This is a genomic window from Paenibacillus sp. VT-400, from assembly GCF_001029205.1.
Taxonomy (GTDB): Bacteria; Bacillota; Bacilli; order Paenibacillales; family Paenibacillaceae; genus Paenibacillus; species Paenibacillus amylolyticus.
In genome coordinates, this window is the sequence record NZ_LELF01000067.1 from 1787811 (window position 1) to 1845481 (window position 57671).

Below are 57671 nucleotides of genomic sequence, written 5' to 3' on the forward strand. Positions count from 1 at the left end.
ATGCAGGCGATTTGGCTGAAGAGTCGCGATAATGCCCGCACGCCGATGCAATGGGATGAGACGGAACATGCAGGGTTTACCCAGGGTCAGCCGTGGATTCAGGTGAATGATAATTATCCTGAGATTAATGTGGCTGATGCCGAAAGTGATCCGCAATCCATTTTGCATTATTACCGTAAGTTAATTGCCCTTCGCAAACAACATAAAGTACTTATCTATGGTGCGTATGAACTGCTGCTACCGGATGATCCGGATATCTATGCCTATACCCGAACGCTGGAAGATGAGCAGATGCTGGTCATTCTGAATTTCCGTGGGCATGAACCTGAGATGCACTGGCCGGAAGGTTGGACTTCCGAGCATGCCAAGCTGATCATCAGCAATGTGAGCAGACGTTATTCTACCGATGAAGGTGCCATTCAGCTTCAGCCGTATGAAGCAAGGGTGTATCGTAAGCAACGTTGACACGGAGGCTAGCGTAATTTTGCGTTGGTGAAGAGCTATGATTTATAATAATTAGTGGTTTTCAAAATAATCAAAACATATGTCGGGAGGAATCCAAGTTGTTGAATATTACGTTCCACGGTCACTCCAGTGTACAGCTGAGCACAGAAGAAAAGTCTCTGATCATTGATCCCTTCCTGCGTGGCAACGAGCTTGCCGTCACAAAGCCTGAAGATATTAAGACCGATGTTGTGTTGCTGACACATGCACATATGGATCACATCCTCGATGCTGAGCCTATTGCCAAAGCAAATAACGCCAAAGTTGTGGCTATTGTGGAATTGGCTACATATATGTCTTGGAAGGGTCTAGATACACTCGGCATGAACATGGGCGGAACGGTAGATCTTGATTTTGCTCAAGCCAAAATGATTCAGGCGTTCCATACTTCCGGGATTGTGCTCGAAGAAGAACAACGGATCATGTATGCAGGTTTGCCTGCTGGATATATCATTAATATTGGTGGTAAAACGATTTTGCATGCCGGAGACACAAGTCTCTTCGGGGATATGAAAATGATCGGTGATCGTCATGATATTGATGTAGCCTTCTTGCCGATTGGTGGATATTTCACCATGGGACCTGAGGATGCGCTGCAAGCGGCCGAATGGTTTAATGCCAAACTGACGATTCCGGTTCATTATGATACGTTCCCGGTAATTCGTCAGGATGCGGAACACTTCGTGCAACAACTGGCTGCAAAAGGGTTGGAAGGCCGTGTGCTGGCCCCCGGAGAATCCATTACCCTGTGATGCACATTTAACCCCTGTTCAATAATAAATGGATTTATGGATAAAGACGAATATCACGTCAAGATAACTGACGTGTTATTCGTCTTTTTTCGGTTTCAGGTTCAATTTTCACCAATAGAGTTGGTACAAATGACAAAAACATTGAAATTCCATTGTTGAACTCCCTTTTAGAATGATATAAAAAGTTACACGGAAACCAAAAGGAAATCCGAATTGACCGCAAACAGGGGGAGCGTTCATGTCATTTATGAAATCATTATTTTTTCAAATTATTGTAGCGGTAATCATCGGGATTGGCGTAGGCACTCTGTGGCCGGATCTGGGTAGCCTGCTGCAACCGCTCGGAACAGGTTTCATCAAATTGATCAAGATGATCATCGCACCACTGATTTTCATGGTGATTGTAACAGGCATTGCCAAAATCGGTGATCTGAAGTCGGTAGGTCGCATCGGGCTGAAAGCCATCGTGTGGTTCGAAATTGCAACTACAGTGGCGCTGGTACTTGGATTGGGAACAGCCAATCTGCTTCGCCCCGGTGCCGGAATGAACGTGGACCCTTCAACCATAGATACAAGCGGTATTGAAGCAAAAACTAATGGTTCCGAGTTACCGCATACGGTAGACTTTATCATGAATATTATTCCGACAAGTGTTGTAGATGCCTTTGCACAAAATGCACTTCTGCAAGTACTGCTCGTGGCATGTCTGTTCGGGGTTGCCCTGGCAGCAACAGAGAGTAAGGCAAAAGAGAATGTACTGACGCTGATTGAGAACTTGCTCGGCATTGTGTTCCGTATCATCGGTTATATCATGAAACTCGCGCCAATTGGTGCATTTGGAGCCATGGCCTACACGGTAGGTGCCTATGGGGCATCCACATTGTCGTCCTTTGGTCTGCTGATTCTGGCCTGTTACGGCGCAGCACTGCTGTTTTTGGTCATGTTGGCATTGGCTGCCTGGTGGATTACCGGGTTAAATTTCCTGCAATTTGTGAAATATACCCGTTCTGAAGTGATGCTGGCGATTGGAACCGGATCATCAGAAGTGGTGATGCCACGCATGATGGACAAACTAACCAAGGCGGGTTGTGATCGTGCGGTTGTGGGTCTTGTAGTGCCGACAGGGTACTCGTTTAATCTGGATGGCGCTTCGATCTATTTATCCTTGGCCACGGTTTTTGTTGCTCAGGCCGTAGGGATTGAACTGACATTGATGCAGCAAATTACGATTTTACTGGTGTTGATGTTAAGTTCCAAAGGCATGGCAGGAGTACCTGGCTCCGCATTCTTGGCCCTGTCCGCAACGGCAGTGGCTGTCAATGCTTTTCCGGTAGCAGCGGTTGCTCTGCTGCTTGGTGCAGATCGATTCATGGATACAATGCGTGTATTCACCAACCTGATGGGCAACTGTGTTGCAGCATTTGTGGTGGCAAAATGGGAAGGTCTGCTGGATCAAAAGCGAATGCGTGCCGTACTCTCTGGTGAGATCAGTGCCGCTGAACTGGAAAGAGAAGAGCAAGCTGCACTATCTCTATTGAAGTTGAATATGCAGGAAAAACAAGGGAAAGCCGTTGTTTCACCGGAGATGTCGTAAGAAGCGTTTTTGAAAAATTCAACCAAGTTCAACCCAATTAGACCGTCTGTTGCCCGCACCAATGGTGGGAAGAACAGACGGTTTCTTGTTGTCTCAATACAGATATCATTGGGTTCACGAACGCAGGTTCCAAAATAAATGTTACAGAGGAAAGATTTATGGGGAATGTGTAGAAGAGGCGGAGAATATACATATTATAGTTTCAACTTGTATATACATGTTTACTTATGTAATATAGATATGAAGTTAGCCGAGAACATCACATAAGAGCATTACAATTTATTGGAGGCGTTAACATGAGTTCTAATAACACAACTCCGTCATCTTGGTGGAAGACATCAACGGTGTATCAGGTATATCCGAAGAGTTTTAATGATACAACCGGATCGGGTACTGGAGATATTCGTGGATTAACCGAGAAGCTTGATTATTTGCAGCATCTGGGTATCGATATTGTGTGGTTGCAGCCGGTATATGTATCTCCGCAGCATGATAATGGGTATGACGTAGCGGACTATTATCGGATTAATCCGGATTATGGAACGATGGAGGATTTTGACGAACTGCTGAAAGGTCTGAAGGCTCGTGATATGAAACTGATGATTGATATCGTGGTGAATCACTCCTCGACCGATCATGAGTGGTTCCAGCAATCCCGTTCTTCCAAGGATAATCCGTATCGGGATTATTATATTTGGAAAGATCCTGCTCCGGATGGCGGTGTGCCAAACAACTGGCAATCCAAGTTCGGTGGGCCTGCTTGGCAGTTCGATGAACAGACGGGACAATATTTCCTGACTTTATTTGATAAAACACAGGCAGATCTGAATTGGGAGAATGAAGAAGTACGCAAAGCTGTACGGGATATGATCAAGTTCTGGGCTGAAAAAGGTGTAGATGGTTTCCGTATGGACGTGATTAACCTGATCTCCAAAGACCAGCGGTTCCCTGATGATGATGGCAGCGTGTCACCGGGTGACGGGCGCAAATATTACACGGATGGACCGCGTGTGCATGAGTACATCACCGAGATGTACGATGAAGTATTCGGGCCTTACAACATGGTGACGGTAGGCGAGATGTCCTCGACAACACTGGAACATTGTATCCAATATTCGAACCCGGCTTCCCGGGAGTTTTCGATGACGTTTAACTTCCATCACCTGAAAGTGGATTATCCGAATGGTCAGAAGTGGGAACTGATGCCGTATGATTTCGAAGCGATGAAGCAGCTCTTTAGTGAGTGGCAGACAGGCATGCAGGCCGGTGGAGGTTGGAACGCGCTGTTCCTTAATAACCATGATCAGCCGCGGGCATTATCCCGATTCGCCGATGATGGTGATTATCGTGCCGAGAGTGCGAAGATGCTTGCAACAACGATACACGGCATGCAAGGTACACCTTATGTCTACCAGGGAGAAGAGATCGGCATGCCGAATCCGGTCTGGAATGACGTTAGTGAGTTCCGCGATATCGAATCAACGAACATGTACCGCCTGCTTCAGGAAGAACGAGGCAAATCCGCTGAAGAAGCTTTCAACATTGTAAAAGAGCGTTCCCGGGACAACTCCCGCACACCGATGCAGTGGAATGGAAGTAAGAACGCCGGATTTACTACTGGAACACCTTGGCTGAAGGTGGATGAGCGGTATCCTTCCATTCACGTGGAACAGCAGCTGGCTGATCCAGATTCGATCTACTACCACTACCGCAAATTGATTGCCCTGCGTAAACAGGTAAACGTGCTGATCGACGGTCTGTATGAACGATTGGACGATGCACACCCGGATGTATTCGCGTACGCACGGACCAATGGAAGTGAAACTCTGATTGTTGTATCCAACTTCAGTAAACGAGATGTCACATTCTCGCTTCCGGAAGCGGTCTGGAATGATCACATTGCAGGCAAATCAGCAGAGTTACTCATAGGAAATACGGAGGCAGCCCCTGCGCTGACGCAGGAAATCTCTCTCAGTCCGTATGCATCCTATATGTGGCTTGTGCCACAACAGGACTAATCACATTTTATAAATAGGAAGTGACACTATGGCAATCGATAAAAAACAGGTTGAGGAGATCGTCCGGGCAGTCGGTGGCAAAGAGAATATTGAAGCTGCAACACACTGTGTTACACGACTCCGGTTTGCCTTGTACGATGAGAGTAAAGTGGATACTGAAAGTCTGGATCAGAATGATCTGGTTAAAGGACAGTTCTCTTCCCAAGGACAATTCCAGGTCGTTATTGGGCCTGGCCTGGTGGATAAAGTCTATGATGAGATGATTCAGATTACTGGGGGAGATCGTTCTTCCAAAGATGATGTGAAGGCGGTTGCTGGTAAAAAGCAAAATCCAATCCAGCGAGCGATCAAAACACTCTCGGATATTTTCATTCCGATCTTGCCTGCAATCATTACGGCAGGTCTTTTGCTCGGAATTAACAATATTCTGACAGGTCCAGGCATTTTCTTTGATGGAAAATCACTGGTGGATGTTTATCCAGCCTGGAAGGATCTTGCGTCCATTATTAATACGATTGCAAGTACAGCCTTCACGTTCCTGCCGGCTCTAATTGGTTGGGCAGCTGTAAAAAGGTTCGGCGGCAGTCCGCTGCTCGGGATCGTGCTGGGTCTCATTCTAGTACATCCCGATCTGCTGAGTGCATATGGTTACGCTGATGCTGTGAATAATGGCACGGTGCCAACATGGAATCTGTTCGGTTGGGAGATTGAGAAGATTGGTTATCAAGGGCAGGTTCTGCCAGTACTGGTATCGGCCTATCTGCTTGCGAAGATGGAAATTTTCCTGAATAAAAGGGTACATGATTCAATTAAACTGCTGGTCGTTGCACCAGTTACGTTGCTGATTACCGGATTCCTGGCATTTACGATTATTGGACCGGTTACATTTGCTATTGCAAATGCAATTACTTCTGGTTTGATCTATGTATACGATTCATACGCGGCGCTGGGTGGTCTGATCTACGGTGGTCTGTACGCTTTGCTCGTTATCACCGGTATGCATCACACGTTCCTCGCGGTGGATGTTCAGCTCATTGGTAGTCAGGGCGGTACGTTCCTGTGGCCGATGCTGGCATTGTCCAATATCGCACAGGGTTCGGCGGCACTTGCGATGATGCTTGTCCTGCGTGAGAAGAAAATGAGAGGACTTGCGGCAACATCCTCGGTATCGGCCTTCCTCGGGGTAACTGAGCCGGCGATCTTCGGAGTGAATATCCGTTACCGTTATCCGTTTATCTTTGGTATGGTCGGTTCCGCGATTGGTGGTGTGCTGCTGACGATGAATAATGTTCAGGCAACCTCCATCGGTGTAGGTGGCGTACCGGGATTCCTGTCGATTTTCCCTAACAAATGGGGTGTCTTCTTCATCGGCATGGCGATTGTCCTGATTGTACCATTTGTACTGACCGTCCTTTTTGGCAGAGCCAAACTGAGAAAAGAAGATCGGAGTGCAAGCAATGAAACTGTTAATGAGCCTAAAGCGGCTACATCGCAGTCTGCTTCGGGTGTTAACTCTTCAACTGCAAAAACAGATCCAAACCAGCGCACACGTAGTGCAGCTCAAGTAGGGGACGAAGCCGTGAATACACTGGAAATCATGGCGCCATTAACAGGCCAGGCCGTATCACTGGAGCAAGTACCTGATCCGGCTTTTGCCGAGAAACAGATGGGTGAAGGTGTAGCGATTGAACCTTCCGGCAACCTGGTTGTTGCCCCGTTTGATGCTCAGGTAGCTCATGTGATCAAAAGTAAACATGCGGTGATTCTTGAACACGCGAGTGGATTACAAGTTCTGATTCATGTCGGGATTAATACGGTATCCCTCAAAGGTGAAGGCTTCAACATGCATGTGGAAGCTGGCGAGCATGTAAAAGCTGGACAAAAGCTGTTGGAGTTTGATCGTAAGGTAATTGAAGATGCGGGATACCCGCTGATTACACCGATTATCATTCCAGATGGTCAGGATATGGTTGAACGGGTGGAAGTCACGACAGGTGATGTTACATCTAATCAAAATGGTGTGTTGAAGGTTCATCTGAAAGGTTAATTGAATACAACAACAAGAAGGGGCTGCGTGATGTGCAGCTCCTTTTTGTTGTATGATCGTTATTTTCATGACGATCATGGTAAACTGTATATAAAATGGAAGAATCACATTTTTAAAATAATGGTGGCTGGAAAGGTTCTTCTGACAAAGCAAGCTTCAGGCATGTTCGAGTCGTGGCGTTCATATGGTGGAGAAAGAGTTCCTAGATCGATGAGGAGGAGAGCCATGACACGTATTGCGGTGATGGTCATTCATGGGCTGGGTATGCGGAAGGATGGGTACGCGGACAAGCTGATTGCTTGTTTGCATAAGGAATTGGACAAGGTAATGGTCTTGCCTGGAGCCTCCAAACAGATGCTGGATATCGAACCTGTATATTGGGCGGATGTATTTGAGGAGCGGGAAGAGGCGCTCTTTCAACAGCTCGTCAGCTCTCCGGGATTGAACTTTCAGGCGTTGCGCCGATTTGTCATCCATTACCTGGCTGATGCGGTTGCTTATCAACCGGTGGAAAATCAAGGCCATAACTACGATGCCGTACATCGAACGTTGAATCAGGCGATGCATACCCTTTCACAGCGCAATGGACCGGAAGCTCCGCTCTGTGTGGTTGCCCATAGTTTGGGTGCAGTAATCGCCAGTAACTTCTTCTACGATCTGCAATATCCGTCCAGTCGTATTCCGGAGGTTGTGGATGTGAACTCGGCTCTAGAGCGGGGGGACACGCTGACCAATTTTTACTCGTTTGGTACAACCCTGCCCTTATGGAGTTTGCGTTACCATGACTTTAGTTGCCCAATTCAAGTGCCCTCTTCCCATGTGAATCAGTATTATGCTGGGCTGGAAGGGGAGTGGGTGAACTTCTACGATCGGGATGATATTCTGGGTTATCCATTACGCCCCATTGATCCCGCTTATGAGAAAGCGGTCAAAGAAGATATTGAAGTGAACTCTGGCGGCGTGGCTATGAGTTGGAATCCGCTAAGTCATGGGGGGTATTTTTCAAATCGAAGTATGAATCGGAGAATTGCTCAGGGGCTGGCTCGAACCTGGACCTGGATAAATCGCTCATAATATCAGAGGTAGTTCAAAAAGTCCGCTTTTGATTACGAAGGATGCCTAATGGCATCATCAGCATCGAATATGGAATTCAGCCCATCTTCTTGATATTGAAAACCGGTCTTTTTGAACACGTATTGTCAGACTATAAGTATTAAAATTAGGAGGGAATATGTATGGAATGCAGGACAGGCTGTGCCGCATGTTGTATCGCGATTTCCATATCATCACCGATACCGGGCATGGCTCATGGCAAGCCGGCAGGTGTACGTTGTGTGCAGCTTACGGATGATAATCGCTGCGGAATTTTTGGCCAAAAAGATCGTCCTGCGGTATGCAGTGGATTGCAAGCTGAGGAAGAGATGTGTGGTAACACCGATCAGGAAGCATTTGATATTCTAACCTGGTTGGAGCAAGAAACTGCACCAAAGGTAATATGAGTAGGTTGTTTTAATGAATTGGGATAATTATACTTAATAGGGAAGAAGGTTGATTAGAGAGAGGAGACGCGAATCCATGGGGCTTGTTAAACGTTTTGTATTGGTTGTAGTGAATATGATCGGAGAGTTATGGATGGGGTTTTACCGACGTAACTCGGATTATTATGACCATCAGACTTCGGAGTCCAAAAGTAAGATTGGCTATTATGCATTTATTATTGGGGCAACAGTGGTTACGGTGGGCATTGTAGGCTGGATGTACAACCGAATTTATTCATAAGTAGTCATTATGCTTAAAATTGAATGAAGCCAAATGCTGAAGTTAAGTCTGTACAAATAAAAGAGAGTATCCGCAGGATGTGACATCAAATGGATACTCTCTTTGTCATGGAATCGGGGCGAAATATGATCATTGAAGTGAGGGCTCTGCTTTCTTTTCTTTTAACATATGTACAAGAATCATCTTCAGTACGGAAGAGACGATGAAAAAGATAAACAGGATGCGGAACAATTGATATCCGGATACAACCGAAAGATCGGCATTGACTTCATGTGCCATGATACTCATCTGATCCATCCCGCCAGGGGCCATACTGAGTAGTGAGGTTGCCGCGGAGAGGGAGAACACATTCATTAATAGATAACTCAATCCAAGCGCACCAGCAATGAGAAGTACACTGCTAATCACGGCTAGGGTCACCGTCTGTGCCTTACGTTGCAACTGTTCCGGCTTGAGCATCAGTCCAACGTGGCTGCCAATCATCAATTGCGATACGTTTAAGAGGGAGACTGGCAGACTGGGCGTGTGCATCGTTGTACTTAATTGAACGACACACATGACGATCATGGGACCCAGCATAAAGGCCGTCGGAAATCGGAGTTTGCGTGCAACCCATGCACCAGCTACACAGAGCGGAGCATAGACAAGAATCTCGGGGAAAAGGGAACCCCACGTCGCTACGTCAATGAACGGATGATCCAAACCGCCACCTGCGATACCTCCAATCCACGGACTGAACAGCAGGAACGGAACACAGAAGACAATCATGATCAGCCGGGTCACCTGCAAAAAGGTAACCAGCGTCAGATTGATGGATTTCATCTCTTCTGCAAGGGACACCATCTGGGACAGTCCTCCTGGAATGCTGCCAACCAGCAGGGAGGGGAAGTCAAAGTCGGTTATCTTTGAAGCGATGTAGGCCGTAATTACACACAATCCGATTAACAGCAAGGTCATCAGAAGCATCATGGGAAGTTGTTGCAAAATGCCGTGCAGGGCCTCTTTAGTTAAGGTGAGTCCAATCGAATAACCAACAATCAGAATGCCATAGTCCCGGATGGAGGCAGGCCACATGAGCGGCCATTTGGCGACTTGGGAGCCAAGCAGCATAAATACCATTGGCCCGAGCAACCACGGGATCGGTGTATGAATGACTGTGAACAGCAATCCGCCAAGAACAGAGACACCCAGACTAAGAAAAAACCGAAAGACAACGTGGGAACCAAGCTTGCGCATCAGTTCCATCCGTTTAGCCTACCGGTTGAATGAGGTGGTATGAGATTCAGGTATGCATTCAGGTTTAATGAAGGATTCATGTTCATGTGTGATCACTCCTGATGATGAGATACGTTGCGTTATCTGCGGAACAACCAAGCTGCTTCTGTTCAACTTATCAAGATCCTGCAAGAGCCGTAGCGGAAGGCTTGGGTTCTCTGAACATTACAAAGTACATCAGTGATGAAATAACGTATAGACAGCCTGTGATGCTGAATGTGATTGCATAACCCCAATACGTTCCGTACGTGGTGACCAGATAGGATTGGACAGGTCCCATGGTAGCCCAACCGATCATGAACGAGGTCTGCATCAGTGAATTGGCAATGCCGCGGCGTTTGTCCGAGATCCGATCCACCAGTATCGCTGAATGAATGGGATTGGCTGCGTTCATCAATGCTTGTCTGAATAAGAAACTGAGCGAAGCAATGAACAACAGATTGGTGAAGCCTGTTAATAGAAGGAAGGGCAGCGACATGACCTGGAAAATGACAACGGCTCTTACGCTTCCGACCTTTGCCGCCAGGGTAGGACCAATCAGCATGGATACAATCGTCATAATCTGACCAAGTGCAATCAGTAAGCTCATGCCGCTCAGAGAAACCGAGAACCGATTGGTGAAATACAGATTCAGATACGGTACAACCAGTCCAGAACCTAATCCAATTAACAACTGAGTTACTATAAACTGACCAATCAGTCGGGAATCTTTTTTCTTCGTGATCGAATCGTCCGTGCTTGGGTTATTCGTTAAACTTTCTTTTAGATCAGCATTGGGTTGAAGAACGGGTTGCGCCGGAATTGTTGTCTGCGGAGCAGCCTTGCCTTCGGTTACAAATAACAGTGGAATAAATGCAGCTAGTGTTGCTGCACCACCGACAAATAAAACCGTCTGCAATCCGGTCACTTTGGCGAGTCCTGCCGTATGTAACAAATCTGCGAATACACCGCCACCCAGGCTACCAAGCACCTGGGAAGCGAGCACAAGAGATGAATAATAACTGAACATCTTCAGCCGCTGGCTTTTCTTGACGTTTTCTGCCAGATAAGGAATGGCCAGTACTTGGAATACTCCAGCGAAAAGGCCAGAGAATACCGCGAACCAGATCAGTCCTGTAGCCGAATAATCGAAGGAGCGTCCGATCAGAAAGATTCCGCTGAATAACGCCCCGGTAATGAGTAATCGCTTGCGGCTGAACAGATCACCGCATAGACCGATAGGAACAAACATAATGGCTGTTGCGAGTGATTGAATACTTACTATCTGGCCGTTCATTGTATCATTATAGCCCAGACCCTGAATGTACAGATTGTACAAGACAGAGAACATGCCATTTCCGATCTGATACAGAATGCTAGCCAGGAAAAACAGTTGAATATTGCGGGACCAGCCGCGAATTTCATCATTAATATGTTGTAAAACTCTCAAGTGGTTCCCCCCAGTCTGCCTGTGCAGTGATTCCAGTTTAACAGGAAAGGGGAATTTTCGGAAGAATTGACCACTGTTTATTTTGGTACAGGGGCATCAATCACACGAGCAATGACGAATCCATCGTAACCTTTGCTACCGACCGTTTGCAGTGCTGTAGCTTCAAGTCGAGGGTGATCCGCGATCAACTGCAGGAATGATCGAACGCCCTGAACTCTGGGGTCTGTGCTGTCTGTGCGGATCACTTCACCGTCCCTGACGATATTATCACCAATAATAAGACTCCCCGTCCGAGTCAGTCGCAGGGCCCATCTCAGATAATCGGGATTACTCGGTTTGTCAGCATCGATGAAGATCATATCAAACGGTTCCCTGTATTCTTCCTGAACATCGGGAAGGGTGGTTAGGGCAGGACCAACTCTCAGGTCAACCTTGTGCATCAGTCCTGCTCGTGTGAGATTGGCTCGGGCCAAGTCTGCATGGTGTGATTCCGATTCCAGTGAGACGATGCGTCCGTGTTCAGGCAGCGCTCTTGCCATCCAGATGGTACTGTATCCACCCAATGTGCCGATTTCAAGTACACGGGATGCACCTTGGATTTGCAGCAGGAGCTGAAGTAACTTTCCTTGATTCGGTGTTACGTCATGAGCAGGGAGTCCAGCTTCGGCATTGCTTTGCAGTGTATGTTCCAGCAGGGAATCTGATGGAATCAGCAGATCGTTCATGTAGTCGTCGACTTGAGTCCAGGTATGCTGTAGGTTGGTCGTATTTATATTTTTCATGTTCACATGTTCCTTCCCTTGTTCCTTGTATTGGATTTCATATTTCAACTATAAATGTATTTGACGTGGAAGAGGTGTAACACATGAATCTGCATGGATTACGATTATTTCATGCTATCGTGAGATATGGCGGGGTCACTCGTGCCGCAGAGGAACTAAATATTAGTCAACCTGCGGTATCTTCTCAGGTGAAGAAGTTTGAACGTGAATTGGGAATCCAGCTTTTTGTTTCGGAGGGAAGAAGACTGGTGCTTACGGATGCGGGGATACAGTTGACAGGTTATGCGGAACGTCTGTTCATGCTGGAGCAGGATGTCGAGAATTTTGTGCAGGATTTTCGGGAGGGCAAGAAAGGACTGATCCGTCTTACGGCAACCTACTTGCCTTCAAATTTTCTGTTGCCGGGCTGGATTGCGCGGTTTAAGCAAATGCACGAGGATGTGGAGATTGTTGTTAGCACAACCAACACCCGGATGGCTTTTGACCAATTACTTCGTTATGAGGCAGAGATTGCAGTGTATGGTGGAAGTGGCATCACACATGCAGGTGTCCAATGGGATGAATTGTTTGACGATGAGATGTGGTTTGTTGTGCACCCTGACCATCCGTATGCGGGAAAAGAAATCGAGCTGCATGAGATGATGGCAGAACCGTTCATCATGCGCGAAGAAGGCAGTGCTACACGTGAGCGACTCGTTTCCCTTTGCACAACAAATAACCTGGCCGCTCCCCGCATTGCGCTTCAGTTCAACGGACTGAACGAAACGATTAGTGCGGTGAAGGCAGGTTATGGGGCCAACTTTATATCTTCTTTGGTTGTGAACGAAGATGTGCAGCAAGGCAGGCTGGCACGTGTGTTTGTTCGAGGTGTACAGCTGAGAAATACGGTTGCCGTATGTACACGAGCCGGGGAGGTATTATCACCTGCTGCACAACATCTGGTCAAGCTTATCCGCCAAGAAGCTACTTTGATGAAATAAATAGCGTGATTGTACTTAAAACAACTTAAAGTACGTGTTCAAAAAGACCAGTTTTCAGTATCCTGAAGCGGACTTTTGAACAGCCACTTGAACATGGACAGGTTACTTCTTCTACTATTAACTTTTATTAACTTTCGCTTTGTTGTGAAGTTCCCCATGCATGTAATCGGGCGTATAGGGTTACGCCGCCAATGATCAGGACAGGAATCCAGACTGCAATCATGGGCACACGGTGGAATAACAATGCGGCTGCAATGACGCCGATCAAATAGATGACAACAGCACCTGCACGAAGGTAGGAGTCTGTAGACAAGGCTTTGGTTAACGATCGGATATTGGCATGTCGCAGCTTTTTGAGGATGTTTACGGTATCCTCAACCACAGCGGCCAAATTATTGGTGAGCACGGTTGTTGAGATGCCAGCAATGCCAATGCGGCGTGCCGCTGTTGTTTGCATCCCCATTGCAACGGCAAGGATGACAATTAACAGATAAGACAGTTGTTCTGAAAATGGACTAATCATGGCGATCGCGAACAGCAGGAGCAATATGCTTTCAACAGTAAATACAGCTGTGACCTTAGAAGACCAGCCATTTTTGGTCTGCACAGGTCCAACCATATGTGCTGCAATGGCATTGCCGGCAATAAAACCGATGAGAGCAAGCAATGACCGCAGCACGACAAATTCCTGAGCACGGGCAATGGCAATACCGAGCAGTACAATATTTCCCGTCATATTGGCTGTGAGCACGTGCCCCAGTCCCAGATATCCGATCAGGTCCACCATTCCGGCAGACATGCAGAGAAGCAACATGGCGTATTTCTGGAGGGTGCTTTGATTCATTATATCCGTCCTTTCAAAAAACGTAGCCCCTCCAGTATACAGCCATAACCCATGCATCTTCAAAATGAAATTCATCGCGCAAGACTTAAGGTGCAGCGAGCCAATCAAACATATTGTTCACCGCTGACTCATGTATTTTCTCGTGAAAATGATGATCCTGCCCGCCATAAGCGTGAAATGTGACATCCGCACCTCGCCGCTTAAGCCAGTGATACATTCGGGTTCCGTGACTATAATTCACTTGTGTATCTGATGTACCATGCATGATTAGCACGGGACAAGATAGTTTGTTCGCTTTCGACAAGGGAGAACGGGCGAGATAAGCTTCTGGAACCGTGCGTGGGGAACCACCTAGCACCCGTTTCAATGTGCGCCTCAGGTCGGTTCGCTCATGGTAAGTGCGTTCCACATCGGAGACACCGCTCCAAAGAACTAACTTATGTACTTTGTCCGGTCCCTCATTATAGGCAGTTGCGGTATGTACAGCATTAATGGCTCCACGGGAGAACCCCATTAACGATATGCGAGTTGGGTCAACAAAGGGTAAACGCTGTATCAACCGGTAAGCGGCATGCACATCTTCGGCATCTTTCCCGCCATACTCGTCACGGCCCTCACCTCCTTCGTTTCCACGATAGGATGGGGCGAACACGATATAACCTTTATGTACAAATTGCTCAAGCCAAACGGTATTTACCCCGCCATAGCTGCCAAGTCCGCCGCGGCAATAGATCAGAACCGGCCACTGTTCCGGTAAGTTATCCGTATCATGTATTGTTGCAGCAGGGTAATGGCTGGCGAGCGGTTGCAGATGAAGATGTAGAGGCTTATGTATGGAAGCGAATTCCGGAAAGACAGAGGAAACAGAGCCGGGATGAGAGGTTTCATATGTCGTGATATCAGGTAATGAGCAACCTTGTGGCAGGTATAAATAAGCTTTAACCCGAAGTGTATCGGATGAATACGTCACTTGATAGAGCAGTAAAATCCACCTCTTTTATTAATAATTGCGGGCCAAATGAAAGGGATGCTTCTATAGGATGCGCGTAAAATAAGTTCCCATACCTTCTAGGCTGAATCGCCAGCCCAAATGTGAGAAATTCGTTTATTGGCTCCATATGATTTATAATGGTTCAGGAGACATGTAGATTGACCGCTTGTTCTCATATTCATAAAACTAATTTTAGTGTGCAGAAAGAAAGGGAGAAAGCCATGATGAACGCTCCACATCCAATCGATCAATTCAAGAAATTCAAATATGAAATTACCAGATTTATGATGATCTATAAATTTGCTCTGGATCAAATGGAGACCAAGATTGAAGTCCTGAAGGAAGAATTCCAGTCTTTGCATGATTACAGTCCAATTGAACATACAAAGTCCAGACTGAAATCACCTGAGAGCATTATGAACAAGATGTTCCGCAAAAATCATGAGTTAACGTTTGAGAGCATCAAGCAAAATATCAAGGATATCGCCGGGGTACGGATTACATGTTCCTTTATCTCGGATATCTATCGCATTAAGGATATGCTGTGCAACCAGAGTGATCTGCGTGTACTGGAGGTCAAAGACTACATCGAGAATCCAAAGCCAAACGGCTACCAAAGCCTTCACCTTCTGGTGGAAGTGCCTGTGTACATGTCCAATGGTGAGGAACGAGCATGTGTGGAGATCCAGATCCGTACAATCGCGATGGATTTCTGGGCGAGTCTGGAGCATAAGATTTTTTATAAATACAATAAGGATGTTCCCGAGCATTTGACGAGAGAGTTAAAGAGTGCGGCAGATTCGGCAAATGCGCTGGATCAACAGATGGAGCGACTTCACCGGGAAATTCAGGAGATTAAGGACGCCGATAACGAGCGGGATGAAGAAGAATTGCGCCGTATTATTATTAACAATCAACAGTTCACTCTGCCGTCCAACCTGCTCAAGCTACTGGGTAGCGGGGAGTAGTATTGGATGAAAAGTACAACAGCTTCATTGAACACAAACTCCACATCTCGTGTACGGATGGCTTTAATTCTGGGGACATTGTCGGCCTTCGGGCCGTTGTCCCTGGATATGTATTTACCCGCATTGCCCACGCTGGCTGATGAGTTTGGTTCATCTACATCGTATGCTCAACTCAGTCTGACGGCGTGTATGATTGGACTTGCGGTTGGACAGTTGCTTGCTGGACCTCTAAGTGATGTGCGTGGTCGGCGAACACCGCTCATTGCAGGGCTTGTGCTCTATACTATCGCCTCCATACTTTGCCTGGTCAGCCCGACGATGGGCTCTTTTGTTGTGCTGCGGTTCATTCAAGGTGTAGCTGGAGCAGCAGGGATTGTCATCTCACGCGCAATCGTCAGAGACGTATATTCGGGCCCGGAACTGACACGGTTCTTCTCTCTGTTAATGCTGATTAACGGCGTAGCCCCGATTGCTGCACCAATCATTGGTGGACAATTGTTGACGTATACGTCGTGGCGCGGCGTATTTATTTTGCTCAGCCTCATCGGAATACTGACGCTGTTGGCTGTCATTTTCGGTCTTGGAGAGACATTACCTTCCAATCGCAGATCAAGCGGGGGATTGAAGCAGACATTAATTACGTTTCGCCAAATCGCAGGGGATCGTCAGTTTATGGGTTATGCGTTAACCCAAGGATTTGTAGCTGCTGGCATGTTTGCGTACATATCAGGTTCACCGTTTGTGCTTCAGAAAATATACGGGGTATCCCCGCAAATGTTCAGTGTATGCTTCGCCATTAACGGGTTAGGCATTATTCTGGCCAGTCAGATTGCCGGTAGACTTGCAGGAAAGGTATCAGAGAATCGCCTGTTAATCGCGGGGCTGCTAACCGCGGCGCTCGGAGGAACATCTCTGCTCATCGCCATTCTGGCTGGAGGTAATCTAATCTCTGTACTGATTCCGTTATTTCTGGTGGTATCCAGTGTTGGGTTGGTCAATACTGCGTCCTTCGCCTTGGCGATGGCCAATCAGGAGAAGTCGGCAGGCAGTGCTTCTGCGCTTATTGGTGTGATGACGTTCCTGTTCGGAGGTATTGTCGCTCCCCTCGTAGGTCTCGGGGGAGAAGGCACAGCTGTGCCAATGGGAATCGTTATTGCGTGTGCGGATCTCGGTGCCTTGGTGATTTACTTCCTAATGGTCAGTAAAGGCAGGAAGCGCCAGAACGATCAAGTGTTGAGTTAAATGTACTGATTCTGTACACCTTGCGTTTATGGAGTCTTAGTAATGTAAAGGTGCATCTGGATAAAAGGACGAAAAAGAGCCTCACTTGGAAGGAATTATGCTTCCAAGTGGGGCTCTTGCTGTAGGTAAAGACAGGTTTAGCAGAGCGCAAACAAAATCTGTGTATTGGACAGTATACCTGGCGTGAGGAATGGATAGAAGTACCCCACCACAAAACCAAACAGATTAATTGCAGGCCACATCAGGTAGACATCATTGTATGTGAAGACAAGGGACCACCGGTTATAGCAAAAGTTGGGCAGCGCACGTTCTTCGTTATCTCGTGGTGCCGCTGCACCAGTCTGTGCAAATTGCACAGCTTGAGTGAGACTTTGCGGCTGTTGCTGGAGGAAGAGCGGGAGCAGACCCGGGCTGCTTTTGATCAGGTTATACAGAAAAAGCATTTCTGCCGGAGGCTGACCTACCGGACGAGGATAGGCACTAAGCAGGGTGGGCAGATTGCCTTGAGTCAGTTGCGCAGGTACGCCCGGTGCTGTACCCGGGATTGTACCTGGAATGCCTCCGGGGATATATGGACCGGGTCCTCCGCCTGGAATGTATGGAGGATAGGAGCCTTGACCGCCAGGTATACCAGGAAACGTCGGACCACCCGGTGTGCCGCCACCGCCTGGGAACAGTGGAGGCAATTGAAAGGAACGGTCTTCTCCATAACTTAGATAAGTGTTATATTCGTAATACATGTACAGAACATCCTTCCTGTCGTCGTATTCTGCATTCAGCATATGGCGGCATCCGCCTATAGGTGAATGCCGTCAAGAAGATTTTATATGATCTATATAGTTGAACTAATCATTTACACCAAACGGAGAAGATAGAAAAAACCTGAAAAAGCGAAGCGCTCGCATTTATCACCGGATTTTCCCTTAGAGAAAGGGGAATCTATAAAATCTGGGGATAACAGCGATTGGAAGGTTGTTCTATCATCGTAGTGTCAGTGTAAACAATCTGTAGTTCAACTTATAGCGCAGAGCATAATCGAATTGACAAGTGAACTGATAACAATTATCATTGTCAATGGAATCGGACAAATGTACATACGGATATTATATGTATCAATAATAGTGTCAATATTTTTGAACATTGAAATCTGTCACAATAACGCCGAATAAGGTTTTTATAATGAATTGAAAGGGGATATATCAAGTGTTTAAGAGAAATAAAAAGATGATCATGCTTCTAATGACGGTGATGGTTATGTCCATCTGGTTGGTCGCGTGTGGAGCGAAGCCTGCAGAGAACGGAGCAGCAGGAGAGAACGATACAACAACGGAGACAGAGACACAAACAGAAGCCCCGACAGAGCGCACATTAACAGATGCAATGGGACACGAAGTAACCATCCCGGCTAACCCTGAACGTGTCATCGCGTCTTATCTGGAAGACCATCTCGTTACACTCGGTGTTAAGCCAGCGGCACAGTGGTCCATCAACAACGGCAATGGTTTGCAGGATTATCTGCAAAATGATCTGAATGGCATACCTGGTATTGCAAGTGATCTACCTTTTGAAGCCATGGCCAGTTTCTCACCAGACCTGATTATTATGGGTTCTGAAAGTACAGTGGAAGGGGAGAAATACGAACAGTACAACAAAATTGCCCCTACTTATGTACTCGGAGATGAGGTCAACAAGGACTCGCGTCAGGCTCTGCTCAAGATCGGCGAGCTTTTGAACAAATCGGATGTAGCGCAGAAGGCGCTTGACGATTATGATGCTAAGGCAAAGGAAATCAAAGAAAAAGTAACTGCTGTTACTGGAGGAACAAAGTCGGCCGCAGCGTTGTGGTTGTTCAATAACAAGTTTTATGTTGTAAGCAACAATGTTTCCAGTGGTGAAGTGATGTACAACGAACTTGGACTTGCAGAGCCTAATGTTGTGAAGGAAGCATCTGCGAAGGCAACGGGTAACTGGTCTGAGATTTCATTGGAGAAGATCGCGGAAATGGACACAGACTATCTATTCCTGGTGAACAGTGACAAGGGAGCAGGCTCAGAAGCGCTGAAAGATGCCGTATGGCAGAGCATTCCTGCTGTAAAGACAGGTAATGTCTTTGAATTCACCCGGTCCAGTAGCTGGTTGTACAGCGGAGTTCAAGCGAACCTTCAAATTATGGAAGACATTCAGAACAGCATTGTTAAATAAGAAATAGTCGGTATGAAAAAACATGTTCCTACTTCCTGGTGCAATCGCACCAGGGAGTTTTTTTGTTAATTCAGCATTTTACGTTATATAATAAATATGAGTGTGTTATCGTGTCCTGAAGTGAAATTGACACTTGTTACACGAGCATGGAAGGGGATATTTACATATGTATACATTGGATCCACGTGAAATAACGGGAAGAGACAACTATAAACTGATGAGTGGTTCGGTGGTACCACGTCCAATTGCTTTTGTGACGACTCGTTCAGATGAGAATGGTGTAATTAATGCGGCGCCGTTTAGTTTCTTTAATGTGGTTAGTTCGGACCCGCCGCTGTTATCCATATCCATTGCACGTAAAGACGGTATCATGAAAGATACTGCACGTAATGTGCTTGCTCATCAAGAACTGGTTGTGCATATCTGTGATGAAGCAATCATAACAGAAGTCAATGAGACAGCAGCCATACTGGAACCCCACGAAAGTGAGCTTGAGCGGACAAAACTTACTACAGTGCCAAGTACCAAGGTTGCTGTGCCAGGAATTCAGGAAGCACTTATTCGGATGGAGTGTGAACTGTATCAGCACATTCCCATCACGAATGATGAGGGCAAACCGGTGAGTGACCTGCTGCTGGTACGCATTGTGCAGTATCATTTCAGCGAACAAGTCTACAATCCGGACAAGGGTTATATCCTGATGGATCATTTGAAACCAGTCAGCCGACTGGCAGGTAATGATTATGCCAAGCTTGGAGAGAGATTCACGGTGATTCGACCTGAATAGTTCTGACAGATCGAATATGTAATATAGGAACGGGTTTAATCCGGTAGCAAAGGCGGACAGCACGTGCGAAAATCGCATATGTTGTCCGCCTTTGCTTGTTAATATGAACATAAACAGGACAGGTAGTGAATAGACTTGTACTATATCCTGCGCACATGTCATATGAACCTATTTTATATATAGGTTGTTAAAAAGCCTACTTTTGAACACGTACTATAAGGGGGTTAAGCCGATGAACCAGCTTGAGGCAACTACTGGGGCAAGTATTATGGGAATAGGAACGGCGTGGCCTGCCCACCGTATTGAGCAAAAGGATGTGTCTGCCCGTCTAGCGCAAGCGCTGGAACATGAGCCAGATGCGAGAAGGTGGGCCAAACGAATCTTTAATCAGTGCGGTGTGGAGACTCGGTATACGTGTGAACCGAATCTGCTTGAGCCTGTTGATTCTTGCCGATATTTACCCTTTACCAATGCGGACGAGGTTCCGACTACATCCGAGCGTATGGGCAAATACAAAGCTGCTGCTGTTCCACTTGGTCTCGAGGCGGCCGGACAGGCCATTCAGGATGCAGACGTAACCTCCTCGGAAATTACACATCTCATTACGGTGAGTTGCACGGGGCAATTCCTGCCCGGACTTGATGTTCGGCTGATCCAACAGCTTGAACTGTCACCGCAGATCAACCGGATTCCACTGGTTTTTCAAGGATGTGCAGCCGGTCTGAAGGCGATCCAACTGGCGAATTCCATTGTAACGACAGATCAGAAGGCTACGGTTCTCATCGTGTGTGTGGAACTATGTACACTTCACTTTCAGCCATCTGCCAAACGGGACGACCTGTATGCTGCATCTTTCTTCGGAGACGGTGCCTCTGCCTGTGTTATTGGTGCGTCCGGTACAGACCGCAATGAATGTTTTCGACTAGGCCGAGGGCACTCAACGCTGCTCCCGGATTGTGCAGAAGAAATGATCTGGGAAGTGGGCAATACAGGCTTTGATCTCTACCTGTCACCACAGATTCCGAAGCTGCTTGGTTTGCATCTCGGCCCAGAGGTAGAACGGTTGCTGGAGGGGAGCGGTTTACCGGAAATATGGGCGATCCATCCGGGAGGCAGAGGCATCGTGGATGCCGTTCAGAAGCTGTATCAGTTGACAGATGAGCAGGTCTCCTACAGCCGAAACATCCTGCGGGATTATGGTAACCTGTCGTCCGTGACGATTCTTTTTGTTCTTCAAGCCATCCGCGAGGATTACAGACAGAAGGAAGAGCATTCCAGTGGGATAGCGCTGGCCTTTGGCCCGGGACTGACAGCAGAGTTACTTCCTTTTACATACATCCCTGCCCCCATAGCGAACAGAACACCTGTGAATCATGGCATTCAATAGTTCACGAACCCGAGTGAAGGAGATATACACCGCAAGTGTATGAATGTGCTTATGATCTTACCCTTACCGATGAATGTAATCGAATGACTAATCTGATCGCAGAGGAGCTTAGGTATGGGTTATCGCAGACTTGCTGCCTTCATCAGCCGATATCCTCGGTTCATTATTCTCTGCTGGGTATTTATCATCGGGATGTCAGCGGTCTGGGCGTGGAAGTTACCTGACATTGTTCAGGATCACGGATTAAAACGGGTTCACGGGGATGCGCAAGCGGTTGAACTTGTTCTGGAGGACGAATTCGGATCTCCTGCTGATCCGATTATTCTGGTTTTTGAGAAAAAGGAAAATACCTCGCCGTTACAGTTCCGGCAGTGGATCAAGGATCGTTTGACACAGGTTCAAGTGTTGCCTGCGGTAACCTCTATCACGTCCCCTCTGGATGTTAGCGAAAGAGTGACGCTGCAAAACCAAAGGGCTTATGCCTTTGTGAAAATGAATGTGCCCGCGCATCAGATGGGTCCCCCACTGGAGCAGTTGCGCGCCGTGCTGGCAACAGACGGTCCAGGTACGGTGCAATTGACGGGAAAGGCAGTCGTCCAGCAGGATGTCAATAATCTGAGCTTTCGTGATCTGGAACGTGCAGAGATGGTGGGCCTACCGATTGCCCTGATCGTTTTGTGTTTTGCATTCAGGGGGCTATATGCCGCGTTGATTGCTGTCATGATGGGGATCAGTGCTGTGATTACCGCGATGGGAGTCACGTCACTCCTTGGTTATCATCTGGAATTGTCCAACTTTATCATTAATGTGATTCCCATGGTGGGCATGGCACTGAGTATAGACTTTGCCCTGATCATCCTTAGCAGGTACAGGGAAGAGGTTCAGCGGGCCTATGAAGATGAAGGCAAAGCTAACGTTACGGGCAGTAGCCTGGATATGCAGAGCGAGGTTTTGCGGAGCGAGATTCTTCAGCGAACATTGCGTACAGCAGGCAGAGCAGTGTTGTTCTCGGCAGCGTGCGTGCTCCTTGGGCTGATGGGTCTGCTCTGGATCAGACTGCCAATGTTTCTAAGTGTATCATTGGGGGCCATTATTGTTCTGCTCCTGTCGCTACTGTTAAATGTTACGCTGCTGCCAGCTCTGCTGTCACTGTCTGCGGATCGGGTATTCAGGCGAAAGTTAGTCCATTGGTTACCCAGACGCTCGGTCTGGCATCGATGGTCAGCAATGGTCATGAAACGACCAGTCAGTATGGCCATTGGAGGTACGGTTGTGCTGCTCTTGTGTGTTTATCCAGTGACCCGGCTGGAACTGTCCGTCCCGGATGCCTCTTCACTGCCAGAGAGAATGGAGTCCCGCCAGGCAGCCGAGCAGTTGCAACATGATTTTGGGCAAAAGAATACCTCCGCCATCGAGATTCTGATTGGCGGACAGCAGGAACTGTTGACTGCCTCTCACTGGCAGTTGGCCCACCACAAAGCCCGTCAACTACTGCAGGACTCAGGCGTATTGAGCATTGTTTCACCATGGGGCCTATTACAGCCGAATCAAAATGACTATCAGAGCCTTTTTCAAATTCCACCGTTGGAGCTCACTCCTTCCATAGAAGGCAAGGAGTCAACAAGGGCCTCATGGCTGCGTTCAACGGTCTCTGATCACTCGATTCGATTGATAGCCACCGTCCACGGGGAGCCTGGGTCGGAACAGGTTGCAGACTGGCTGGAACGAATAAGGAATAGCGATCATGCACCAGGTTTCAATAACGTAAAACTACGTTATGGTGGGGAAGCTGCCAAGCAGTATGAAATAATGCAGGAAGTCACAAGTCAACTGCCCAAAGTGCTGGTATTTGTAGTGGTCACCAATTATCTTGTGTTACTGGCGGCATTCCGATCGATGCTCATTCCAATCAAGGCAATTCTGATGAATCTGCTCAGCTTAGCCGCTTCATTTGGCATATTGGTGTGGGTGTTCAATGAAGGACATCTAGGTATGGAGCCGTCAGCCATTGCCATTATGATTCCTGTATTCATTGCAGGATTGGTGTTTGGCATATCCATGGATTATGGTGTGTTTATGCTGAGCCGTATTCAGGAAGTGTATAGACGAACCGGAGACAGTGATGTGGCTGTCCAACAGGGATTGGCTTCTACAGGCCGTCTGGTTACCTCCGCAGCGGCAATTCTGCTTGCGGTGACCGTGCCGTTTGCTTTTGCTGAAGTCGCAGGTGTGAGGCAGTTAGGGATCGGAATCACGGCAGCGGTGTTGATTGACGTTACATTAATCCGTCTAATACTTGTACCTGCATTGATGAAATTAATGGGCAGGTGGAACTGGTGGCTGCCAGGTCAGATGAAATGAAGGGTATTTCCGTAACCTGTCTTCAGGTTGGAGATATCCTTTTTTTGGCTAGAAATCATGTGATTCCATTCAAAACAGGCAAACATGTTCAATTCATGGGTGACATAGATGTTCTATAATGGATGGAATTAATTCCATATAACAGTCTTTTATCTACGTTATCCTATGAAAAACAGGAGGGACACAGGCCCATGTCTGATATTGAAGCCTATCTACAACAACAAACGAATCTTCGTGGTCGTTCCGCGTATCATCCAGATCAACCCCTGGAGTTATGGCGCAGTCAGTTACGTACACGTGTGAAAGAACGGCTGGGAGGTTTTCCCACGATGGCGGCCGCACTGAATCCTGTCTTACTGGAGCGCATTACATGTGACGGATATATTCGGGAGCGGATTGAAATCACGACCTATGCAGGACTTCGCATGCCAGTGTATTTATTAATTCCGGGTGATGGAAGCATTACCGAAAACAAGAGACCTGCTATCGTTGCTTGTCATGGGCATGGCTACGGTAGCCGAGAGATATCGGGTATGGAACCGGATGGGTCACTACGGACAGGCGAGCCCGGATTACACAAGGACTTTGCAGTAGCTCTTGTGAAGCGTGGTTATGTGGTTGCGGCTCCAGAGTTGCTCGGATTTGGTGATCGAAGACTGGAAGAGGACCGCGATGCGCCACCAGGGGTAAGCTCCTGTACGAAGATTGCTGCGCATCTGCTCATGGTGGGGAAGACCCTCGCCGGTCATAGGGTGTATGAAACAACACGTGTATTGGATTATGTATCGACTCGGCCAGAAGTGGATTCGGAGCGAATTGGAAGCATGGGTATCTCGGGCGGTGGGCTGGTGACTGCATTTACAGCCGCGTTGGATGAACGGTTCAGGGCAACTGTGGTAAGCGGTTATGCAAATACATTCCAGGGTAGCATATTGGATCGGAACCATTGTCTGGACAACTATGTGCCAGGTATCCTGCGTGAAGCGGAGTTGCCGGATCTCATCGGCCTGATTGTGCCTAGGCCACTTTTTATTGAAGCCGGAAGTGATGATCAGGTGTTCCCAATCCATGCAGCGAGAGAGGCGTATGCCCGTTTGACACACATATATGAGCAGGCGGGAGCATCAGAATCACTGGATGCGGATTTCTTTACCGGTGGACATGAGATTAGCGGAGTGAAAGCCTATGACTGGCTTGACCAAGTTCTGTGAAACTGAGGATCGTCAACTAATATAATTCTGAGTCGAGAGGAGAATTCAGTGATGAAATGGTCAATATCGGTAAAGCTACTGCTCTGTTTTGTTCTGTTTGCAAGTACAATGGGCATCGGTTTGGGAAGCAGTGGAGGGCAAGTCGCCGAAGCGGCAACGGACAATTACAGATTTGATTTTGGTTCGGGTGGTGTTGAGAGCGGTTACACAGGCGTGTCCGCAGGAGATGCTTATACGCCTACGAAAGGTTATGGCTTCAACACACCTGCACAGATGAGGAATGTGTCTGCCTCAGGAAGCGGGGTTAAGAGTGACGCTGTGCAGTTTCTGACTTACGGCACCAAGAGCACCAATACCTTCAATGTGAATCTGTCCAATGGCCTATATGAAGTTAAAGTGGTCCTGGGCAATACTGCCAGAGCGAGTGTGGCTGCAGAAGGTGTCTACCAGATCATTAATATGACGGGCAACGGGGCAACGGACCAGTTTCAAATTCCGGTGACTGACGGGCAATTAAACCTGCTGGTTACAGAAGGAAAGGCAGGCACCGCCTTCACACTTAGTGCACTCGAAATCCGAAAGTTATCCAATCAGACTGTTACCAACCGCACAATCTACATTGGTGGTGACTCAACAGTTTGCAATTACTATCCGCTGGGTAGCAGTGTACAAGGAGGTTGGGGACAGCTGTTTCCGTCCTATGTGAACAATTCCACCTTCCAGGTTCGAAATATGGCGTCAAGTGGTCAATTTGCGAGAGGTTTCCGCGATGATGGTCAGATGGAAGCGATTCTCAAGTATATCAAGCCGGGAGATTATTTTATTTTGCAATTCGGAATTAACGATACCAATGTCAAGAACAATACAACGGAGGCGCAGTTCAAGGAGATTATGCGGGATATGGTACGTAAGGCGAAGAACAAAGGAGCAACGGTGATCCTCTCCACGCCTCAGGGCCGGGCAACAGATTTTAATACAGCCAATGTGCATCAAGCGGAGAACCGCTGGTACAATCAATCAACCCGTGCACTCGCTCAGGAAGAGGGGGTTACCCTTGTTGAACTGAACAAGCTGAGTTCTGCCTATTTCACGTCTATTGGTCCTGCCGCAACACTTGCTCTGTATATGACAGGGGATAATCTGCATCCGAATCGTCAAGGGGCTGCGGAGCTTGCGCGTATTGTGGCTGCGGATCTGAGAAGACAGGGACTGAATGGATTCTGACTTTACTACTTAATCAGTCTGCATAATCAGTGGTTGATATGATCCGTATATGCAAAATAAAAAAAATACCCCCGGGAACATGCCGCGAAAAGGGCGGCTGATCCTCGGGGGTATTCGTTATGCCTAGGCTGGGGATTACTCCATCATATCCTTGGCTTCATGGTTCACTTTTTTCCCTTTTAACAAGGGTTCCAATTCATCTTGTACGCTCTGCTCCCACAGTGGTACATCTGTGCGATAGGCGGCCCGTCCGTTCAGATGTCCGGCGACCGGAGCCGTGATGAATACAAACAGGATACCTAACAACAAGCGGGCACTGATATAGTTATCGAAATACCAGAAGTAGAAAAATGTAGCGCTTAATACACAGAACACACCAAGCGTCATACTTTTGGTTGCAGCATGGGCACGTAGATATACATCAGGCAGACGAATAAGTCCAAATGCGCTGAGTGCACTGAGTAGTGCACCGAGCAGTACGAGTAGACCTATAGCGGTTTCAGCGGCTACTTTAACGATCTCCATCATTTTTGAATACCGCCCCCCGTTCAATATAACGTGCAAATGCCACTGTACTTAGAAAAGCCAAGATGCCAATCAGCAAGATAATATCCAGATAGGCCTGAGTTTGCAGCATCATCGACAGAACGGCAACGATCGCAATCACATTGATACCGATGGTATCCAGTGCCGTGATCCGATCAGCCATGGATGGTCCCCGCAGCACCCTGTACAAGCAACCCAGAATGGCTAAGGAGAGAATGAGCAATGAGATGAACAACAGTGAGGATAACATTAACGCGTCACCTCCATAATTGCTTTTTCGAATGTATTTTGGATATCATCTCTCATTTTCTGTTCATCCTTGATATCCAGTGCGTGAATAAACAGTTTACGTTGATTACCCGAGATTTCAAGCGGCAGAGAACCTGGTGTCAATGAGATGAGTAAGCAGAGCAGAGTAACTTCCCAATCCGAGGACAATTGAGTTTTATACGTAAAAATACCGGGCCTTATATCTAACTTGGGCTTGATAATCTGGCGTATAACCTCAATGCTGGCTCGCACCAATTCCTTGAACAGCAGAGTAATCAGTTTGAAGATGGCCCAGACTCGCACAACATAGAAGCGTTGGGGGAAGAATCTGCGCATCCCCCCGATGAGAAGCAGTCCGAGCAGGTAACCTATGAGAAAACCAACACCATTCCAGGCGTTGTTCAGAAACATCCATACAAAAGCAATGATAAGATTCAGTACAATCTGAAAGGCCATAGACATCTACTCCTTCAATACGGCATCAATATAAATATTGGGATGCAGTAGAATATCGCCTGCGCGGGAGGTCAATTGGAACATGCCTTCAGCCCCCACACCCATTACGATGATGAATACAAACAGAATTCCGGCAGGAATCAGAAGGCCGTTCACCGCGTAAGGGCGTCTTGTAACCCCGGCAGGTGGTTCGCCCCAGAACGCTTGTATGAAGATACGAAGTACCGAATATAACATCAACAAGCTTGAAAGCACCGCAATGCCGGTAAGACCATACAAGCCTGCCTGCAAGCCTCCTTCAAAGAGAAGCAACTTCCCTGGAAATCCACTAAATGGCGGCAAACCTGCCAAGGCAAGTGCGCTAATGAAGAACATCCAGCCTAGCAGCGGATAGCGATGGATTAGCCCGCCCATGTTATCAAGTTTGGATGTTCCGGCAACAGCGATCAAGGCACCGCCGAGCAGGAAGAGCAATGTTTTGATCAACATATCATGCAGCATATAGAAGAGCAGACCTTCCAGTGCAGGGCGACTGGCCGCAGCCATACCAAAAGCGACAAACCCTACACCTGCGACCACGTTGTAGATGAGAATCTTGTTTACATCGCGGTATGAGATCGCACCGATGACACCCAGGACCATCGTTGCTCCAGCCATCCATCCGATTAGTGCATGGAAGAAATCAGGATCATGATAGAAGATCAGTGTGAATGTTCGCACAATCGCGTACAAGCCAACCTTGGTAAGCAATCCTGCGAACAATGCAGTGACAACAGCAGGTGGTGCCGCATAAGAGCCCGACAACCAGAAGAACAGGAACAGTCCGGCCTTGATGCTAAATACGATCAGAAAGAGAACAGCAATTAAGGTAATGACTCCGCTCTGTCCCACTTCAGCAATTTTGACGGACAAATCTGCCATGTTCAGTGTGCCAGTTATGGAGTAGAGGAAGCCGATGGAAGCGACAAAAAGAGCAGAAGAAACGATGTTAATCAAGACATATTTGATCGTTTCCCGAAGCTGTCTTTCCGTACCTCCCAATACGATCAGTGCATAGGAAGAGATGAGCATCAGTTCAAAGCTGACAAACAAATTGAACAAATCTCCGGTTAGGAATGAACCGTTAACGCCCGCGATCAGAAAATGAAAGAACGGATAGAAGTGATGCTCTTCCCGCTCCTTGTTCACACTGCGGAATGCATACAGCAGACACGCCAGTGCAATGATGGAAGCGGCAACGACAAGTAGCGCCGATACCATGTCCGCAACAAGCACAATACCATAGGGTGGTGCCCAACCACCCATATTAAGCGTTAGAACTCCAGTCTGAGCTACCCGCGTAATGAGTATCGTTGAGACCGCTGCTGTAAACAAAAGTCCAATGACACTAATGATCCGCTGGATATTTATTTTTCGGAAAAATAGCAGAGCAAGAACACCTGTAATCAAAGGCAAGAGAATCGGCAGAACGACGAGATTATTCATATGGGCGCCCCCTTACTTCTTCCATATCGTCTGTTCTCAGCTTCAGATAAGAACGATAGGAGAGAACAAAGAAGAACGCAGTGAGTCCAAAATTGATAACAATCGAAGTTAGTATCAAAGCCTGAGGAAGAGGATCGACATAACGTTCAGCCATCTCCCCAAGCAGCGGTGGTGCCCCAGTTTTGAGACGTGACATGGTGATCAAGAGCAGATGCACGCCATGGGTTAGTATGGACATGCCAAGTACGATACGGAGCAGGCTCCGCGACAAGATTAAAAAGACGGCAACCGCAAACAGAATGCCAACGGCTACACACATCAATATTTCCATATCAGCGATCCTCCCCGATCTGTAGAATGATGGTCATGGTGACACCCAGGACAGCGAGATACACGCCAAGATCAAACAGCATGGCCGTGGCGAGTTCTGTCTCTCCCAGCAAAGGAAGTTCGAAATAGCCGAAGGTTTGACTTAGGAACGGAACTCCAAATATAAATGAACCCGCACCCGTCAGTAAGGCTATACCCAATCCGATTCCTGTTAGAATACGGAAGTCAACCGGTAACGCTTTGCGTATCGTATCTGTACTGAATGCCAGGGCAATCAATACGAGCGCTGCCGCTGTGACCAAGCCGCCGATGAAACCTCCGCCCGGATTGTGGTGACCTGCAAAGAAGAGGTGCATGGCAAACGTCAGTATGATGAACACAACAACCTTGGTGGTCGTTTGTAGCAATACATCATTACTCTGCAAGGGGACAGTATCCCACGAGGATGAGCTACGTTCCCGGTTACCATACTTTTTCGTATTGTCCGCTTCATCATCCAGAGCAGGTTCGGAATCCTGACTCTCGTCCTTCTTACGGAACTTCAAGCGGGCTCCAAGATCTTTTGCTTCGAGGTTCAGATTAATCATGGAGTAGATAGATAACGAAGCAACGCCAAGCACCATAATCTCCAATAATGTATCGAAGCCACGGAAATCTACCAGCAACACGTTCACGACATTTTTACCACCAGCTGAGTCATAGGCTTCCTGAAGGAAGAAAGTAGAAATACTGTCCAGTGATGCTGTTCCGCTTGCCGCCAATGCAACAAAAGTCATCACGATCCCGACTGCAATCGCTACGATCATATTTACCGTGAGATAACTGCGGCTTGATTTGCCACGTTGAAGCTCAGGCAGATGGTAAAAGCAGAGCAGGAACAGTGCAACCGATACCGTCTCAACAATCATCTGTGTCAACGCCAGATCTGGCGCCCGGAAGAGTACAAACAGTAGGGTTACGAGGTAACCAACCGCTCCGGTCATAATGACTGCTGACAGTCTGTTCTTGGCAAAAGGAATCGAAACTGCAGCACCGATGAGCGTGACTAGCAGTACCACCTCATAAAATGAGAAAGGTGCATTGCCCTGCAGATTCCAGCTAATATTTTCTCCTGAACGGAAGAAGGCATAGACCAGCAACGCGACCGTGAATGAGAAAATGTAAACGAGATAATTACGAACCGAGCCATTCATATAGGCTTCCGTCCATTTGCGTGCATAATGCTGAAGATTATCCAGCACGACGTGGTACATATTGTTAATTGTTAATCCTTGTGGATAATGCTCATAAATATTCCTCCATCGTGGCAACAGCTTGTAGAGAGTGATTCCGAGAATCACGACTCCGATTGTCATAATTAGTTCCGGAGTCCATCCATGCCACAGGGAGAAATGTACATCGAAGCGCTCATTCCCATTCAAGAGGGATGGAAGCACAGCGGCCATGGCCGGTTCAATCAGTGATCCGGCCAGCAGATTCGGGAAGAGTCCGAATACAACGACAAGAACACCTAGAACAACAGGCGGAATGAGCATGCCAGCGGGCGCTTCGTGCAGCTTCTCGGCAGGGATCTCGCTTTGGCTACGACCGAGGAATGTTTTGAACACGATAATAAGCGCATAGATCAGGGTAAACACACTTGCAAGCCAAGCGAATACCGGCAATAGAACACTCCAGGACCCAAGTCCAAAGATTCGCAGATGCGTGACTTCCACCATCGCCTGGAAGAATAACTCCTTGCTCAGGAATCCGTTGAAGGGCGGAATACCCGCCATGGCAAGTGAACCGATCAATGCCACGGTGAATGTAATTGGCATGAATGAAGCAAGTCCACCGAGCTTCCGAATGTCACGTGTACCCGTTTCATGATCAACAATCCCTACGACCATGAACAGAGCGGCCTTGAAGGTTGCATGATTAAACAGGTGAAGTAGCGCAGCGGTTATTGCCACTGTGTACATCGCAGAGGATTCGCCATAGCCGAAGTAGAGAGCAGCAGATCCAACCCCTAAGAGGGACATGATCAGACCAAGTTGAGAGATGGTCGAATAGGCAAGAATCGCTTTGAGATCGTTTTTTTTCACCGCCAGGAATGATCCATAACACAAAGTCAGAAGACCAACGCCAGTAACGAGCCAGAACCAGAGTCCCTGTCCACCGAAGATTGGTGTAAACCGTGCGACAACGTACAGTCCGGCCTTGACCATGGTGGCTGAGTGAAGATAGGCACTAACAGGTGTTGGAGCTTCCATGGCATCCGGCAACCAGATATGGAACGGGAACTGAGCTGACTTGGTGAAAGCTCCAATCAGGATCAAGATAAGTGCGGGTAGAAATAGTGCACTTTCCTGAAACTGACCCAATCCTGTAATGGTTGCACGAATACTGAATGTTCCGGTAATGAGATACATCATCATGAATCCGGTAAGCATGGCGAAACCGCCAAATACCGTAATCAGGAATGATTTTTGTGCTCCTGAAGTCGAGGCTTTACGTTTGTAATGGAATGCAATCAACAGGAATGACGTAATACTGGTCAATTCCCAGAATCCGTAGAGCACGATCATATTATCAGACAGCACCACGCCCAACATGGCTCCCATGAACATCAACAGATACAGGTAGAAACGGTTCAGCGCTTCTTTCATATCCATGTAGAAGATGGAGTAGAGAACAACGAGGACACCGATTCCGGTGATTAGCAGTGTCAACATGAGGCTCAGACCGTCCAGATACAGATTAAATCCAATGTCCAGTGAAGGAATCCATGGGATATTTCCGGATACGGTATTGCGCTGTGACACAGCGGGTATGAGACTCGCAAAGTATACAAATAATAGTGCCGGGACAAGGAGAACCGGCCATCCCAAATGTAATTTACGGAAGAAACGATGCAGCATGGCAAGAAGAATGCCAGCGGCAAAAGGCAGAATAACAGCAACATGAAGCAGGCTCAACATAACACCCCCAATGTTTAGTATTTCGATTACTCTCTCTGTGACATACAGGCGCATGATCCTTTGAAGGATATGCTTGCTCTCTATATTCATAACCCAAGTATGTATATACAGAATCGTGTCTATTCTTTGAATGGAAGAAACACGGTGAAGATTTCAGTATAATATTGTATGGGCATGTATAATAAAAAAACACACAAGTTCCGATAAATATGAAAACGATTAGGGCGTGTCTGAAACTCCGAAGAAGCAGATTTTGCCGAATTTTCGTTCCAAGCCAGGAAGTTTTCCGCAGGCGTGCCGGGGCACGTCAAGGGAAAGTGACGCAGCAGGGGGCGAAAAGGCGGTAAAAGATGCACTTCAGCGAGTTTTGAGACACGTCCGAGGTGACATTCCGTGTACTCTTTACAGCATAGTTATGTTGAGAAGCAAGATGGTTTCACCGTGTAATGGAGGAAGTAATGTCATTCAAAATTAGAACTGTGCTTACAGTCATCTTTGCTGTGTTATCCTTGCTGGTTACCCTGACGATTGGGTCTATTTTTAGCCAAAAGTCATTTGTTGCTGTAGAGACTGAGATTGGTCACTCGCTTACAGGCACGGCCTCACAGGCTTCGGACAAGCTGGATCGATTCATGTCCGCTCGCGCGGGTGAACTGGACCTGCTGGGCCGAATGGCTTCGTTGGAAGATGAATTCCAACCTGATGAGATTCAGATGCTGCTGGATCAGTTACAAGATAGCTTTCCCTCATTCTCATGGGTTGGATTCATGGACCCGAAGGGAAAAGTGTTAGCTGCTACGGATGGTATCTTGCTTGGGGAAAATTTATCAGAGCGACCTGTGTATCAGGAGGGAATCAAGGGTAAATTCATTGGAGATGTGCATAATGCAGTACTTCTTGCCAAGCTGCTTCCGAATCCAACGGGAGAGCCGTTGCAATTTGTCGATATCAGTTTTCCGCTGAAGGATAGCAAAGGAATGATTCAAGGTGTGCTCGCTGCACATTTAAGCTGGGAATGGGCGAAGGAAGTTGAGGAATCCGTACTTGCCTCATTGAAAAGGGAAGAAAAAGACATTGAGTTTTTTATCGTAAGCAAAAAGGAACATACAGTGCTGCTGGGGTCGAAGGAATGGGTCGGTAAACCGTTGGTATTGCCTGGCATCGAAGAGGCCCAGCTCAACAAAAGCAGTTGGTCCATTGAAAAGTGGCCTGATGGTAATGAATATGTGACAGGGTTTGCCTACAGCCAGGGTCATCTGGATTATCCCGGATTAGGCTGGACCGTAGTCATTCGTCAAGTCAAGTCATCTGCTTTTGCGTCTGTGTTTGACCTGATGTGGTTTAATGTGTGGTCTGGACTCGCCGTTACCGTACTGTTTGCACTGATTGGCTGGGTTGTCTCACGTCTGATCTCTGCCCCACTTGTGCGTCTTACCAGAGTAGCCAATCGACTGCGTGCAGGGGAAGAGCTTGAGATTCCTGCGATTAAGGGGATTAAGGAGATTGAAGTGTTGTCCCGTTCGCTTCGGGATATGCTGACCTCTCTTATGAATAAAAACTCAGAGCTGGTCGTGATGCAGAATCTGGCGCATTTTGATCAGTTAACTAGACTGCCAAATCGCACTGCCCTTGAAGTGTATCTGGAGGAGTCTCTGGAGACCGAAAGTGAAAATCACACGCTGACTTTTCTCTATCTGGATCTCGATGGATTCAAACGGGTCAACGATACACTTGGACATCAGACTGGAGATGTGCTGTTACAGAAAGTGGCCCAGCGACTGTCTGCTCTTGGTCAGGTGAAGGGGATAACAGTCCGATTGGGCGGAGATGAATTCCTGATTGTACTTCAGTCTGTTGGAAGTCATCCGAGGGAAGAAGCCATGGCTTATGCAGAAGCCATCATTCAAAGCTTGAACAAGCCGTTTATTATCGAATACGAGCGAATTCGAATTGGATGTAGCATCGGAGGTGCCGAATATCCAACCAACAGCGACAACCCAAGTGAGATTATTCGGATGGCGGACGAAGCTTTGTATGAGTCCAAACGTGCAGGCAAGAACAGAATGACATTTTATTCCGAGTTGAAGCAAGATCGTTAGCGTATAATAACATGAGCTGGGTTATCCCAATCACCTTTGTGCGAATGTGCGTATAAACAAGGAGGGGTGAAATGTCTGGAAAATATACATCTGTACCTTATGGTTATGAGCCACCGGCGGCCAGCCGCAAAGGCACACTGACTTTTTATGACTCGTTTGAACATGTGACTGATGAGCAACTCGAGCGCGCCGCTGCAACGGTAGATACCCGTTCATTCATACAGCTTGTGTTGTATCCTTTACACGAGAGCACGTTTAAGCGAATGAGCAAGGATTCGATACAGGCATATTACAAAAGAGAAGACCGCCTGCATGATTGGCGGCGGGAACATCCAACTTCGCGTATACGTGTGGAGGGGCTTGAGGGCAAGAGAAAGAAATATACACCTGTGGATAGCGCGCTGCGCCATATCACTGCGGAATATCCAGCCCCTCACTTTCTGTATTTGACGATAGAGATGGCGAATATGTTTGCTTCATTTGATTCCTTCAAGGATTGGATCAAAGAGCTGCGTCTCATCATTGATGGATCGTCCGAATACCTGCATCCGATGCTGGAGCAAAATCGCCATCGCTGGGAATGGGCGGAATGAAAACATAGATGTATGAAGAAGATCGGCGTGCTGATCGTATTCAGACCCAAAAAAAGTTGTGTTGTACAAACCGGAATTCCGGTGTACAGCACAACTTTTTTATTTATATTTTCTCTGCCAAGGATGAAGTCAGATCAAGTGATGTTACGGTTTTATTTTTACCTGTTCGTTTCGCGGCATACAGACAGGCATCCACTTCCTCGAACAATTTGTCTTTGGTTAGATTAGGGCTGTAGCTTTTGAGACCGATACTCACGGTGATGGAAGCTCCTTCAAGTTCCAGATGGCCCATCAAGGCAATCTTCTGACGAATCTGTTCCACCAAGGCATAAGCCTGCTTGAAAGATTGCTCAAACATCAATAAGGCAAACTCTTCGCCCCCGTACCGTGCTGCAATATCACTTGAGGTAATGGTTTCCTGAATGATCAGGGACACTTTCTCTAGAATAATGTCTCCAACCCGATGACCATACGTATCATTAATGGATTTGAAGTCATCAATATCGATCAGGGCCAGATGCAGACTCATGCCACTGTTGGCATACTCAAATGCTTTTTCATAATAATCCTTGAATGAGCTTTGATTATAAAGGTTGGTTAAACCGTCTGTTTTGGACTGTTTGGTCATAATGGCATTTCGCACAATAAGGTCCTGCTTGGCAAGCATGCTGGCCTGAAGATCATCGAGCACCTCAACGCCGCTGGTTACGATAACCTGTGCTACATATGTACCTAGGATTAGAAAAGCAGGAATGGATACCATGTCAAATGAAGACAGGTACAACCGGTAGGCCGGATCGAACAAAACCAGAAAGTAACCAGTCATCTGCATCAGAAAGACAATCCAGACTCTTTTTTTACTGAAGAACAGCACCGAAGCAAAGATGGGCAACAGACAGATTGCTAATATAATCCGAATGTCATAATTGACATGAATAATCGTCCACGCGATAACCGTGCTGGCTATAGACATGGTGTAAAAGGAATATGAACTGAAGCGCCGATCAACCCAGCTTGCGAACAAAATGCATGAACTACTGACGGCCGTAGGCCAGAAGAGGACATTCATCAAGAAATCTGTAGGTGTGCGATCGTACTCCAGAAACAGGAAACAGCCAATCTGAATGGCGAAATGTGCAATCGTAACAACCCAGTAGGCATGGAGCATTTTTTGGATCCATTTGGAATGTTTGAACTCGTACTCTGTTGGAATGTGACTATTGTGCGTATGGAAACCTTTCATATATCACCGCTGACTGCATCATAATGGTACGACAGAATTACTCTCGTATATGATAATTATAAATCACAATGAACAAAACGCAAATGTATTTAACTGTTATGAGAGAACAAGACTCACAGAAGTTTCGAGTTGTCACAAACTTTTTATGGAGGACAAACAAAACTCAACAATACACTCATAGACTATATACATGGCTCCGTTCCATATGTAGGAAATCATTGATGAAGGGGAGGTGATCTTCATTCCTCTTGTCGTTCGTTCAACCGTTAATGCTACGGGAGCAATTACATTTACAGGAAATACGCTTGGACTGAGTCGTTCGGAAACAGCGGGAGTACCCGGAACACAGGATAGTATTGGAGGTTTTATCACAACCAACACCAGCCTCCAATACGGCACCTATCCACTGGGAACGACAAGCCTGTATCAGAGCAACAGTTCAGCAGCCATTCTTACACTACCTGCTGGAAGTACCGTTCTGTATGCAGAATTGATCTGGGGCGGAAGTTACATTAATGGTACAGTCAATCTGAGTGCTGCCATCAACAATCCGGTTACGTTTATTACACCCGCAGGGACTTCCAGTGTTACCCCTGATCCACTTACCTACAATCAATTCGATCTGGGGGGCGGTGCTGCTGGCTATGTACGTTCCGCTAATGTGACCACACTTGTACAAAATGGGGGAGCAGGTACATATATCACCGGAGCAGTGGTAGGGACTATTGTTATTACAAATGATTCCACGGCCAATCATGCGGGGTGGACACTTGGAGTCATTTATCAGAATCCCAATCTGCCTTTTCGCAACATGTCTTTGCGTGCAGGGGGCGTACTCGTTCAATCCACTTCACCACCTGTTGTTACCACACTGACTGGATTTGCAACGCCCCTTTCCGGTGTATTGGGAGGAAGAATACTGTTCAGTGCACAGGAGGGCGACGCGAACCGGACCGGTGACCAGGCATTATTCGGGCCGACCTCAGCTACATCGGTTGCTTTGTCTGGGCCCAATAATCTAGCTGCGAACTTTTTTGCTTCTCAGATTAACGGAGATACCGGAGCGCTTAATACAACAGGAACGTTTGGGACACGAAATCAGATCAACGGAGCTCCAGGTACGAATATTATCGGTGGACGTCAAGGCTGGGATATTACCAATGTGGATGTTTCAGCAAGACTGATCAATAACCAGTCATCTGCGGTGTTGACATTAACGACCTCGGGGGATGCTTACATTGTCAACGCCAATGCAATTCAAGTTGATATTAATGCACCCAAGATCACATTGGCTAAGGCAACGGTCGCCGCCGGTGCAGTTGCCGGGGATAGTATTCTATATTCGGTCACCGTCACCAATGCAGGCACTGCGAGTGCGGCCAGTGTTGTTTTATCCGATTCACTTCCTGCAGGTCTTACCTTTATTCCAGGTAGTGTCACGGTTGCAGGTGTATCCCGTCCAACACTTGATGTGACGGCAGGCATTCCGCTGGGTTCGTTAACTTTATCCAGCAGTGTTGTTGTAACCTATCGAGCACTCATCGGTCAGGATGCAAGCATCCTGCAACTGGTGAATTCGGCCAATGCAGCCTTTACATTTCAAAGTGTAGCAGGGGGGCCGGTCATTACCGGAGTTATTCCGTCCAACAACTCCACCCTTACGGTTTATTCGCCAAACCTGTCCATTGTGAAATCGGCGAGTACCACCAATGCCACGGTGGGTGACCTGGTAACCTATACACTGCAAGTGAACAACGGAGGGAATGTTGCTGCTAACGTTACATTGAGGGATAACATTCCAAGTGGTAGCTCATATGTAGCAGGCAGCTTTCGTCTGAATGGAAATGTGATTGCTGGCGCCAATCCGGTTACCGGCGTTAATCTGGGGAGCCTCGCGGCAGGAAGTGCCAATACCGTGACTTTTCAGGTACTTGTAACAAGCTTGCCGACACCGCCGACTCTTGTGGATCAGGCGACAGCTTCTTATTCCTTCAATTCACCTGATGGTCGGACGATCACGGGAAACATCGCGTCGAATACCTTAACGATCCCGGTAACATTGCCCAATGTGACCACGGTAAAATCAGCATCCGTTACCGATGTTGCTGTCGGGGAGACCTTCACGTACACCGTAGTTACTACTAACAGCGGTATTCAGGTGATTAACAATGTGGTACTTACAGATGCTCTCCCTGCTGGAATAACTTTTGTTCCCGGCAGTGCAACCGTAAGGGGAACTGTTGTACCGTCTGCGAATCCGAGCAGTGGTATCTCTATTGGGACATTGGCGGCCGGAAGTTCTGCGACGGTGACGTTTCAGGTGAATGTGCAGTCTTTGCCTGCTTCAGGTTCGTTAGTTAATCGAGCGGTAGTGTCCTATAGCTCTGGTTCGTTCACGGGCATTTCCAACTCCAATTCCATTACAACCCCTGTATACCAAGCTGTTGTTGGTATCAACAAGTCGGCAAGCCAAACCAATGCGACACTGGGGGATCAGATTGCATACACACTTGTGGTCACGAACAGTGGGAATATAGCGACTCAAGTGAATGTGACGGATACGATTCCAGCGGGGCTGACGTTTGTCCCGAATTCGGTAACTGTGAATGGTACAGCACGTCCTGGAACAAGCCCATTAACCGGAATAACACTGGGCAGCCTCCTGCCGGGAGTTGCGGCTACGGTGGTGTTTCGCGCTACACTCACCACACTTCCGACTCCCCCGACACTGGAGAATCAAGGGACAGCAAGTTATACGTACCAGCTTCCAAGTGGAAGGAATCTCTCAGGCAGCAGCTTATCCAATATCGTTCGTATATCTGCATCGGCTCCCAATATTTCTCTTAGTAAAACAGTAAACACACCGGATGCGACAGTTGGAGATGTGCTTACGTATACCGTTGTTGCAACAAACGCAGGAATTAGTGCAGTACAAAATCTGGTGATTTCGGATGCACCATCCGGCTCTGAATTTGTCCCGGGTAGTGTCACGATTAATGGATCTGCTGTTCCCAGCGCAAGCCCCGTTGCGGGAATCGCAGTGGGTTCATTGAATAGCTCAAGCAGCGTAACTGTGACCTATCAGACCCGAGTGAATTCCGTTCCATCTACGGGTTTGGTTAGTAACCAGGCCAATGCAGCATTTACATCAGGCAGTTTTAATGGTGTTTCTTCTTCTATATCAGTAAATACCCCCATATTTCTGCCAGTGATCCAAGTGGTGAAGTCAGCAAGTACAACAAGTTTGACTGTAGGCGATACGTTTAATTACACCATCCAAATTAACAATACAGGTAACATAGCTGCAACGGTTACCTTGACAGATCCCATTCCAGCAGGAGCAGTATTCAGCACAAATAGTGTCATTATTAATGGCGTACCTACACCTGGAGTCAGCCCGGAGTCGGGTATCAGTCTAGGAGAGATTGCTGCGGGCTCAGGTGCAACGGTCACCTTTGTTGCGACGGTTACCAGTTTGCCAGATGCAAGGCAGTTAATTAATCAGGCGGTTGCTTCATTTGCCTACACACTCCCAAGTGGGAGAACGATTGCCGGTCTCTCGTCATCAAACACCATCACTATTCCAGTGTCTCTGCCCAATGTTACGATTGTCAACAGTGACAATGTAGAGTACGGCGTAGTCGGAGATGTCATTCGATACACATCTGTTATTCGTAATAACGGCACAGTAGCCGTTAATAATGTGGTATATGTCAATCCTCTTCCTTCGAATACCCCATTTGTACCCGGAAGTGTCATTGTGAACGGGACTTCGTTCCCGCTCTCCAATCCGACCGCCGGCATTCCAATCGGTACGTTGGCTCCAGGAGCCGAGGTTACCGTAACTTTTGAGGTGACGATTACCATGCCGATTCCTTCGCAGATTAACAATCAGTCGACGGTCAGCTTCACATCCGGTTCATTTTCAGGGTCATCATCGTCCAATACCACTCAGACTCCGGTCATACAACCGCAGATTTCACTTGTCAAAACAGCAAATACCGTAAATGCAACTGTAGGTGATACGGTTGTATACACGGTAACGGTCAGCAATGCTGGCAATCTGGAAGCAAATGTTACTCTCACAGACAACATTCCTTCTGCGACTACTTTTGTACCCAACAGTGTGGTTGTATCCGGTGTGCCAGAGCCGGGAGTAACACCAGGAACAGGTATTCCGGTAGGCATTGTAGCAGCGGGGGCGACGGCTGTTGTCACGTTTGCCGTTGTTGTGGATTCACTTCCATCCCCACAGCAGCTTAGCAATTTTGCTACATCATCCTTTACATTTACACCTCCAGATGGGCGGACGTTGACTGGCTCAGCCACTTCGAATACACTCACGTTCCCGGTCTCGTCACCAAACGTCGCTGTTGTCAAAAGCACAGCTTCCACTGCGGCTACGGTAGGCGATACGGTGACCTATTCCATTCTGGTGACCAACAGCGGAATTGCACCGGTGAACAATATTCAGTTTTCAGACCCGATTCCAGCTGGAGCCTCTTTTGTTACAGGGAGTGTCACAGTAAATGGGGTTGCGCAACCCGGAGCCAATCCGGCAGGTGGGGTACCCCTTGGTACATTGGGGCCCGGAACGTCCGCGACGGTCACATTCAGTATCCGTATCGACGCGATCCCGCCAAGTGATCAGTTGAGCAATCGCTCTACGGTCAGTTTTACCTCAGGTACATTCTCAAGCACAACCTTTTCAAATACCGTGGTCACTCCGGTGTACCAGCCTATTCTTTCAGCACAAAAAACAGCCAGTACACAAAATGCTACCGTTGGGGATACAGTCAGCTACACGATAACCGTGAGCAATCAGGGAAACTATGGAGCCCAGATTAACCTGACAGATAACCTTCCAGCCGGAACCATCCTTGTTCCAAATAGCGTTATTGTGAACGGTCAACCGCTGCCAGCAGGAAATCCAGCAACGGGCATCCCCGCAGGCAATGTGGCTCCCGGAGCTACGACCACCATTACCTTTTCAGTGGTTGTTGATACGCTGCCAAGTCCGCAACAACTGGTGAATCAGGCTTCGGTGGCTCTATCATATACATTGCCGGATGGGCGGAACATCACGGAGTCTGTTCTATCCAATGTGTTGACCATTACCGTATCGGCACCGGATGTTGATGTCGTCAAATCCACAACTTCAACGGCGGTATCAGTTGGTGATATCGTAACGTATAGCATCGCTGTAACCAATAACGGAATTGCAACGGTGAACAATGTGGTTTTCACGGATGCAGTGCCGACAAGTACCGTTCTTGCGCCAACCGGCGTGTTTGTCGATGGTGTTTTGCGCCCTGGTGCCAATCCTTCTACGGGAATAACGCTTGGTTCCATCGCACCTGGTGTTACGGTAACCGTTGTATTTAGTGTGCAGGTTACGGCGCTCCCGGCAAGTGCAGTGTTAAACAATCAGTCTACTGTCAGCTTTACATCAGGTGTTTTCTCAGCGACCACATTCTCCAATACAGTTACAACTCCGGTCTATCAACCTATTCTGTCGGCAGTCAAAACGGGAGATCAGACGATAGCAACGGTAGGGGATACCGTTGTGTACAGCATCGCCATCTCCAATGCCGGGAACTATGGGGCATCCGTCACGTTAACGGATACCATTCCGGCAGGAACAGAGTTTGTTCCAAATAGCGTTATTATTAACGGGGCTTCTGCACCAGGTGCAGATCCAGCTTCGGGTATTCCGCTTGGTGTCGTATCCACAACAACTCTGGTTACCTTCTCCGTTGTGATTGTGACGTTACCTTTGAGCCAGTCCATTACCAATCAGGCATCTGCGACATTTTCGTATACATTACCTGATGGTAGAACACTTGGAGGCACGATTACGTCCAACGCACTCAACATTCAAGTATCTGCTCCGAATGTCAGCGTTGTGAAGACCACTCCGGTGATTGATGCTGTGGTGGGCGATACGATTGTATACGAGATGGTTGTGACCAATGAAGGAATTGACCCGGTAAACAACATTGTGATCACCGATCCGATTAACCCAGCCACCACATTTGTTACAGGCAGTGTTCTGGTGGACGGCGTCCCACGGGCCTTGGCAAACCCGGCGCTGGGCATAGCCCTTGGTAGTTTAGCCCCTGGAGCATCGATAGCGGTATCGTATGCAGTTCGGGTCAATACGCTTCCAACACCACCACAAGTGAGCAGTCAGTCTTCCGTAAGTTTCACATCGGGTGTTTTCTCGGGAGCAGCGTATTCCAATACGGTTGTAACACCAATCTATCAGCCGATTATTGCCGTAACCAAAACAGGGAGCACCTCCAATGCAACGATTGGTGACACCATCACCTATTCTTTTGCCATTAACAATAGCGGGAATCTTGATGCAAGTTTGACATTAACGGACAATATACCGAATGGAGCCGTACTGCTTCCCAACAGTGTTCTGATTGATGGTGTTCCACAGCCAGGTGCCAATCCAGAGACGGGTATCGTTGTGGGTACCATACCGTCCGGAGGTACGGTTATTGTAACGGTTACCCTCGAAGTGACTGTAGATACGTTGCCACAGGATCAGCAACTGGTTAACCAGGCGGTGGCCAACTATACATTTAGTCCACCCGATGGCCGTCTGTTGACGGGGACCGTATCTTCGAATGTTCTGGTTATCCCGGTATCTGCACCAAATGTTGTAGTTGCCAAAAGTACAAGTGCCATTGATGCTGTTGTTGGTGATGTAATCACCTATACGGTTGTAGTAACCAATAGCGGCATTGAAGTGGTTAATAATGTGGTCATGGTTGACCCGGTACCTGTCGGTACAGTATTTGTGCCAGGAAGTGTTACGGTGGATGGTGTGCCAAGACCAACAGGGAATCCGAATACAGGCATCACGCTTGGTTCGATTGCTGCGGGTGCTTCCGTTACGGTTACATTCAGAGTAGAGGTAGTGGTGATATGAGCCAATCTTCCGGTCCGTTGTCCCACTGGCTAAAGAATCAGTCCCTGGTTCGATTCAGCTCGGGTGCGACTGAACTGGAACAGGTATCCTATTCAAATACGGTTGTAACACCGTGGATCGGCCCCAGGCTTGAAGTCAGAAAAGTCTGCAATGTCACGGAGGCTGCCTTGGGGCAGTCTCTTATCTACCGTGTTGAAATTGTTAACACCGGAAATCTTACGGCCCTAGTGTACCTATTGGATCAGCTATCTGCAGAGACGGCACTGCTTCCCAACAGTGTACTGCGTGATGGTATTCCGTTACCGGGAGCATCACCGGAGACAGGATTGCCTCCAAATCTGGTCTCATCCCGGCTGGAGATCTCCTTTCAGGCGGATCACATCTATACCTTCTCAGGGGATATTGTCATGTACACCGTCATCGTGAGCAATCCGGGTTTTATTGCAGCCACCAATGCCCAAGTAACGATTTCTTTGCCACAGGGTATTGTTTTTATACCTGCGAGTGTCATCGTAGATGAAATGTTTGCGCCACAAGTAACGCCTGATACGGGCATACAACTTGGAGAGATTTTGCCCGGAAGCTCAATTAGAATACAATATCGGGTTCAGGTTATTGGGGGAAGCGATGCAAAGGGAATATCAAGTGTAGCCGTACTGGCGTATATTTCGGGAGGACAGCAGGAGACGGTCTACTCCAATCAGGTTACCCTGGAAGTGATACAGCCACAGGTCTCTGTGGTGAAAAGTGTGCTCCCGGTAACGGCCACATTAGGCGATGTCGTCCAATATAATATTACCGTCTCCAATGCAAGCAGTTATGCGGTCGATGGAACTCTCCTGGATGGACTGCCCACAGGTGTGACATTTGTCGAAGGCAGCCTGCGCTGGAATGGGGTTAAACGTCCCGGAACCAATCTGGCTAAAGGGCTTAATCTGGGGACGTTGACAGCCCGGTCGGTTCTGAATATTCAGTTCGAAGCGAAACTTCCAGATCGAGATGAATCGATGCCTGATGACTACAGGTATGTGAATCATGCTAGCCTGATGTATACATTTCGATTGCCAGATTCACGGTCAGTGCAGCGGATGATTACATCCAATGAAGCTGTGGTCGAATTGAAAGCGCCGATAATTCAGGCTTATGTTCAAGTGACACCCACATTGGTCGAGCAGGGAGGTACCGTCACTTTTCAGGTACGTGTGGGGAATACGGGTAATTTGCCGGCACGTGTACAACTTGGGAGCATTTTACCTGAGGGTGCCAGATGGCTTGGTCAAGCTACGGGTGAGCTCCAATTGAGCATATCAGAGTATTCCACACCACGGGTTCTGCATGTGGGCGTGATTGAGCCTGGAACGGAAAAGAACATCTCGTATGTAGCGAAGTTAGCTTCTGAGAAGGTGGGGACGCTGCAAGGAGACTTGATTGCCAGGTACACGTATGAATGGAATGGACAAAAACGGGCTGGCGAAACCCGATCGAATGAGTACAGCATCATTGTGGAGTATAGAGAAGAATAGGAGGTATCACGGTTAACGGTAACTTGCCTGAGGAATTTGCTCATTCTGGTTGCCATGAGATTACACGAACGTAAATGAATGGTATACTAATTGAATATGAACTCGGCAATCAACCCGTGGAATCGGGACGTCGGAGTAGAGGAGGCAGCCACATTGGCAAAAGCAAAAGTAGCAAAAAGACCTACACGGGATGAGTTTGAACTCGAAGAGTTGGGAAACCAGCTGGTTGAAGCTTTTCGGGAACGTTCGGAAGTACTGTTGACGGTATGGGGCAAAGAAGATCAGGTGCAAGGAGTCATCGTCAAAATGGACTCCCGTACACGACTCGTGCATGTAGAGTATACGGAAGAAGAGTTCACAGCGAAGGTACCTTTTCTGGATATCATGCGTGTGCAATCTCCCCGGTACTGAACGAAAAAAACAGCAATCTGAATAATTAGGGCATCCGCCCTGTCAAAGTCGTTCTTCCTGCATAAGATAACCCATACCTGTTGCAGAGGAGGTACGGTCAATGAGCGAAGTATTAGGTGGAGAAACAAGAGGCTACGGATACGGAGGTTTCACTTCTGTAGGTGCCATTCTGGTTCTGTTCATCCTGTTGGTTATCATCTCCAAAGCGTTCTTGGTATAATTGCATATCTCTAAAGAATGAAAGAAGCTCTGCCATCGCGGCAGAGCTTTTTTGTTCGTTCAGTCCTTGGCGAATTTTGTAGAAAATCGGTGTAAGTCCTGCTTACGTTATGTTAGAATATAACCATCCCTAGAGAAAGAAAGAGGTGTTTTGATTATGAGCCAAACGTTAACAGAATCTTTAAATGAACAGATGAACTTTGAGTTTTATTCCGCTCATGTATATCTGGCTATGGCAGCCTATTGTTCCAGCAAAAGTCTGGATGGATTTGCAAACTTCTTCATCGTGCAAGCGGAAGAAGAGCGATTCCATGGCATGAAAATATACAAATTCCTGAATGATCGTGGGCAACGTGCCACACTTGAGGCTTTGCCAGAACCGAAGAATGAATATGCTTCGATGCTGGATGTGTTTGAGCATGGTTATGCTCATGAACAGCAAAACACGAAAAAATTCTACAATCTGGCTGACATCGCTCTGAATGAACGTGAACATGCAACGATGTATTTCCTGAAATGGTTCATTGATGAGCAGGTTGAAGAGGAAGCTTTGTTTGACAATATTATTCAGAAGCTGCGCCGCATTGAAAAAGACAGCAATGCCTTCTACATGCTGGATGCCGAGTTTGGCAAACGTTCGTTCACTGCTCCAACTGAATAAATTGCACGTAGGGAGTCGAGAAGATTCCAGCGTCAAAACACCATTTACATACAGCATGAGGTAATGATCCTGAAAGCAATGGGGGCAATCCCCTTGCAAGGGATGATGGTTTGATGCCATATGCTGATTGAAGACAAAGAAGCCTGCACTTGTGCAGGTTTTTTTGCATGCAACGATATTTAATGATTGTATTGATTTACTTGAATTGGAGTAAAGGTCTATCAAAATTCTGAATGTGGGTAATAGAGGATATGTCACAAATGATCTATCCTGACGGGATCTTATTTTGCGCAAATCTATCAAATTCGTATTAAATTTTAGGTTTATCTGACAAAAGTGTAACTCTACCGTAGCCTTTGGAGCGAGAACAGGAGCCACTATCTTTGATAGTATTAGGATTAATCGCCAAGGGATGAAGGTAGAAAAACATGGACACCCGGGGAAATATAACACACAAGGGAGACTTTTAATTATGCTACATATTCGTAAATCTATCATGGTCACACTTGCTATTTTATTAATCATTCCACTATTATTGCCGCAGTCGGTATCTGCCAAATCTGTTGCATCCAAGGATGGAGCAAGCAAAGCAAATTCGAAAATCATATACCTGACGTTTGATGATGGGCCAACCGCTCATACGGGTCAGTTACTGGATATTCTGGATCAATATCATGCGAAGGCAACGTTTTTTATGCTGGGTCCTCAGATGGAGCAATTTCAAAAGGCTACCAAACGAATCGTAGCTGACGGGCATGGATTGGGTCTGCATGGTGTGACTCACGTTCCAGGCAAATTCTATAAATCTGCATATAGCGGATTGAAAGAGATGCAACAGGCCAATGCAAGTCTGAACAAGGTTGCCGGAGTTAAAACAAGTCTTGTTCGGACGCCATACGGCAGTAAACCTTATCTCAAACCGGCATTCCGTAATGTACTGCTGGGTCAGGGTGGATTCCATCTATGGGATTGGAATGTGGATTCGGAAGACTGGAAATACCAGAAAGATCATCAGAAAGTCTATAACAGTGTAATGAAGCAGATCCACAATGTGCAAAAGAGCGGAACAACGCCAGTTGTGCTTATGCACGACCAGGAAGCAACGCTGAAAGTATTACCGCAAGTGTTAAAAACATTGAAGGCAGAAGGGTATCGTTTTGAAGTATTAAGCAAAAAAGTGCAGCCGGTTAACTTCTGGAACGACAAGCGTTAATCTTTTGAATTTTTAGATTGGCTACAACGAAGGAGGTACACATCATGAAGAAACAGCCATTATGGATCACGATTCCAGTAACGACAGCGGTTTTACTTGCTCTGGCAGGATGTGGCGGACCGGATTTAAATACAGCATCATCAGAGAATAGTTCTTCACCAACGACAACAGTGGGGGAGCAGACCGAGACTGGCAGTGGTGGTGCTGATTTCTCTAATGAAAATGAAACAGGAACCAAAGAGAATACGGGCACAACAGATAATGAAGACACATCAGGATCGAAGGCAAATGACAACCAAGTTGCCACTGGTCATTCAGGTGTGAATGATGTGATCAAACAAGTTCGCAACCAGTTGAAGATGAAGGATGCAGCGTTACCCACTTCATTTTCATTGGACAAGGGTACATCTTTGGGGGCGGCAATACTGTCCAATACTGCGGATGCATTTAAGGTAAACTTCTACGCTACCACTCAGTCTGTTGCCATTAATGATCAATCTTTAACAGCATCCGACAGTAAGATACCTGTACTGGCTTCCTATGAAGTGAAGACCTATAAGGACCCGGATCAGCCAGAAATATTCCCTGAGACGGACCTGAAAGATATTCCAGCAGATATGGCTGTGGATCTGGGACATGGTATCAAAGGTATGAGTGAAGGTGCCGCAGGCAGTCAATATCTGACTTGGCAAGAAGGTAGATGGACGCTGGAAATTCGTTCGGTATCTGAAGATGAAATGAATAATCCGGGCATAGCGAAAAAAATGGTGGAGTACCTGGAGTTACATACCTTGCCTGTACCTAAAGATAAAGGGTATATCAAGGTTGAATATCCAAGTGGTGGACAGTCTGTTCATGTAACGATCTCATGGCAGGACGGTAACCAAATTCATCAGCTTAAGACCGATCAAGTGCCATTAGAAGCTCTTGGTATGGTTGTATCTGTGAAATCTTAAGTATTCTACGGTTATCCTGCAATGTAGAAGAAATGAGTGTGGGATTGTTACGATACACCTAAAAAAAGCTTGGCGCAGGAAGAAATTGCTGGGCCAAGCTTTTTATTTTGAGCATGTTATCGCAGCTTATGCAGCCGGGGTACATGCTTATTTTTGTTTCAATGGGTTAAAGCGGTACTTTCATTTGAACCACCCTTTTTCCTTGGAGCGAGTGATGGCCTCAATGCGGTTACTGGCATTTAACTTGTTGAGAATAATGGAGATGTAGTTACGCACCGTTCCCGTTGTAATGAACAGATGCCCGGCGATTTCCTTGGTGTTTTTCCCATCTGCCATGAGGCCTAGTACGGCATTCTCCCGTTCTGTCAGGGGGTTTTCTTCTACATAAGCTTCATCTACCAAGTCGGGAGCGAAGATGCGTCTGCCATTCATAACTTGGCGGATCGATTCGGCAAGTTCTTCAATTGGACTATCTTTGAGCAGGTAACCACGGACACCGCCCTTTAGGGCACGTTCGAAATATCCGGTCCGGGCAAAAGTGGTCAGTATAATGACCTTACAGCTCATTCCTTTGAGTTCTTCTGCAGCTTCAAGGCCGCTTTTCACGGGCATTTCTATATCCATCAGACAGATGTCTGGTGCAAGCTCTTGGACAAGGGCAAGGGCTTCCTGGCCGTTGCTGGCACGTCCGACGACTTCCATATCTTCCTCCAGATTGAGGAGGGAGGACAAGGCGCCGAGCATCATGCGCTGATCTTCCGCGATTACAATTCTAATCATGATTCTGCCTCCTTTATCGGTTTGCGAACGAGTTTCGGAACATGAATAATGATCGCTGTACCCGGGATGTCTGTCGCAGAGCGAATATCCAGACATCCGTTCACAAATTCAAGTCGTTCCTTCATGCCCAAAATTCCTGTTCCGCGCCGATCCTGTTTGCGAGTTCGTTCTATTCCAACACCGTTATCTTGAACGGTTACTACATTATCCGCTAGTGTTTCCTTAATGATGATAGTACAGGTTGTTGCCTGACTGTGTTTGACGACATTCGTGACAGCTTCTTTCAAGCACATACCGAGCACATTTTCATTCAATTGTGACGTATCCTGTAACTTCGGATTACCTTCCAGCACAAATTCAATCGAAGCGGCCTTCAGAATCTGCTCCGCCCGGAACAGTTCATCGACCAATTGTGTACCACGCATAGTGGTGACCATTTCCCGGACTTCCTTCAGAGCTGTACTTGCCGTTTGTCTGAGGTCGTTCAATTCAATCTCGGCCTGATCGGGATTATTGCGGAGCAGCCGTCTCGCCAGATCGGTTTTCAGACCGATCAAAGAGAGCTTCTGTCCAAGTGTATCGTGCAGGTCACGAGCGATACGCTGGCGTTCTTCCATTTTTACGAGATCATCAAGTCGCTTGTTCGCATTCTCCAATTGGCCTTCCAAATGTTCAGTTTTGTTTTTGTTATACGTACTGATTGGGAGCAGGATGGAGGCCATTAAGCTGATGAATACAAACGGGAGTTGGCTCACCAACAGAGAACTCTGATTAATGAAACCGTAATTAATGGTTACGAAACTGGCTCCCAGGTTCACCGAATAGAGGGTGAAGAAACCGGCTTTATTTTTAATATTCCCAATAAAGAAAGCAAGAAACAATGAGAAATACGCATAATCATAGGCGATCGTCATCGTAATGGATATGGCAATTAGCATTCCAATCCACATGTACACCTGCCAGCCCTTGGTGATGAAGGCGAGCAGGTAACAGACGAAGAAAACGAGGATAATGATGATGCCGGTTACCATAGTCCATAATTTAGAATATTGCGATATAAAATAGAATGGCAGGATGAAAAACGCGAGCCATACATAAAGGTTCAACCCTGTTTTTTTATAAAAATTTTGCATCCACTTTTGAATGGAATTCTCCTCCTCAAACTTGTACTCAACTTTAGCATGACTGTAGCATGACTATGGCTTGAACACAAGAAAACGAATCCGACAGAGTTAAGGCTTCTCTGTCAGACCCGCTGGATTGGTTACTCGGATAGGCGGTTGAACATACGGCTTGCGGGATAGCTTTTTGAGCTGTCTGAAGCTAATAAACTGTTTAGAATCTTCATCCCACAGACGGAAGCGCAGGGCAACCAGACTGGAACGTAGTGTAATAGTCGTTGCTTTTTGCAAAGGTGGTGTTGCGTTATGTGCTTCTTCCAAGAAATAGTTAGGTACACGTGGGCTCAAGTGATGCACATGGTGAAACCCGATATTACCACTGATCCATTGCAATAATTTTGGCAATTTGTAATAAGAACTGCCTTCAACAGCTGCTTTTACATAACTCCACTCATCTTCATGTTCAAAATACGTCTCTTCGAACTGATGTTGAACGTAGAACAGCCAGATACCAAAGAAACCGGAGAAGAAGAAGATAGGTGCCTGAACCATTACAAAAGCCTGCCATCCGACTAACCAGGACATGAATGCATAGAGCACAACGATCAATACGGTAGTCAGGTGTGTATTGATACGTTCTTTACGTCTAGCACCTTTGCGGTTAAAACGGTAAGCCAACAGGAACACGTAAATGGGTCCGATACAAAACAATACAAACGGGTTACGATAAATCCGATAGAAGAGACGACCCCAAGTAGAAGCTGCTTTGTATTCGTCAACCGTCATTACCCAGATATCACCTACACCACGTTTGTCAAGATTACTGCTTGTTGCGTGATGGATAGAATGCTCGTTTTTCCACTGCTGATAGGGTGTCACTGTTAATACACCAGTAATGGTACCGAGAATATCGTTGGCGCGTTTGCTCTTGAAGAATGAACCATGGCAGCAGTCATGGAAAATAATAAAGGTCCGCAGTACAAATCCGGATGCCACCAAGGCAATCGGGAAGGTCAGCCAGTAGGAAACCGATAAGCTAAAGTAAGCTGCAGCCCATAACAAGAAGAGCGGGAGCAATGTATTGATTAACTGGCGGATACTTAGTCTGAGATCATTTTTTTCGTAAGGGGTAACTTCTTTTTTTAAGGCCATTTCTTTTGATCTGTTCATAAAATTGTGTCCTCCTTCAATCGTTATAACTGTAATCAGCTACAACTTGGCGTTTCCCGCTAGACTTTCCTGTAGGAAGCGTTTTTATCATTGTAAAACAATCCGAACATGACAGTAAGTCATAAACGTCAGCCTTCTGTAATGATGAATATCAATGATGGACCATGACATTTGTCATGGGTGTATGATACTCAATAGCTCTGCAGAAGACAGAAGAGCAGGTTTTACTAATTCCTTTGCACAAATTACGCAACAATTTGTATTATGTATACAAATTTTGTTGTGAGCATGGTAAAATCTATCCTTGAGTGATTATGACAACTTATGAGACGGGTCGATTAGGTTGATTTCTGATGGATTGGATGGAATGCATAATGAAGAAACGAATTACGGATATCCTATTTATTATGGCAGGTGCATTTCTGTTTGCACTGGCGGTGAACCTGTTTGTCATCCCGAACGATTTGGCTGAAGGCGGCGTCACGGGTATCACGATTATTTTGTATTACCTGTTTGAATGGTCCCCTGGACTGATGAACTTGATCCTGAACGGTATTTTGTTAATTGTGGGATATCGGTTTCTTGATAAAACGACTACGGTATATACGATTATTGCAGTGGTATTCAACTCGTTGTTCCTGCATCTGACGGAGAGTTGGACGATTGCATCGGATGAACTCTGGATCAATACCATTTTTGCCGGATTATTTGCCGGTCTTGGTATCGGCTTGATTGTTAGAGTGGGAGGCACAACGGCGGGGACAGTGATCCTGGCCCGACTTGCCAACAAATATCTGGATTGGAATATCAGTTACGGACTTCTGTTCTTCGATCTGATTGTGGCTTTCTCCTCATACTTCATCATTGGACCACAAGGATTAATGTGTACAATTGTCTTGCTGTTTGTCGGAACGAAAACAATGGAGTTCATTATTGAAGGGCTCAATCCGAAAAAAGCAGTCATGATTATCTCTTCCAAACAGGATGAAATCGCAAAGCAAGTCATTGAGAAGATGGATCGCGGAGTAACCGTCCTGTCCGGTCATGGCTATTACACAAAAAATAAGAAAGAAATTCTATACATTGTGATTAGCAAGCAGGAAGTTTCTATGCTGAAGAAGATTGTCCGAGCAGAAGATGAGATTGCTTTTATCACCATTCATGACGTGCGTGATGTTTTCGGTGAAGGATTTATTGAACTCTCTAAAACTTGATGAATATATGTATATAAGGAAGAAAAAAGTTGCGGTGAAATATCACCGCAACTTTTTTGATAGGTTAATGGTATCCGGTATTAATCTAGTTCAATAAGAAAGAACCCTTCTCCGAAGAGAAGGGCAAAAGAGTATTAGTAATGTCTTCTTTTTTTGACTCCGCAATATTCAACAGTGACATGACAGTGTTTTTTACACTTTGTAGGGACATATTTAACTTTGGTAACACAAGTTTTCGTAATTTTTTTGTAAAAACACTTTGGTCTTGGATGATGACATTTATGATGTTTTCTATACATATTAAAACCTCCCTGATCGTGATAAGGTATTCTATGAGCGTGTCACTGTTTCGGAAATGTATAAACGTCTATTATTGTATAATAATTCCTTTATTAGGCTTCTGTGTTACAGGTGAAGGTTGGTTCTTTCTAGTAAAACTTTCTACTAAAAGAGTGCAATGACAAAAAGCTGTACACCTACCAAACACGATGATATATTGAATTTAATCAATTTGTTAACAAACCTAACTAACTAAGCATTTAGCATAATTTCCAAGAGCGTTTTACAATCAGCAAGATATAGATCGAAACGGTGTTATTCGTCTATATTTTGTACCCGAGAGCGACTTTAATCGAATTATGAAAAATGCTAACTATAAGAGGAGGCGATAACATGGCTGGCACACCGCAGTATATCCGCAATCTGAATGAAAATCTTATCATGGATGCCCTCATAACTCAGGGAACCATGTCGAGAGCGGATATCAGCCGTCAGACCGGACTTAGTAAACCAACAGTATCTTTGGCAGTCGAACATCTGATTGACCGTAATCTGGTGAGGGAAATGGGGCCAGCTGACAACGCTCAGGGTCGAAAAGCAACCCTCATTCGTTTCAACGAAACGGCTTATTATGTCTGTGGTATAGATATCGGCGCAACTCGTATTCGGATTGCATTATCCGATCTGAATGGAGAGATCATTGCCTATCGAACATATCCCATGGTTGTTCAAGAAGCTTATGAGCGAGCGGAAGCGACGATGTTGGAGCTTCTTCGAAGCCATATGAACGAACTGCTTGATGAGAATCATCTGAACTGGGATCAGATTCAGTGCATCGGGTTCGGTATACCAGGCGTAGTGCTGCCTGAATCAGGGCGTATCAAACGTATTGTGGACCCTTTAGCGGGTCTGGAAGAAGCTTTCTCTTTAGAGTCGTTGTCAGGAGCTTTTCCCTGTGAAGTAATTCTGGAAAATGATGTGAATCTTGCAGCCCTTGGGGAGTATCGGAGTGGTGCAGCAGCAGGATATCCCTTGTTTGTTTTTTTCTCCATCGGTACAGGGACAGGCGCTGGGATCATGGTACATGGCCAACTGCTTCGAGGTTTAGGTGGCTTAACTGGAGAGATCGCGGAGATGCTGGTGGACGATGGCCGACGTCTGGAGGAAGTGCTGTCCGCTGATGGTCTGATGCAACTGGCGAAAGATTATCTAGATCAGCATGATGAACTATTATTGGAGGCTGCTGATTCGGGTGCAGATGATCTTCACAGACACCTGACTCCCGAGAGGTTATTTGAAGCTGCGCGCAGTGGAGAAGTAGAGGCGTTAGACATTCTACAACAATACAGCCAGAAGATTGCTTCCGCTCTGCGTCAGCTTAGCGTTGTGCTTGCTCCGGATCTCATTGTGCTTGGCGGAGGTGTAGGAGGGAACGGTGATGTGTTATTGCCTTTACTGAGGCAGATCATCTCTGAGCAATTCCCTGTGCAACCACAGTTAATCTGTTCCAAGCTTGGTGAGCAGGCTGTTGTCACTGGCGCGGTACAGGTAGCCATACAACAAACGATGCTGAACCTTCAGCAGGAAGCCATGGAATAAGAGATTGGATATACAACATGTGAGGAGGGAAAAGGGATGACAGAATCCGTGAAAAACGTAAGTAATAACTATCAGACCAATCAGAATGGTACGGTTGGAGGTGATCCATCCGGCTGGATTGCAGGTATTGACATTGGAGGTACCAAAACATTAATGCTCTTGTCATCACAACAGGCTGGAAATGAAGTTCATGAACGTATCTTGCCTACGCTTGCCAGTGATCAGCCGGATGAGTTCTTCCGATGGTTATTCGCTGAATTAGAAACATTCTGCCGCGAAGTTGGATGCAGTCTGGATCAACTTAAAGGTGCAGGCTTGGGATTCCCTGGTGTGATTCTGCAAGAGGAGGGGATACTGCGAAATGCTCCGGCTTTTCAGTGGCCTGAGCTAGATATTCGCCCTGTTATTGCGAAGTATTACAGCGGGAATATCATGTTGGATAATGATGTGAATATGGCCGCAATGGGCGAGTATGATCAAGGGGCAGCACAGGGACATCAACACTGCGTAATGGTCACGGTTGGAACAGGCATTGGATCTGCTCTTATCCTGAATGGACAGCTCTATAGCGGCCAGAATGGAGCAGCAGGTGAGATTGGGCATTTCATTGCAGGAGACGAAGGGCTTCATACCGGTTATGTTGCGGATGCGGATTCCTTTGGCGTATTTGAGCAAGTGACTTCAGGTACGGGAATTACCGAACAGGCGAGGCGTTATTTTGCTGCTGGAAAGGGAAGTTCCTTATCCCTGATCATGAGTCTGGCAGGAGGGGAAGCGGAACAGATTGAAGCCAGGCATGTATTCAAAGCAGCGGAGTCGGGTGATCTTGCTGCCCTGGAGATTCTGGAACTACCCATGCGTTATATGGCGAGAGGTCTGGCGAATATTACGGCTTTACTCAATCCTTCCATTATAGTGATCGGTGGTGGCGTGGCTGCATCCAACCCATCCTATTATCTAAACGAAGTGCGCACACGCCTCCAACGTTACACTGTTCTGCCTACACTTTTAGCTGTAGCTGAACTGGGGAACAAAGCAGGAGCAATCGGGGCATTGGCTGCAATCAAGTCCAGTCTGACACGCACATAAAAATAGAGAATAGGCGAAGCAACTACAGAAATAAAGGATGGAGATCCGGATGAGAAGTAGACATATGAAGGCTTACACAGAGAAAATAAAAGCCGATTCCAATGATGCAAAACGTGTTTTACTCCAATTACAGGGCCTATATCTGTTTATGGGGCTTGCTGGGGGGATGTTTAACCCGTACATTAATCCCATATTGGTAGCACAAGGGTTTTCCAGTAAAGAAACCGGATTTATTATGGCGTTTGGCACACTCGTATCCATTATTCTTCAACCAATATGGGGAATTCTGGTAGATAAGTTTAAAAAGACACGGTTCGTACTGGTGATAAGCCTGCTTGTTCCTGCATCGTTAGCGTATTTCTACAATATTCAAGTGTACTTTATATTAATATTGATTTATACTTTATGCACTATATTCCAAGTGACTCAAATACCCGTTGCTGACTCCTATGCGGTTACAGCCGCGAGAGCCGCGAACACCTCATATGGCATGATCCGACTCTTCGGCAGCATAGGAACGGGAGTTGGGGGATTTGCCGCAGGGATGTATCTCTCCCAGTTTTCCATTCACATGTTATGGCTACCATTTCTCCTGTTTAACATTCTGAGCGCTATACTGGCAAGTACACTCCCCCGGCAGACGAGCATATCCTCGTCCTCGGTAACCTTCTCCGTAGGTTTGGCAAGATTGCTCCGAAACCGGACATTCCTTCTATTTCTAACAGGCTGTTTCCTGGTTAACCAAACGCTCACTGCGTTTAACTCCTTTTTTGTTATTTCATTTCAAATGGCTGGCGGTTCGGTGACCATGACGGGTACAGCACTGTTGCTGGCGTCAATTACTAATGTTCCATCCATGTTGGCAGCGGCATTCATACTCCGAAAATGGGGGCATGAACGCACGTTGCTGCTTGCAGCGGGGGCGTATATGTTACGTTGGGGGATACAATGGCTATGGCCGACACCTGAGGTCATGATTGGCGTTCAGGTGCTGCATGGGTTATCCTTCGGATTCTTTTATATCGCAGCAGTGGAATATGTGGCTTCGGTTACGGGACGGGAAATGCAGGCCACAGGACAAAGTTTATTTAACATGGTGTTTGCTGGCCTGGGCGGAATTGTTGGTAATATGCTGAACGGATATTTACTCGATTCCGGCGGTCCATCACTGATGTATCTGGCTTGCGCGATCAGTGTGGGACTAGGATCAGTGATTCTATATATCGTCAGCAGGCAGGCCAAAGAACAGAGAAGAGCATACTCATTAGAATAGAGATGGAAGGAGTTGGAGCCTATGAAAGTAAATCTGAAGCGGAATTGGCACACCAAGTTGATGTATTCGTATTTTCCTATTTTTCTGCTTACGATTTCCATTCTGATCTTTCTCTCCTTCCTGATTGTCAACGAACTCTCACGTAACGAAACACAAAAAGCCGACATGATCTCCACCCGCTATATCGTGGATACACTGGAGCGCTCGCTAAGCGACATTGAACTTCGGTTGCTTGAAGACATTGGTGCAAACAAAACATATAGTCGCTTTCTGGAAGCTGGACAGGGACAATTATCGAGTCAGTTCATCTATGATGCGGCAAGTGGGCTGGGACGTATGCTGGATCAGCAGGATATGATTCAATCCATTTATCTCTATCGCATGTCCGATTCCCAGATTCTTACGCCCAGAGGCATGATGCGTTTGGAAGATTTCGAAGATCGTGCCTATATTGAGCAAGCCTTGAAAGATCGGGATAACCTCGGTTGGAATCTACCACGTGATTATAAGGAACGTTCCTTCGACGTACCTTCACAGGTGATTAGCATGAATAAGTGGCTTCCGTTACCGTGGGGCGGGGAAGGACTGCTCGTCATTACCATCCGCATGTATGCAGTGGAACGGCAGATTGATAACATGACCAATGAAAAGTTATCTGTTCTTCAGGTTCGGGATAAAAGCGACAATCTGATCTATACCGCGCATCAAATGGACCCTTCAGCAGGTGAAATCCTTAATCGTGTGACTGCGGACAAGCTTGGTCTGGTCTTCGAGAGTGGTATTCAATCCGGACAGCTGTATTCATGGGTATCCCTTGTTTCTTATGTGTGGATCGGTATTGGTTTATTAACGATTGTTGGT

At 46.9% G+C, this 57671-nt stretch carries 47 protein-coding genes (2 of these 47 cut by a window edge); 31 read left to right on the plus strand and 16 right to left on the minus strand.

Translation table 11 applies throughout. The features are described from left to right. From EL84_RS18840 to EL84_RS18875, 8 genes are all read left to right on the plus strand, one after another. Nucleotides 1-465 carry the final stretch of a glycoside hydrolase family 13 protein gene (locus tag EL84_RS18840; RefSeq protein ID WP_152683105.1) on the plus strand. The gene continues 1227 nt to the left of window position 1, outside the view, so only the last 465 of its 1692 coding nucleotides appear in the window; the start codon falls outside the window, past its left edge; the stop codon is at nucleotides 463-465. Nucleotides 466-563: 98 nt separating this feature from the next. Further along, nucleotides 564-1256 (plus strand): metal-dependent hydrolase, encoded by a 693-nt coding sequence (locus EL84_RS18845; RefSeq protein WP_047842661.1) that lies wholly within the window; start codon nucleotides 564-566, stop codon nucleotides 1254-1256. 238 nt (nucleotides 1257-1494) lie between these two features. Then, nucleotides 1495-2850 (plus strand): C4-dicarboxylate transporter DctA, encoded by a 1356-nt coding sequence (gene dctA / locus EL84_RS18850; protein WP_047842662.1) that lies wholly within the window; start codon nucleotides 1495-1497, stop codon nucleotides 2848-2850. A 296-nt stretch (nucleotides 2851-3146) separates the two neighbouring features. Then, nucleotides 3147-4868, plus strand: coding sequence for an alpha,alpha-phosphotrehalase (gene treC, locus EL84_RS18855; protein ID WP_036608755.1), 1722 nt, complete (start codon nucleotides 3147-3149; stop codon nucleotides 4866-4868). Between the two features lie 28 nt (nucleotides 4869-4896). Then, on the plus strand, nucleotides 4897-6915 hold the full coding sequence (gene treP / locus EL84_RS18860; protein WP_047842663.1) for a PTS system trehalose-specific EIIBC component: 2019 nt from the start codon (nucleotides 4897-4899) through the stop codon (nucleotides 6913-6915). Nucleotides 6916-7140: 225 nt separating this feature from the next. Then, nucleotides 7141-7989 (plus strand): hypothetical protein, encoded by an 849-nt coding sequence (locus EL84_RS18865; protein ID WP_047842664.1) that lies wholly within the window; start codon nucleotides 7141-7143, stop codon nucleotides 7987-7989. A 161-nt stretch (nucleotides 7990-8150) separates the two neighbouring features. Beyond that, on the plus strand, nucleotides 8151-8414 hold the full coding sequence (locus tag EL84_RS18870; RefSeq protein ID WP_047842665.1) for a zinc/iron-chelating domain-containing protein: 264 nt from the start codon (nucleotides 8151-8153) through the stop codon (nucleotides 8412-8414). 76 nt (nucleotides 8415-8490) lie between these two features. Further along, nucleotides 8491-8694 (plus strand): hypothetical protein, encoded by a 204-nt coding sequence (locus EL84_RS18875; RefSeq protein WP_017688872.1) that lies wholly within the window; start codon nucleotides 8491-8493, stop codon nucleotides 8692-8694. Between the two features lie 129 nt (nucleotides 8695-8823). On the opposite strand, the gene EL84_RS18880 is transcribed toward EL84_RS18875, so the two are convergent. The 3 genes from EL84_RS18880 to EL84_RS18890 form a co-directional block, all read right to left on the minus strand. Next, on the minus strand, nucleotides 8824-9939 hold the full coding sequence (locus tag EL84_RS18880) for an AbrB family transcriptional regulator (RefSeq protein WP_235431551.1): 1116 nt from the start codon (nucleotides 9937-9939) through the stop codon (nucleotides 8824-8826). A 148-nt stretch (nucleotides 9940-10087) separates the two neighbouring features. Continuing rightward, the gene (locus tag EL84_RS18885; protein ID WP_047842666.1) at nucleotides 10088-11398 is read right to left on the minus strand and encodes an MFS transporter; all 1311 of its coding nucleotides are present in this window, start codon (nucleotides 11396-11398) and stop codon (nucleotides 10088-10090) included. Nucleotides 11399-11475: 77 nt separating this feature from the next. Next, nucleotides 11476-12180 carry an O-methyltransferase gene (locus EL84_RS18890; protein WP_047842667.1) on the minus strand — a complete coding sequence of 235 codons (705 nt, stop codon included), beginning with the start codon at nucleotides 12178-12180 and terminating at the stop codon, nucleotides 11476-11478. Between the two features lie 83 nt (nucleotides 12181-12263). Here EL84_RS18890 and EL84_RS18895 point away from each other — a divergent pair, with 83 nt between their 5' ends. Beyond that, nucleotides 12264-13160 (plus strand): LysR family transcriptional regulator, encoded by an 897-nt coding sequence (locus tag EL84_RS18895; RefSeq protein WP_047842668.1) that lies wholly within the window; start codon nucleotides 12264-12266, stop codon nucleotides 13158-13160. Between the two features lie 127 nt (nucleotides 13161-13287). Here EL84_RS18895 and EL84_RS18900 read toward each other — a convergent pair whose 3' ends face one another. Then, nucleotides 13288-14004, minus strand: coding sequence for a YoaK family protein (locus EL84_RS18900; protein ID WP_047842669.1), 717 nt, complete (start codon nucleotides 14002-14004; stop codon nucleotides 13288-13290). Nucleotides 14005-14089: 85 nt separating this feature from the next. Then, the gene (locus tag EL84_RS18905; RefSeq protein WP_053061530.1) at nucleotides 14090-14974 is read right to left on the minus strand and encodes an alpha/beta hydrolase family protein; all 885 of its coding nucleotides are present in this window, start codon (nucleotides 14972-14974) and stop codon (nucleotides 14090-14092) included. A 245-nt stretch (nucleotides 14975-15219) separates the two neighbouring features. Here EL84_RS18905 and EL84_RS18910 point away from each other — a divergent pair, with 245 nt between their 5' ends. Together EL84_RS18910 and EL84_RS18915 are read left to right on the plus strand one after the other, a co-directional pair. Continuing rightward, entirely contained in the window at nucleotides 15220-15963 is a 744-nt protein-coding gene (locus EL84_RS18910; protein WP_036608962.1) for a GTP pyrophosphokinase family protein, read from the plus strand. A gap of 6 nt (nucleotides 15964-15969) precedes the next feature. Beyond that, nucleotides 15970-17205, plus strand: a complete 1236-nt coding sequence (locus EL84_RS18915; RefSeq protein WP_047842671.1) for a multidrug effflux MFS transporter — start codon at nucleotides 15970-15972, stop codon at nucleotides 17203-17205. Between the two features lie 137 nt (nucleotides 17206-17342). Here the strand turns inward: EL84_RS18915 and EL84_RS30895 are convergent, their stop codons facing one another. Then, a complete protein-coding gene (locus tag EL84_RS30895; RefSeq protein WP_053061531.1) occupies nucleotides 17343-17987 on the minus strand; it encodes a hypothetical protein in 645 nt (214 codons plus the stop codon). Between the two features lie 421 nt (nucleotides 17988-18408). Between EL84_RS30895 and EL84_RS18925 the strand changes: the two genes are divergently transcribed. From EL84_RS18925 to EL84_RS18950, 6 genes are all read left to right on the plus strand, one after another. Continuing rightward, nucleotides 18409-19407 (plus strand): ABC transporter substrate-binding protein, encoded by a 999-nt coding sequence (locus EL84_RS18925; protein ID WP_082219065.1) that lies wholly within the window; start codon nucleotides 18409-18411, stop codon nucleotides 19405-19407. Nucleotides 19408-19573: 166 nt separating this feature from the next. Further along, nucleotides 19574-20194 (plus strand): flavin reductase family protein, encoded by a 621-nt coding sequence (locus tag EL84_RS18930; RefSeq protein WP_047842673.1) that lies wholly within the window; start codon nucleotides 19574-19576, stop codon nucleotides 20192-20194. Nucleotides 20195-20426: 232 nt separating this feature from the next. Then, the gene (locus tag EL84_RS18935; RefSeq protein ID WP_047842674.1) at nucleotides 20427-21581 is read left to right on the plus strand and encodes a type III polyketide synthase; all 1155 of its coding nucleotides are present in this window, start codon (nucleotides 20427-20429) and stop codon (nucleotides 21579-21581) included. Between the two features lie 114 nt (nucleotides 21582-21695). Further along, nucleotides 21696-23942: an MMPL family transporter gene (locus EL84_RS18940; RefSeq protein ID WP_047842675.1), complete on the plus strand. Its 2247-nt coding sequence runs from the start codon at nucleotides 21696-21698 to the stop codon at nucleotides 23940-23942. Nucleotides 23943-24133: 191 nt separating this feature from the next. Then, on the plus strand, nucleotides 24134-25153 hold the full coding sequence (locus EL84_RS18945; protein WP_047842676.1) for a dienelactone hydrolase family protein: 1020 nt from the start codon (nucleotides 24134-24136) through the stop codon (nucleotides 25151-25153). Nucleotides 25154-25261: 108 nt separating this feature from the next. Further along, a complete protein-coding gene (locus EL84_RS18950; RefSeq protein WP_047844278.1) occupies nucleotides 25262-26377 on the plus strand; it encodes a rhamnogalacturonan acetylesterase in 1116 nt (371 codons plus the stop codon). A 135-nt stretch (nucleotides 26378-26512) separates the two neighbouring features. On the opposite strand, the gene mnhG is transcribed toward EL84_RS18950, so the two are convergent. The 6 genes from mnhG to EL84_RS18980 are packed head-to-tail and all read right to left on the minus strand — an operon-like array spanning nucleotide 26513 to nucleotide 32421. Further along, nucleotides 26513-26905 (minus strand): monovalent cation/H(+) antiporter subunit G, encoded by a 393-nt coding sequence (gene mnhG / locus EL84_RS18955; protein WP_017688856.1) that lies wholly within the window; start codon nucleotides 26903-26905, stop codon nucleotides 26513-26515. Continuing rightward, nucleotides 26889-27173 carry a Na(+)/H(+) antiporter subunit F1 gene (locus tag EL84_RS18960; RefSeq protein WP_017688855.1) on the minus strand — a complete coding sequence of 95 codons (285 nt, stop codon included), beginning with the start codon at nucleotides 27171-27173 and terminating at the stop codon, nucleotides 26889-26891. The genes mnhG and EL84_RS18960 overlap by 17 nt, the downstream gene beginning before the upstream one ends. Beyond that, a complete protein-coding gene (locus EL84_RS18965) occupies nucleotides 27173-27649 on the minus strand; it encodes a Na+/H+ antiporter subunit E (protein ID WP_047842677.1) in 477 nt (158 codons plus the stop codon). Before EL84_RS18965 ends, EL84_RS18960 begins: the two co-directional genes overlap by 1 nt. A gap of 6 nt (nucleotides 27650-27655) precedes the next feature. Then, on the minus strand, nucleotides 27656-29134 hold the full coding sequence (locus tag EL84_RS18970; protein WP_047842678.1) for a Na+/H+ antiporter subunit D: 1479 nt from the start codon (nucleotides 29132-29134) through the stop codon (nucleotides 27656-27658). Beyond that, complete coding sequence (locus tag EL84_RS18975) at nucleotides 29127-29465, minus strand: Na(+)/H(+) antiporter subunit C (RefSeq protein ID WP_036608715.1); 339 nt, start codon at nucleotides 29463-29465, stop codon at nucleotides 29127-29129. The genes EL84_RS18970 and EL84_RS18975 overlap by 8 nt, the downstream gene beginning before the upstream one ends. Nucleotide 29466: 1 nt before the next feature. Next, a complete protein-coding gene (locus EL84_RS18980; RefSeq protein WP_047842679.1) occupies nucleotides 29467-32421 on the minus strand; it encodes a Na+/H+ antiporter subunit A in 2955 nt (984 codons plus the stop codon). A gap of 461 nt (nucleotides 32422-32882) precedes the next feature. Between EL84_RS18980 and EL84_RS18985 the strand changes: the two genes are divergently transcribed. After that, on the plus strand, nucleotides 32883-34523 hold the full coding sequence (locus EL84_RS18985) for a diguanylate cyclase domain-containing protein (RefSeq protein ID WP_047842680.1): 1641 nt from the start codon (nucleotides 32883-32885) through the stop codon (nucleotides 34521-34523). A 71-nt stretch (nucleotides 34524-34594) separates the two neighbouring features. Continuing rightward, nucleotides 34595-35116: a hypothetical protein gene (locus EL84_RS18990; protein WP_036608711.1), complete on the plus strand. Its 522-nt coding sequence runs from the start codon at nucleotides 34595-34597 to the stop codon at nucleotides 35114-35116. A gap of 103 nt (nucleotides 35117-35219) precedes the next feature. Here EL84_RS18990 and EL84_RS18995 read toward each other — a convergent pair whose 3' ends face one another. After that, the gene (locus EL84_RS18995) at nucleotides 35220-36359 is read right to left on the minus strand and encodes a GGDEF domain-containing protein (RefSeq protein ID WP_047842681.1); all 1140 of its coding nucleotides are present in this window, start codon (nucleotides 36357-36359) and stop codon (nucleotides 35220-35222) included. A gap of 232 nt (nucleotides 36360-36591) precedes the next feature. On the opposite strand from EL84_RS18995, the gene EL84_RS19000 reads away from it, so the two are divergent. The 7 genes from EL84_RS19000 (at nucleotide 36592) to EL84_RS19030 (ending at nucleotide 48285) form a co-directional block, all read left to right on the plus strand. Continuing rightward, nucleotides 36592-43302 (plus strand): DUF11 domain-containing protein, encoded by a 6711-nt coding sequence (locus EL84_RS19000; protein ID WP_053061532.1) that lies wholly within the window; start codon nucleotides 36592-36594, stop codon nucleotides 43300-43302. Next, nucleotides 43299-44825, plus strand: coding sequence for a DUF11 domain-containing protein (locus EL84_RS19005; RefSeq protein WP_047842682.1), 1527 nt, complete (start codon nucleotides 43299-43301; stop codon nucleotides 44823-44825). The genes EL84_RS19000 and EL84_RS19005 overlap by 4 nt, the downstream gene beginning before the upstream one ends. A gap of 153 nt (nucleotides 44826-44978) precedes the next feature. Next, nucleotides 44979-45236, plus strand: a complete 258-nt coding sequence (locus EL84_RS19010; RefSeq protein WP_036608707.1) for a YolD-like family protein — start codon at nucleotides 44979-44981, stop codon at nucleotides 45234-45236. Nucleotides 45237-45336: 100 nt separating this feature from the next. Then, nucleotides 45337-45456 (plus strand): hypothetical protein, encoded by a 120-nt coding sequence (locus EL84_RS19015; protein WP_017688846.1) that lies wholly within the window; start codon nucleotides 45337-45339, stop codon nucleotides 45454-45456. Between the two features lie 156 nt (nucleotides 45457-45612). Next, complete coding sequence (locus EL84_RS19020; RefSeq protein ID WP_047842684.1) at nucleotides 45613-46116, plus strand: ferritin; 504 nt, start codon at nucleotides 45613-45615, stop codon at nucleotides 46114-46116. 472 nt (nucleotides 46117-46588) lie between these two features. Beyond that, a complete protein-coding gene (locus EL84_RS19025) occupies nucleotides 46589-47329 on the plus strand; it encodes a polysaccharide deacetylase family protein (protein ID WP_047842685.1) in 741 nt (246 codons plus the stop codon). A gap of 44 nt (nucleotides 47330-47373) precedes the next feature. Continuing rightward, nucleotides 47374-48285 (plus strand): hypothetical protein, encoded by a 912-nt coding sequence (locus tag EL84_RS19030; protein WP_053061533.1) that lies wholly within the window; start codon nucleotides 47374-47376, stop codon nucleotides 48283-48285. Between the two features lie 180 nt (nucleotides 48286-48465). On the opposite strand, the gene EL84_RS19035 is transcribed toward EL84_RS19030, so the two are convergent. The 3 genes from EL84_RS19035 to EL84_RS19045 form a co-directional block, all read right to left on the minus strand. Continuing rightward, nucleotides 48466-49065 carry a response regulator transcription factor gene (locus EL84_RS19035; RefSeq protein WP_036608692.1) on the minus strand — a complete coding sequence of 200 codons (600 nt, stop codon included), beginning with the start codon at nucleotides 49063-49065 and terminating at the stop codon, nucleotides 48466-48468. Continuing rightward, nucleotides 49062-50210: a sensor histidine kinase gene (locus EL84_RS19040; RefSeq protein ID WP_036608689.1), complete on the minus strand. Its 1149-nt coding sequence runs from the start codon at nucleotides 50208-50210 to the stop codon at nucleotides 49062-49064. The genes EL84_RS19035 and EL84_RS19040 overlap by 4 nt, the downstream gene beginning before the upstream one ends. An 87-nt stretch (nucleotides 50211-50297) precedes the next feature. Further along, complete coding sequence (locus EL84_RS19045) at nucleotides 50298-51356, minus strand: fatty acid desaturase (RefSeq protein ID WP_047842686.1); 1059 nt, start codon at nucleotides 51354-51356, stop codon at nucleotides 50298-50300. A 374-nt stretch (nucleotides 51357-51730) separates the two neighbouring features. Between EL84_RS19045 and EL84_RS19050 the strand changes: the two genes are divergently transcribed. From EL84_RS19050 to EL84_RS19070, 5 genes are all read left to right on the plus strand, one after another. Continuing rightward, nucleotides 51731-52570: a YitT family protein gene (locus EL84_RS19050; RefSeq protein ID WP_017688839.1), complete on the plus strand. Its 840-nt coding sequence runs from the start codon at nucleotides 51731-51733 to the stop codon at nucleotides 52568-52570. Nucleotides 52571-53242: 672 nt separating this feature from the next. Continuing rightward, the gene (locus tag EL84_RS19055; protein WP_047842687.1) at nucleotides 53243-54448 is read left to right on the plus strand and encodes an ROK family transcriptional regulator; all 1206 of its coding nucleotides are present in this window, start codon (nucleotides 53243-53245) and stop codon (nucleotides 54446-54448) included. A 36-nt stretch (nucleotides 54449-54484) separates the two neighbouring features. After that, a complete protein-coding gene (locus tag EL84_RS19060; protein WP_047842688.1) occupies nucleotides 54485-55537 on the plus strand; it encodes an ROK family protein in 1053 nt (350 codons plus the stop codon). A 49-nt stretch (nucleotides 55538-55586) separates the two neighbouring features. Beyond that, nucleotides 55587-56810 carry an MFS transporter gene (locus EL84_RS19065; RefSeq protein ID WP_235431552.1) on the plus strand — a complete coding sequence of 408 codons (1224 nt, stop codon included), beginning with the start codon at nucleotides 55587-55589 and terminating at the stop codon, nucleotides 56808-56810. A 21-nt stretch (nucleotides 56811-56831) separates the two neighbouring features. After that, nucleotides 56832-57671, plus strand: partial view of a helix-turn-helix domain-containing protein gene (locus EL84_RS19070; protein WP_053061534.1) — the beginning only. It continues 1404 nt past the right edge of the window; 840 of the gene's 2244 nt are visible here — the first part of the coding sequence; its start codon is at nucleotides 56832-56834; the stop codon falls past the right edge of the window.

Bases quoted from the DNA above. Each gene is read 5' to 3' on its own strand.
- dctA (WP_047842662.1), top strand. From the start codon at position 1,495: ATGTCATTTATGAAATCATTATTTTTTCAAATTATTGTAGCGGTAATC.
- treC (WP_036608755.1), top strand. From the start codon at position 3,147: ATGAGTTCTAATAACACAACTCCGTCATCTTGGTGGAAGACATCAACG.
- treP (WP_047842663.1), top strand. From the start codon at position 4,897: ATGGCAATCGATAAAAAACAGGTTGAGGAGATCGTCCGGGCAGTCGGT.
- EL84_RS18865 (WP_047842664.1), top strand. From the start codon at position 7,141: ATGACACGTATTGCGGTGATGGTCATTCATGGGCTGGGTATGCGGAAG.
- EL84_RS18870 (WP_047842665.1), top strand. From the start codon at position 8,151: ATGGAATGCAGGACAGGCTGTGCCGCATGTTGTATCGCGATTTCCATA.
- EL84_RS18875 (WP_017688872.1), top strand. From the start codon at position 8,491: ATGGGGCTTGTTAAACGTTTTGTATTGGTTGTAGTGAATATGATCGGA.
- EL84_RS18880 (WP_235431551.1), bottom strand. From the start codon at position 9,939: ATGGAACTGATGCGCAAGCTTGGTTCCCACGTTGTCTTTCGGTTTTTT.
- EL84_RS18890 (WP_047842667.1), bottom strand. From the start codon at position 12,180: ATGAAAAATATAAATACGACCAACCTACAGCATACCTGGACTCAAGTC.
- EL84_RS18895 (WP_047842668.1), top strand. From the start codon at position 12,264: ATGAATCTGCATGGATTACGATTATTTCATGCTATCGTGAGATATGGC.
- EL84_RS18900 (WP_047842669.1), bottom strand. From the start codon at position 14,004: ATGAATCAAAGCACCCTCCAGAAATACGCCATGTTGCTTCTCTGCATG.
- EL84_RS18910 (WP_036608962.1), top strand. From the start codon at position 15,220: ATGAACGCTCCACATCCAATCGATCAATTCAAGAAATTCAAATATGAA.
- EL84_RS18915 (WP_047842671.1), top strand. From the start codon at position 15,970: ATGAAAAGTACAACAGCTTCATTGAACACAAACTCCACATCTCGTGTA.
- EL84_RS30895 (WP_053061531.1), bottom strand. From the start codon at position 17,987: ATGCTGAATGCAGAATACGACGACAGGAAGGATGTTCTGTACATGTAT.
- EL84_RS18930 (WP_047842673.1), top strand. From the start codon at position 19,574: ATGTATACATTGGATCCACGTGAAATAACGGGAAGAGACAACTATAAA.
- EL84_RS18935 (WP_047842674.1), top strand. From the start codon at position 20,427: ATGAACCAGCTTGAGGCAACTACTGGGGCAAGTATTATGGGAATAGGA.
- EL84_RS18940 (WP_047842675.1), top strand. From the start codon at position 21,696: ATGGGTTATCGCAGACTTGCTGCCTTCATCAGCCGATATCCTCGGTTC.
- EL84_RS18945 (WP_047842676.1), top strand. From the start codon at position 24,134: ATGTCTGATATTGAAGCCTATCTACAACAACAAACGAATCTTCGTGGT.
- EL84_RS18950 (WP_047844278.1), top strand. From the start codon at position 25,262: ATGGGCATCGGTTTGGGAAGCAGTGGAGGGCAAGTCGCCGAAGCGGCA.
- mnhG (WP_017688856.1), bottom strand. From the start codon at position 26,905: ATGATGGAGATCGTTAAAGTAGCCGCTGAAACCGCTATAGGTCTACTC.
- EL84_RS18960 (WP_017688855.1), bottom strand. From the start codon at position 27,173: ATGTTATCCTCACTGTTGTTCATCTCATTGCTCATTCTCTCCTTAGCC.
- EL84_RS18965 (WP_047842677.1), bottom strand. From the start codon at position 27,649: ATGGCCTTTCAGATTGTACTGAATCTTATCATTGCTTTTGTATGGATG.
- EL84_RS18970 (WP_047842678.1), bottom strand. From the start codon at position 29,134: ATGAATAATCTCGTCGTTCTGCCGATTCTCTTGCCTTTGATTACAGGT.
- EL84_RS18975 (WP_036608715.1), bottom strand. From the start codon at position 29,465: ATGGAAATATTGATGTGTGTAGCCGTTGGCATTCTGTTTGCGGTTGCC.
- EL84_RS18985 (WP_047842680.1), top strand. From the start codon at position 32,883: ATGTCATTCAAAATTAGAACTGTGCTTACAGTCATCTTTGCTGTGTTA.
- EL84_RS18990 (WP_036608711.1), top strand. From the start codon at position 34,595: ATGTCTGGAAAATATACATCTGTACCTTATGGTTATGAGCCACCGGCG.
- EL84_RS18995 (WP_047842681.1), bottom strand. From the start codon at position 36,359: ATGAAAGGTTTCCATACGCACAATAGTCACATTCCAACAGAGTACGAG.
- EL84_RS19005 (WP_047842682.1), top strand. From the start codon at position 43,299: ATGAGCCAATCTTCCGGTCCGTTGTCCCACTGGCTAAAGAATCAGTCC.
- EL84_RS19015 (WP_017688846.1), top strand. From the start codon at position 45,337: ATGAGCGAAGTATTAGGTGGAGAAACAAGAGGCTACGGATACGGAGGT.
- EL84_RS19020 (WP_047842684.1), top strand. From the start codon at position 45,613: ATGAGCCAAACGTTAACAGAATCTTTAAATGAACAGATGAACTTTGAG.
- EL84_RS19025 (WP_047842685.1), top strand. From the start codon at position 46,589: ATGCTACATATTCGTAAATCTATCATGGTCACACTTGCTATTTTATTA.
- EL84_RS19030 (WP_053061533.1), top strand. From the start codon at position 47,374: ATGAAGAAACAGCCATTATGGATCACGATTCCAGTAACGACAGCGGTT.
- EL84_RS19035 (WP_036608692.1), bottom strand. From the start codon at position 49,065: ATGATTAGAATTGTAATCGCGGAAGATCAGCGCATGATGCTCGGCGCC.
- EL84_RS19045 (WP_047842686.1), bottom strand. From the start codon at position 51,356: ATGAACAGATCAAAAGAAATGGCCTTAAAAAAAGAAGTTACCCCTTAC.
- EL84_RS19050 (WP_017688839.1), top strand. From the start codon at position 51,731: ATGAAGAAACGAATTACGGATATCCTATTTATTATGGCAGGTGCATTT.
- EL84_RS19055 (WP_047842687.1), top strand. From the start codon at position 53,243: ATGGCTGGCACACCGCAGTATATCCGCAATCTGAATGAAAATCTTATC.
- EL84_RS19060 (WP_047842688.1), top strand. From the start codon at position 54,485: ATGACAGAATCCGTGAAAAACGTAAGTAATAACTATCAGACCAATCAG.
- EL84_RS19065 (WP_235431552.1), top strand. From the start codon at position 55,587: ATGAGAAGTAGACATATGAAGGCTTACACAGAGAAAATAAAAGCCGAT.